We start from the raw sequence: 56086 nt of genomic DNA on the forward strand, positions 1-56086 counted from the left end.
CCAGCCAAAAAAACCAGCCACCACACAGAATGCGGCAACCAGCAAATTCAACCAATCAAAAAACAATCGGTATCAACAAACTTGGCACACTATTGAGTTCTCAAACAACAGCAGCTACCGGCACCAAACACAACCAAACCGTCATGTCCTCGCTCCGAAGCAACTTCACAAGCCTACCCCCGCCGCTTCCGTTCTCCAAATCGGCCGGTTCCCACGTCCTGGACTCTGTTCCAGCCCTTACGGACGGGATCGGTACCCGGGTTCTGTGGTTGTCGGCCGACCAGATGACTTCATCAGCGCGGATATCAACAGTAGCACCGCCCATGGGTGGATGCAAAGCAGCGGCGGCTCCCTCTGCGAGGGAACCGCCGCCGTCGTCACGCGCGCCGGGTCAGGAGGTGGCGGGCTTCAGGTACAGCACACCGAGCGGCGGCACACGGACATCGCCGTATGCGGGCTGCCCGTTGTGGGCGCCCTCCCGCGCGGTGATCGGGGCGAGGTTCCCCACTCCGGAGCCGCCGAACTCCTCCGCGTCGGTGTTGAGGACCTCGGTCCACTCCCCCGCCCACGGCAGGCCCACACGGAACCCCTCGTGCGGGCCGCCGGCGAAGTTGGCGATACACACGATCGGGTTGCCCTGGTGGTCCCATCGGATGAAGGACAGCGTGTTGTGCTCGCCGTCGTTCTCGTCGATCCACTGGAAGCCGGCCGGCTCGTTGTCCCGCGCATACAGTGCCGGGGTCTCCCGGTAGAGGGCGTTCAGGGACCGGACCAGGTGCTGGACCCCCTTGTGCGACGGAGTCTCGGTGAGCCACCAGTCGAGGCTGTGCTGCTCGGCCCACTCGGCCTCCTGCGCGAACTCCGACCCCATGAAGATCAGCTGCTTGCCGGGGTGCGCCCACTGGAACGCGAGGTAGGCGCGTACGTTGGCCAGTTGCTGCCAGCGGTCGCCGGGCATCTTCCGCAGGAGCGAGCCCTTGCCGTGCACGACCTCGTCGTGGCTGATGGGCAGCATGAAGTTCTCGGTGTACGCGTACACCATGGAGAATGTGGCCTTGCCGTGGTGATGCACCCGGTTGATCGGGTCCTCGGAGATGTACTCGAGGGTGTCGTGCATCCAGCCCATGTTCCACTTGATGCCGAACCCGAGGCCGCCGGCACTCGTGGGCCGCGTGACCCCGTCGAAGGCCGTCGATTCCTCGGCCACCATCACGATGCCCGGAGCCCGCTTGTAGGCGGTCGCGTTGACCTCCTGCAGGAAGGAGATGGCCTCGAGGTTCTCCTGGCCGCCGAACTTGTTCGGACGCCACTGACCCTCCTCGCGGGAGTAGTTCAGGTACAGCATCGACGCGACGGCGTCGACGCGGAGGCCGTCGATGTGGAACTCCTCGAGCCAGTACAGGGCGTTCGCGACCAGGAAGTTGCGGACCTCCCGGCGGCCGAAGTCGAAGATCAGTGTTCCCCAGTCACGGTGCTCACCGAGGAACGGGTCGCCGTGCTCGTACAGCGTGCCGCCGTCGAAGTTCGCCAGCGCCCAGGCGTCCTTCGGGAAGTGGGCGGGGACCCAGTCCATGATCACGCCGATCCCGGCCTGGTGGAGCTTGTCGATCAGGTACTTGAAGTCGTCCGGCGACCCGAAGCGCGAGGTCGGCGCGAAGTAGGACGTGACCTGGTAGCCCCATGAACCGCCGAACGGGTGTTCCGCGACGGGCATGAGCTCCACATGGGTGAAGCCCTGCCAGGAGACGTACTCCACGAGCTGCTCGGCCAGCTCCCGGTAGCTCAATCCCTGGCGCCATGAACCGAGGTGCACCTCGTACACGCTCATCGGACCGTTGTGGGGGTCGGTGGCCGCGCGGGCCTGCATCCACTCGTCGTCCTCGAACGTGTAGGTGGACTCCACGACCTTGGAGCCGGTGAGCGGCGGGATCTCGGTACCGCGCGCCATGGGGTCGGCCTTCTCGCGCCACTGTCCGTCGCTGCCGAGGATATGGAACTTGTAGCAGGTACCTGCGCCGGCCCCGGGGATGAAGATCTCCCAGATCCCCGAACTGCCGAGGGCGCGCATCGCGTTGACGCTGCCGTCCCAGCCGTTGAAGTCACCCATGACCTGCACGGCACGGGCGTTCGGGGCCCAGACCGCGAAGGACACGCCCTCGATGTCACCGAGCACGGACGAGTAGTGGCGGACGTGCGCACCGAGCGCCGTCCACAGCGTCTCGTGGCGGCCCTCGCCGATCAGGTGCATGTCGATCTCGCCGAGCGTCGGCAGGAACCGGTAGGGGTCGTCGACGATGACCGCATCGCCCTCGTAGGTCACCTCGAGCCGGTAGTCGGGGACATGGCCGGGGTTCTCGGCCCGGAGCGCTCCGACCCAGATGCCGTTGTGCTCGTGCGTCAGCTCGGTGCGGCCCGTGCCGGTGACGACGACGACGGACCGGGCCAGGCGGCGCAGCGTCCGGACGGTGACGACGTCGTCGTCGTTCAGGTGGGCGCCCAGCACGGCATGGGGCTGGTGGTACACGCCCTCCGACACCTGCTGGAGGACGGACTGCTCCACGGGCGCGGGAGTGGGACGTGCGTCCGCGGCCTCGGCGGACGTCGCCTTCCCGGAGGGGGAGCCGACCTCGCGTGCCTTGTCGGCGACCTCGGCGGTCGCGGCCTTCGCCTTCTCCGCCACGGCCTTCGCGGTTCCGGCGACGGCCTTCGCGGCTTTCGCGAGGGGTGCCTCGCCGGCGCCGTCGTCGGGCCCGGACTTCTTCGAAGATTTCATGTCAGCTGCTTTCGTTGCGTCCGCACCGGGCTGGTTCCCCAGCGCGCGTCGGACATCCCGGACGGGCATCTCGACCCAGTCCGGCCTGTTGCGGATTTCGTAGACGACCTCGTACAGGGCCTTGTCGAGCCAGAGCGCCCGGAACAGCGGCCCCGTGGTGTCCACGGGCGCCCCGGCCTCCTCGGCGTATCCCGCGAGGAAGGCCTCCCGGGCGGCGTCGGACCACTGCTCGGTCACGGCGGCCTCGGACGACCGGACGGGGGCCGCGCCACGCGATGCCGCTGCGTACTCGAGGGACCGGACCATCCCGACGACGTCGCGCACGGGGACGTCGGGGACGCTGCGCTCGGCGGTGGGCCGGAGCGGCTCACCTTCGAAGTCGATGACGAGCCACGTGCCGTCGGGGGCCTGCAGCACCTGGCCGAGGTGGAGGTCGGCATGGATGCGCTGCAGCGGAGGGATGTCCTCCAGTGTCTCGATCTGGCGGAGGATGCTGTCCACCTCGTCGCCCAGGGGACCGACGGCGTCGCCTGCCTCCTCCCAGGCCCACCGGATGCGGTGCGCGAGGGAGTCCTTGAACTCCTGCGCCTCCGCCGCGGTGGCCGTGCGGCTGCCGAATGCGCCGTCGAGCTGACGGTGGATCCTCGCCACGGCACGGCCGAGCCCACGCGCCTCGTCCGTGAAATCGGTGGCGGCCGACGCCGCGGCCGACGCGGTGCGCCAGGCGTCGGTACTGCCCTCGACGAAGTCGCGCAGCACGCTGACGTGACCCGTCACGTGGTGGCCCGGCTCGCCGTGCGGTTCCTGCCATGTGCCCGTGATCCAGCCGAACGTGTCGGGGGTGTCGGTGGATCCGCCGGCGGTGAGGCCGGCGCTGATCTGCACGTCCGGGCTCTCCCCTGCGGCGAGCACCCGGAAGAACTTGACGATCATCGAGCCCGCACCGGACCCGTAGACCACGGAGGTGTTCGACTGCTCGCCCTGCAGGACCTTCACGGGCTGGACGGTGCCCGGTTCCTGGTCCGCGGGCGCCTTGATGACGACGCCGGTCAACCGGCCGTCGGGCGTTGCGGCACCGGTGAGGAGGAAATCGACCCAGAGGCGCACGAAGTCGGCGTCCTGGGTCGCGTCATACGCCCATCGGGTCCCCAGCTCAGGATGCTCCACCTGCCCGATGAGGCCCGCTGCGGCGTCCTCGAGCGGTGCGGAGCGGTAACTGATCGGCACGCTGACGACGTCGGTGCGCCGCCCGGAGTCGACGGCCAGGAAGTGCACCTCGAAGCCCGCGGCGCCCGAGGGGTCCTCGAGGACCGTCCCGCCGACGACCGTCAGATCCACCGACGGGCCCTTGGCCGGGAACCACCGCTGGGACGGGAGCCATTCGGTGAGGATCTCCGGGACGAACGGCACGTGGGCCGCCGTCATCTGGTGGCCTCCGACATCGCGATGACGGGCATCGACTGGGTGTGCGGCGAGGACGTGTTGGAGCTCGCCGAGCGCACCCGCAGCCAGAAGAAGTCGTGGCTGCCCAGGGTCAGGGTCATCTCGCCGTCCTCGGCGAACGCCGGGAAGATCGAGCCGCCGAACAGGTCCCGCAGGCCGCGGCCCGCGAACTCCGGCAGGCGCATGTGTGCCGCGACGGGGTGCTGCGAGAGGTTGAAGACGCACAGCACCGACTCCGCCGGCTCCCCCTCGGCGTTGTCCTCGTCGACCTCCCGGACGAAGGCCAGGACGTGCTCCGACTCCACCGGGACGTTGCGGTAGGCACCCAGGCCGAAGGCCGGGTGCGCCTTGCGCACCGCGAGCATCTGGCGGACCCAGTGCAGCAGCGAGCTGGACGTGGCCATCTGCGCTTCGACGTTCACGTGGTTGTAGTGGTAGACGAGCGACTGCACGACCGGCAGGTACAGCTTGCCGGGGTCCACCGGGGAGAAGCCGGCGTTGCGGTCCGGGTTCCACTGCATCGGGGTCCGCGAGGCGTCGCGGTCCTCGAGCCAGATGTTGTCACCCATGCCGATCTCGTCCCCGTAGTACAGGAAGGGGCTTCCGGGCAGGGACAGCAGCAGGGCGTGGATCAGCTCGACCTCCGCACGGGAGTTGTCGAGCAGCGGGGAGAGACGACGGCGGATGCCCACGTTGGCGCGCATCCTGGGGTCCGGCGCGTACCAGCCGAGCATCGCCTCGCGTTCCTCGTTGGTGACCATCTCGAGGGTGAGCTCGTCGTGGTTGCGCAGGAAGGTGCCCCACTGGGCGCCCGCGGGGATGTCCGGGGTGTCCTTCATGGTCTCGATGATCGGGGCGGCCTTCTGGTCGCGCAGCGCGTAGAAGAGCCTCGGCATGATCGGGAAGTGGAAGGACATGTGGCACTCGGGGGAGTCCTCGTCACCGAAGTACTCGACCACCTCGTCCGGCATCTGGTTGGCCTCGGCGATGATCACGCGGCCCGGGTAGTTCTCGTCCACCATCTTGCGGAGCCGCTTGAGGAACTCGTGGGTCTTCGGCAGGTTCTCGCAGTTGGTGCCCTCCTCCTCGAACAGGTAGGGGATGGCGTCGGCCCGGAAGCCGTCGATGCCCTGGTCGAGCCAGAACTTCACGACGTCGAAGATGGCCTCCTGCACCTTGGGGTTCTCGAAGTTGAGGTCCGGTTGGTGGCTGAAGAAGCGGTGCCAGAAGAACTGCCGGCGCACCGGGTCGAACGTCCAGTTCGACTCCTCCGTGTCCACGAAGATGATGCGCGCGTCCTCGTACTTCTCGTCCGTGTCGCTCCACACGTAGAAGTCGCCGTACGGGCCCTCGGGATCCCGGCGTGACTCCTGGAACCAGTGGTGCTGGTCGGAGGTGTGGTTCATGGGCAGGTCGATGATGACCCGGACCCCGCGCGCGTGTGCCTCGGCGACGAGCCGCTTGAAATCGCCGAGGGAGCCGAACTCGTCGAGGACGTCGTAGTAGTCCGAGATGTCGTACCCGCCGTCGCGCAGCGGCGACTTGAAGAACGGCGGGAGCCACAGGCAGTCCACGCCGAGCCACTGGAGGTAGTCCATCTTCTCGATGAGACCCGACAGGTCACCGGAGCCGTCCCCGTTTGCATCGGCGAATCCCCGGACCAGTGCCTCGTAGAAGACCGCCTTGCGGTACCAGTGGGGGTCGTGGGCCAGTCCAGGTGCATTGAGCTGGAAGGGGTTGGGCACTAGTGCTGCCTCCTGATCGAGAGAATGTGGGCGGGTTCCACGTGGGGATCGAGCCGGACGTAGTTGTGCTCGCCCCAGGTGAAGGTCTGACCCGTGACGAGGTCGTCCACGAGGAACATACCGTTCCCGTCGAGGTCGGCGGCGTCGAGGGCGAGCTGCCCGAGATCCAGCGACACCGTGCTCTCCCGCGTGCTATGCGGGTCCACGTTGACGACGACGATGATGGTGTCCTTGCCCTCCGCGGTCTGCTTGGTCTTGACGAAGACCACGGTGGCCGGATCGGTGCTGCTGTGGACGGTGAGGTTCTCGAGGTCCCCGAGTGCGGGGTGCGCCCGGCGGATCGCGTTGAGCCGGGTGATGAAGGGAGCCAGGGAGCGGCCCTCCGCCTCGGCGGCGGCGTAGTCGCGGGGGCGGTACTGGAACTTCTCGTTGTCGATGTACTCCTCGGCCCCGGGCCGGGCAACATGCTCGAACAGTTCGTAGCCCGAGTACACGCCCCAGAGCGGGCTGGCCATGGAGGCGAGCACGGCGCGGATCTTGAAGGCGGCCGGTCCGCCGTACTGGAGGTACTCGGTGAGGATGTCGGGCGTGTTCACGAAGAAGTTGGGCCGGAAGTACGCCGGGGACACCTGGCTGATCTCGGTGAAGTACTCCTCCAGCTCCGTCTTCGTGTTGCGCCACGTGAAGTAGGAGTACGACTGCTGGAACCCGGCGCGCCCGAGGGCGTGCATCATCGGCGGGCGCGTGAACGCCTCGGCGAGGAAGATCACGTCGGGGTGCTTCCTGTTCACCCGCGCGATGAGCCACTCCCAGAACTGCACCGGCTTGGTGTGCGGGTTGTCCACGCGGAAGATCTTCACGCCGTGCTGGATCCACATCAGGACGATCCGCAGGACCTCCTTCGACAGGCCCTTCGGGTCGTTGTCGAAGTTGATCGGGTAGATGTCCTGGTACTTCTTCGGAGGGTTCTCCGCGTAGGCGATGGATCCGTCCACGCGCGTGGTGAACCATTCGGGGTGGCTCTCGACCCAGGGGTGGTCGGGTGCGGCCTGCAGGGCCAGGTCCAGCGCGACCTCGAGATCCAGCTCGTTGGCCCGTGCCACGAAGGCGTCGAAGTCCTCGAAGGTGCCGAGGTCGGGGTGGATGGCGTCGTGGCCGCCGTCGGCCGACCCGATCGCCCAGGGCGAGCCGGGATCGGCGGGGCCGGCCGTGAGCGTGTTGTTGGGTCCCTTGCGGTGCGTCCGGCCGATCGGGTGGATCGGCGGCAGGTACACGACGTCGAAGTTCATGGCCGCGACGGCGTCGAGCCGCTTCGTCGCCTCGCGGAAGGTGCCCGAGGTCCACTCCGCCGTCTCGGGGTTGTAGGTGGCGCCCTCGGACCGGGGGAAGAACTCGTACCAGGCGGCACGTCCCGCCAGTTCGCGCTCCACGAGGATGGGGTACGCCGGCGAGACGGTCACGAGCGAACGGATGGGCTGGCGGGCGATGGCCTCGTGGATCTGGGGGGTGAGCCCTGACGCGAGGCGGGCCTCGACGCTCCGGGTGGTGTCGGCCAGCGCCTCGGCGGTGCGGCGGAACAGTGCCGCGTCGCGGGCGGTCCGTTCGCCTGCCGCTCGGGTGAAGAGGGCGGCGCCCTCCATGAGCATCAGCTCGACGTCGACGCCGGCGGCGATCTTGATGGTGGCGTCGTGCTCCCAGGTTCCGAAGAGGTCCGACCACCCTTCGATGGTGAACGTGTGCAGGCCCCTGGTGCGGGGGGTGAGGGTCCCGGCCCAACGGTCGAGGCCTGATCCGACCGGCGTCATGCGGACGCGCTGCACCTCCTTGCCGCGGGGATCCTGGAGGACGGCGGACACGCCCAGCTGGTCGTGCCCCTCCCTGAAGACGGTGGCACCCACGGCGATGTCGGAGCCCGGGATGCCCTTGGCGGGGAAGCGGCCGTCCTCGATGACGGGACTGACCGCCGTGATGGGGATGCGGCCGAAGCGCAGGCCCTCGGGATACTGGGCATTTCGGTTCTGATCGGTAGTGGTCACCCGAGTCACGTTAGCGAGTTATGGACCGAATTGCTAAGGAGGCTTGGCGTAACGTCAAGGCCTTTCCTGTAACACGCAAGCGTTTACGCAGCGGCCTCCCTCAGGCGCGAACAAGTGCGCTACCGTTTCCGGGGTGAAGGCCATCCGTAGATTTACCGTCCGAACCGTCCTCCCCGAGAACATCGCCCCGCTGGGCAAGCTCGCGGGCAACCTGCGCTGGTCGTGGCATCTGCCGACCTCGCGCCTGTTCGAGGAGATCGACCCCGCCCTCTGGGACGAGAGCGGGCACGATCCGGTGTCCTTCCTCGGCTCCGTCACGCGGGAGCGGCTGCAGCAGCTCGCGGCCGACGAGAAGCTGGTGCGGCGCATCCAGGAGGTCGGCGCCGACCTCGAGAGCTACCTCACCGAACCGCGCTGGTACCAGAGCCTCGGCGAGGACGCTCCCCGCAGCATCGCCTACTTCTCCCCCGAGTACGGCATCAGCGCCGTCCTCCCCCAGTACTCCGGCGGCCTCGGCATCCTGGCCGGTGACCACCTCAAGTCCGCCTCCGACCTCGGCGTCCCCCTCATCGGCGTCGGCCTGCTCTACCAGGCCGGCTACTTCAAGCAGTCCCTCTCCCGCGATGCCTGGCAGCAGGAGACCTACCCCGTGCTCGACCCGGACGGGCTGCCACTGACGCTCCTCCGTGAGGAGGACGGCTCCGCCGCGAAGGTGGTGTTGCCCCTGCCCAACGGCCGGCAGCTGTCGGCGCACATCTGGCGCGCCGACGTCGGCCGGGTCCCCCTCCTGCTCCTGGACTCCAACGTCGCCGAGAACGACGACGCCGCGCGCGACGTCACCGACCGCCTGTACGGCGGCGGCGGGGACCAGCGCCTCCAGCAGGAGCTGCTCCTCGGGATGGGTGGCGTCAAGGCGCTGCGGATCTTCCAGCGACTCACCGGGACACCCGCCCCGGAGGTGTTCCACACCAACGAGGGTCACGCCGGGTTCCTCGGCATCGAGCGCATCCGCGAACTGATGGATCCCTCCAACGCGTCGCCGATGAGCTGGGAGGAGGCGCTCACCGCCGGCCGCGCGTCCACCGTGTTCACCACCCACACCCCGGTACCGGCCGGCATCGACCGCTTCGACCGCGCCCAGATCGAGCACTTCTTCCACGCCGGTCTCGCGCCGTCCGTGCCCACGGATCGCGTGCTGGCCCTCGGGGCGGAGAACTACGCGGACGGCGATCCGACGAAGTTCAACATGGCCGTCATGGGCCTGCGCCTGGCGCAGCGCGCCAACGGCGTCGCGAAGCTGCACGGTGAGGTGTCCCGCGGCATGTTCTCCGGTCTCTGGCCGGGCTTCGACTCCCGCGAGGTCCCCATCACGTCGGTGACCAACGGCGTGCACGTCCCGAGCTGGGTCGACCCCCAGATCGCCGACTTCGCCCGCAGCCACTTCGGCGCGGAGTCCATCCTCGATCCCCAGTGGGACAAGGTCTACGACGTCCCGGACACGGACATCTGGGCGCTGCGCCGGAGCCTCCGCTCCAACCTGGTCGACGACGTCCGCCAGCGCCTGCGCTCCTCGTGGAAGAAGCGCGGGGCCGCCGACGCCGAACTCGCCTGGACCGACTCCGTCCTCGATCCGGACGTCCTGACGATCGGGTTCGCCCGCCGCGTGCCGACGTACAAGCGCCTCACGCTGATGCTGCGCAACCCGGCCCGGCTCAAGGCGCTGCTGCTGCATCCGGAGCACCCCATCCAGCTCGTGATCGCCGGCAAGTCGCACCCCGCCGACGAGCAGGGCAAGCGCATGATCCAGGATCTGGTGCGCTTCACCGACGACCCCGAGGTTCGCCACCGCATCGTCTTCCTGCCCAACTACGACATCGCGATGGCCCGCACGCTCTTCCCGGGCTGCGACGTCTGGCTGAACAACCCGCTGCGCCCCCTCGAGGCCTGTGGTACCTCGGGGATGAAGGCCGCGATCAACGGCGGCCTCAATCTGTCCGTCCTCGACGGCTGGTGGGACGAGATGTACGACGGCGACAACGGCTGGGCCATCCCGACCGCGAACAACGGCGCGTCCGCCGACGAGCGCGACGACATCGAGGCCGCGGCCCTGTACGACCTCCTCGAGACCCAGGTGGGGCCCCGGTTCTACTCGCTGGTTCCCGCGGAGGGTGCCGGTGCGGCCGGACCGTCCGAGCTCTCGCAGGACGGCGTCCCGCACCAGTGGATCGCGATGATCAAGCACACGATGGCGACGCTCGGACCCGCGGTGTCCGCGGAGCGCATGCTGCAGGACTACGTGGACAAGCTCTACCGACCCGCCTGGCGCGCCGGGCAGGAGGCCGCCGCGGACTCGTTCTCCCTCGCGAAGAGGACGGCGGCCTGGCGCTCCCGTGTCCAGGGCAGCTGGCCGGCCGTGCAGGTGGAGCACGTGGACTCCACGGGCGTCTCCGAGGATCCGCAGATCGGGGACTCGCTGACCGTGAACGCCTACGTGTCGCTCGGCGGGCTGAACCCTGACGACGTGTCCGTGGAGGTGGCCTACGGCCGCGCCCTCGAGAGCGACGAGCTGAGCGACGTCACGGTCGAGGACCTCGAGGTGGCCGAGAGTCTGGGCAGCGGACGGTACCTGTTCACGGGCGCCATCCGGATCGACCACTCCGGGTCCTTCGGGTACACCGTGCGTGTGCTGCCCAAGCACTCGACCCTCGCCACGAGGGCCGAGCTGGGACTCATCGTCAACGCCTGAGCAGTCCTCCGGACGACAGGAGCCCGGGACCGTACGGTCCCGGGCTCCTGTCGTCCGCGGATACTGTCTGTTCCCTCAGGACCGGCTGATCCCGGAGGCCGTCGGCCCCGTCGTCGTTCCTGGTTCCTGCGGTCCGGCTGCGGGCCGTGCCCGGATCAGCTGCTGATGGGCGGGCCCTCGCGCCGGGAAGGTGGGAACGACGGCGGGGGCACAGGCCGGAGCAGGCGTCCCGCCACGGGCTGCGTCAGCAGCGGTAGATGCGCACCGAAGCGGCTGCCACCGTGTCTCTGTCGCCCGCGTGCAGCCGCCTCGTGCCCGGGATCGGGCCGGGGGCTGCGGAGTCGAACGTGGGACTGAACCAGCGTGGCGGGTCTCCCTCGGTGCCCTCGCCCTGGGCGGTCCATGCCGAGGGCAGGTGGATGCGCGTGTCCTCGAGGGAGCCGTTGATCACCACGAGCCCGTTGATCCTCCCGCCCGTCGACGCGAGGAGGAGCTGCACCGTCCTGGTCCGCGGGTCGTTCCATTCCTGGGCCGTCATCGGCAGGCCTGCGGTGTTGAACCACAGCAGCGTGGACTGGTCGCCGCGGGAGGGGAACGTGGGGGGCTGCCCGGCGAGGAAGTCCCTGCGGATGGACAGCAGCGTGCGGGTCGCGTCGAGCATGCGGCGCGATGCGGCGTCGTCGGGCCAGTGCACCCAGGCGAGCTCGTTGTCCTGACAGTAGGCGTTGTTGTTGCCGCCCTGCGTCCGCCCCAGCTCGTCCCCTGCGGTCAGCATGGGGACGCCCAGCGAGATGAGCAGCGACGCCATGATGTTGCGGGCGCTGCGCTCGCGGCGGGCCAGGATCGCCTCGTCCTCGGTGCGCCCCTCGGCCCCGTGGTTGTAGCTGTGGTTGTCGTTGTGGCCGTCGCGGTTGCCCTCGCCGTTGGCCTCGTTGTGCTTGCGCTCGTAGGAGGTGAGGTCCGCGAGGGTGAAGCCGTCGTGCGCGGTCACGAGATTGACCGAGGCGAGCGGGTTGCGGCCGGACGGTGCGAAGGTCTCGGTGGAACCGGCGAGGCACCCGGCGAGGCGCGCCGGCGAGGATCCTGTGTCTCCGCGCCCGATGGCGGCGACGTCGTGCAGCCAGAAGTCGCGGACGGTGTCGCGGAAGCGGTCGTTCCAGTCCGCCCAGCCCACGGGGAACCGGCCGGTCTGCCAGCCGTCGGGCCCGATGTCCCACGGCTCGGCGATGAGCTTGGTGCCGCGGAGGGTGCGGGAGGCGCCGACGGCCACGAGGAACGGGTGCCTCGGCGTGAACGCATTGTGCTCGTCGCGGGAGAGGGTGACGGCGAGATCGAAGCGGAAGCCATCGATCTGGAACTCCTCCACCCAGTACCGCAGCGAGTCCAGCGCGAACTCGACGACCCTGGGCTGGGAGAAGTCGAGGCTGTTGCCGCAGCCGGTCGTGTCGACGTACCGGCCCGCGGAGTCGTGCCGGTAGTAGTCGAGGTCCCCCAGCCCGCGCCAGCACAGCGCGGGGCGGTGCTGGTCGCCTTCGGCGGTGTGGTTGTAGACGACGTCGAGGAGGACCTCGAGGCCCGCCTCGTGCAGCGTCCGGACCATGCCCTTGAACTCGTCGAGCACGGCCGAGGGTCCTGCCGCCCGCGCTGCGTCGGTGGCGTAGTCGGTGTGGGCCGCGAAGAACCCGAGGGTGTTGTAGCCCCAGTAGTTGCTGAGGCCGAGGGGTTCGAGGTGCGGTTCGTCGATGTGGAAGTGGATCGGGAGGAGCTGGACGGCGGTCACGCCGAGGTCGCGGAGGTACCCCACCATGGCTGGGTGGGCCAGTCCGGCGTAGGTCCCGCGGAGCTCCTCGGGCACGTCGGGGTGGAGTTTCGTGAGCCCCTTGACGTGGGCTTCGTAGATGACGGTGTCCCGCCACGGGGTGCGGGGGCGTTCGCTCGCGCCCCAGTCGAAGGCGTGCTCCAGGAACACCGAGTAGTAGGAGCGCGACGAACCCTCGTCCGTCCCTGCATCTGTCCGGACGGTCTCGATCGCCCGGGCGTAGGGGTCGAGGAGCAGCTGTGCCTTCCCTGCCGGGCCGGGCAGGTCCTGGCCCGTGGGCCAGAAGGCGTACGGGGCGCCGGGCGCCAGGGGACCCACGACGCCGTGGTGGACGCCGCCGTCGAGTCCCACGAGCGTCTCGGAGGTCCAGGAGCCGTCCGTGCGGCGCCAGTGGACGTCCATGGAGGTGACGGCGGGCGCCCAGACCGCTGCGTTGGCATGCGTGTCCGACCCCCAGTCGCCCTTGACGGCGTGGAGCCCGAGCGGGAACTCCCGGGAGGCGGGTGGCAGCGGTGCGGGGTTCGTCATGCGCGGCCGGTCAGGAGGAACGCTGGCGGGACACCTCGTAGAGCGTGATTCCCACCGCCATCGACGCGTTGAGCGACTCCATGGCGGAATCGATGGGGATGGACACGATCTGGTCGCAGTTCTCGCGCACGAGCCGGGAGAGACCCTTGCCCTCCGAACCGACGACGATGCAGATGGGGTCGCGGCCGAGCGAGAGCTCGGGCAGCGAGACGTCGCCGTCGCCGTCGAGCCCGAGGACGAAGATGCCCTTGTCCTTGAAGGCCTTGAGCGCCGAGTTGAGGTTGCCCACGCGGGCCACGGGCACGCGCACGGCGGCACCGGCACTGGTCTTCCAGGCTGAGGCCGTCACACCGACCGAGCGGCGCTCGGGCACGATCACGCCGTGGCTGCTGAAGGCCGACGCCGAGCGGATGATGGCGCCGAGGTTGCGGGGGTCGGTGATGCCGTCCAGTGCGACGAACAGCGGGGCGTTGCCGATGTGGCCGCGCCGGTACCGCTCGATGGTCTCGTCGACGAGGTCCAGCGCGTCGGCGTACTCGTAGGGTGGGATCTGCAGCATGAGTCCCTGGTGCACCGCGCCGTCCGTCATGCGGTCGAGTTCCGGTTTGCCGGTCTCCATGACGGGGATGCCGCGATCGGCGGCCATCTTCAGCGACTCGCGGACGCGGTCGTCCATCTCGATCCGGATGGCGACGTGGAGGGCCTTCGCGGGGATGCCCGCCCGCAGCGCCTCCACCACGGAGTTGCGGCCCGTGACGACTTCCTCGGCGGCCTTGCCCTTGGTGCGACCGGTGCCTGCGCCCTTGCCGTCCCGCTTGGCTGCCGAGCGCTCCGCGAGCTCCTTGTTCTTGTACGCCTTGTGGTACGGGCGGTCCTCCGCCCTCGGGGTGGGTCCCTTGCCCTCGAGCGACTTGCGCCCGTGGCCGCCGGTGCCGATGGTGGGGCCCTTCTTCGTTTTGCGAACCGCGCCTGGACGTCCGTGACTGGCCATGGAAGAACACCTTCATAGATAGAGGAAGAATCACCTCCAGTTTACGCGGAGGCGGTGGTCCGCCCCGGCACGTGCATCAGCACGTGCCGGGGGCGGACCGGAAGGGAGCCGCTAATCCCCTGCGAGCGACCAGCGGACGCCGTCCGCGGAGTCCTCGAGGGTGATGCCGGCGGTGGTGAGCCCGTCGCGGATGGCGTCGGCCTGCGCCCAGTCCCGGGCCCGCCGCGCCTCCGTCCGGGCGACGATCCGGTCCTCGACCAGGGCTTCCAGCGCCCTCGCGGCCGCGCCGCCCGCGGCCGACCCTGCGACGGCGTCCCCGGCGTCGTCGAGTCCGAGGACCGCCGTCATGGCGGCGACGGCGCCGAGGTTCGCCCTCGTGGCGTCGTCCTCGCCCGCCGCGAGCGCGGTGTTCCCGCTGCGCACCGTGGTGTGGAGCACGGCGAGGGCCTGCGGCACGTTGAGGTCGTCGTCCATGGCGTCCGCGAACGCGGCAGGGAGGTCGACGGCACGGACGGGGCCGCGCGTCGGGGCGCCTACCCGCGCGGAGGCCTTGGCGATGAAGCCGTCGATGCGCGCGACGGCCGCGGCGGCTTCCTGCAGGGACGTCCCGCGGTAGTCGAGCACGGAGCGGTAGTGGGCCTGGCCGAGGTAGTAGCGCACCACGCGGGGGCCTGCGGCGTCGATCATCTCCTGGGGGCTGACGGTGTTGCCGATCGACTTCGACATCTTCTCGCCGCCGTAGGTCACCATCCCGTTGTGCATCCAGAAGCGGGCGAACGCGTGTCCGGCGGCCTGGGACTGCGCCATCTCGTTCTCGTGGTGCGGGAACCGCAGGTCGAGGCCGCCGCCGTGGATGTCGAACTCGGTGCCGAGGTACTTCGTGACCATGCTCGAGCACTCGAGGTGCCAGCCGGGGCGGCCAGCACCCCACGGACTCGACCAGGAGGCGCTCGTCGGGTCCGTGTCCTTCGAGCCCTTCCACAGCGCGAAGTCGCGCGGGTCCTTCTTCCCCCGGGGGTCGGCGTCGGGCGCGGCCTGCATGTCGTCGATGTCCTGGCGCGTGAGCGAACCGTAGGAGGGCCAGGACCTGACGTCGAAGTAGACGTCGCCGGAGCCGTCCGGCGCGGGGTAGGCGTGACCGCGGTCGATCAGCAGCTGGATGAGGGCGTGCATCTCGGGGATGTGGCCGGTGGCGCGCGGCTCGTACGTGGGCGGGCGGACGCCGAGGGCCGCATACGCGCGGTGGAACTCCCGCTCGAATCGGTACGCGAGAGCCCACCACTGCTCCTCGGGCACCACGGACGGGTCCTCCCCGCCGGCGCCCTCCCGGAACGAGTCCTCGGACTTGGCGAGGATCTTGTCGTCGATGTCCGTCACGTTCCGCACCACCGTGACGCGGAGGTCGCGTGCCTCGAGCCACCGCGTGAGCTGGTCGAACGCGATCGCCGACCGCACGTGGCCGACGTGCGGCATGCCCTGCACCGTGGCACCGCAGTAGTAGAGGCTCGCCCTGCCCGGCTCGAGGGGTTGGAAGGGGCGCACCTCGGCGCGGGCTGTGTCATAGAATCGCAGGCTCACCGGTCCAGATTACCCGGAGGCCGCGGACGGTCGGCGTCGCAGGAACAGGCCGTACCGCCGGCGCGGCGGGGCGGGCCAGGCGTTCCGGGGGCGGGCGGGTCCACCCGGGTGGGTGCTCTCAGCGCTCCGACACCGGGGCGGTCGCGTGCTCCGGTGCGGCGGACGTGCCGCGGGGGCGCGCGCGCACGACGACGGCGGTCGCGATCGCGGCGATGCCCTCCCCCCGGCCGGTCAGTCCGAGCCCGTCGGTGGTCGTGGCGGAGATGCTGACGGGGGCTGAGGCGGCGTCGGACAGGACCGCTTCCGCCTCGGCACGGCGGGGTGCGAACTTCGGCCGGTTGCCGATGAGCTGGACGGCGATGTTCCCGATGTCGAACCCGGCATCGCGCACGATCGAGGCGGCGGCCGCGAGCAGCGTCGCACCCGGGGCGCCGGCGTACTCGGGACGGTCGGTGCCGAAGTGGGTGCCCAGATCGCCGACACCCGCGGCGGAGAACAGGGCGTCCGCTGCGGCGTGCGCCACGGCGTCGCCGTCGGAGTGGCCCGACAGCCCCCGCTCCCCGTCCCAGAGCAGGCCCGCGAGCCACAGCGGAGCGGGGGCTTCCTCGGGTGCGAAGGCATGGACGTCGACGCCGATCCCGGTCCGCGGGAGATGGGTGTGCTCGCTCAGGTACATGGCCGCTCCTGGTGCTGGTAGGGGTGGGGGCTCAACCGGTCACGCCGGGGACGCCGGCGGAACCCCGACCGGACGTACGACGGCCGTGCTCGGGACCGGGCGCAGCCCCGGATGATCCCGGTGCGAGCACGGCCTCGGCGATGACGAGGTCGAGGGGGGTGGTGACCTTGAAGGCGAGGGGGTCCCCCTCGACGACCCGCACCGCCGATCCGCGCGCTTCCATCAACATGGCGTCGTCGGTGATCGTGGGATCGTCCGGGTCGATGTCCGCGTGCGCGGCACGGAGCATCCCGGCGTCGAATCCCTGGGGGGTCTGCACGGCGCGCAGCGCGGAACGGTCGGGCGTCGCCGTGACGATGTCGCCCTCCACCACCTTGACCGTGTCCACCACCGGCAGCACCGGGATGACGGCGGGGGCGCCCGCGGCGACGGCGCCGGCAACGCGCCGGAACACGTCCGGAGGCGTGAGTGCACGGGCGGCGTCGTGGACCAGGACCACGCCGGCAGACGGCGGAAGGGCCTCGAGTCCCGCGCTCACGGAGGCGGTCCGGGTGGTGCCGCCGGTCACCGCGAGGATCGTCGGTGATCCCCCGGCCCGCCCGGCGGCATCGGCGACCACGGCGGACAGGACGGCGTCGTCCTGCGGGAGGACCACGACCACGCAGGCTGCGACCTCCGACGCGACGACCGCGGCGAGGGAGTGCTCCAGGAGGGTGCGCCCGGCGCAGAGGACGCGCGCCTTCGGTATCCCCTGCCCCAGCCGCTGCCCCGAGCCGGCGGCCACGATGACGACGCCGACCTCGGCGCGGACGGCAGGCTTCTTCTCGGACACCCCGTCACCCTATGCCAGGGGAACGCAAAAGAGGGACCCGAGGGTCCCTCTTCCGTGGCCGGCCCGTCCCCTAGGAGGCGAGGACGTCGTCGAGGACGCTGGCAGCCTTTTCTTCGTCCGTCTTCTCCGCGAGTGCGAGCTCGGAGATCAGGATCTGCCGCGCTTTCGCGAGCATCCGCTTCTCTCCGGCCGACAGTCCGCGGTCGTGGTCGCGGCGCCACAGGTCACGGACCACTTCGGCGACCTTGATGACGTCGCCGGAGGCGAGCTTCTCGAGGTTGGCCTTGTAGCGGCGCGACCAGTTGGTGGGCTCTTCCGTGAATTCGGCTCGTAGGACGTCGAACACGTGCTCGAGGCCTTCCTTGCCGACCACGTCGCGAACCCCTACGAGGTCAACGTTCTCTGCTGGTACTTCTATCGTCAGATCACCCTGTGCCACCTTGAGCTTGAGATACATCTTCTCTTCGCCCTTGATGACGCGCATCTTGATCTCTTCGATCTTGGCTGCGCCGTGGTGAGGGTAGACAACTGTTTCGCCGACCTCAAAAACCATGTGGACTTTCCCCTTTCCCGGGAACCAGTTTATCACGGTAACGACACGCCGACTCCGCGTTTTCGCAGGTCAGACGGCCGAAACAAGGGGAAAGAACTATGATGCGCCCCTTGACGAGGGCGCATTCCCGTGATCCGGGGCCCCGGTGTCCGACGGATCCGACACCACGCTTCGGCGGTCTTGCCGATAGTCTGTTCGGTAGGTCCGCTCCGGATTACCCATCTGTCCCACCTGTTGAACCCCCAGGAGTTTGTGCTGTGAATAGTGCACCGAAGAACCGAGTGCAGCAGGCCGTTGCTGCCGGCGCCGTGCTGCTGACGCTGGGCGTCTCGGGCTGCAGCTTCACCGTCGACCAGTCGACGACGGCGCCGTATGCGGCGTCGGACGGCATCGTCAAGGACCTCGGACCGGTACTCCTGCGCAACATCCTCATCGTCGGTCGCGACGACGAGACGGCCGGCCGCCTGGTCGGGACCGTGTTCAACACCAGCGACGAGCCCGTGGACCTCTCCATCCGCGCCGGCGGTGCATCCACGAGCATCACGATCGACGGCCAGGGCCAGTTCAGGTTCGAGGAGGAGTCCTCCGACGACGCCACGCTCGACGGCGTCGAGGACATCCCCGGCTCCCTGATCGACGTCGAGTTCGACGTCGAGGGCGAGCAGGCCGTCTTCGAGGTGCCGGTCCTCGACGGCACGCTCGAGGAGTACCGCGAGTACGTTCCCGGCGGTTACACGCCGCGTCCCAGCGAGCCCGCCGCGACCGAGGAGGCCGCGGAGGGCGAGGGCGGCGCTGCCGGGGGTGGCACCACCGGAGGCGGCGAAGCCGAGGGCGGGCACTAGCCCCGTCGCGGGACCGCATCGACGCAGAACTGCCCGTCCCCGGGGAATCGGGGGCGGGCAGTTCTGCGTCCGGAGGCGGTCCGACGGCGGCGGTCAGGGCTCGTACTTGTACCCGAGGCCGCGGACGGTGATGAGGTACCGCGGGTTGGACGGGTCCGGCTCCACCTTGCCGCGGAGGCGCTTGACGTGCACGTCCAGGGTCTTGGTGTCCCCCACGTAGTCCGATCCCCAGACGCGGTCGATTAGCTGCCCGCGGGTCAGGACCCGGCCGGAGTTCCGGAGCAGCATCTCGAGCAGCTCGAACTCCTTCAGCGGCAGCGCCACCTGCTCGCCGTCGACGCTCACCACGTGGCGCTCGATGTCCATCCGGACCGGGCCCGCCTGGATGGTGTTGGAGATCAGCTCCTCGGGTTCGCCCTGGCGGCGGAGCACCGCGCGGACGCGCGCCACGAGTTCGCGGGAGGAGTACGGCTTGGTCACGTAGTCGTCGGCGCCGAGTTCGAGGCCCACCACCTTGTCGATCTCCGCGTCCTTGGCCGTCAGCATGATGACCGGGACGCTCGAGCGCTGGCGCAGCTGTCGGCACACCTCGGTCCCGGAGAGCCCCGGCAGCTGGAGATCCAGCAGCACGAGGTCCGCGCCGGAGCGGTCGAACTCGGTGATGGCATCGAGGCCGTTGTCCACGACGGACACCTCGAAGCCTTCCTTGCCGAGGAGGTAGGACAGCGGGTCGCTGAAGGACTCCTCGTCCTCGACGATCAGAATGCGGCTCAAGCCTTGACTCCCTGCTCATGGGCAGCGGTGCTGCCCTTCTTCACTGACTTCCTGTCGGCGCCCTGTCCGGCACCCCTGCCCGCGTCGGTCGCCGATCCGCCCGCGGCGCCGTCGTCGTCGTCCGCGCTCGCCTCCATCTCGGGGAGCCGGACTGTGAACGTGCTGCCCTGCCCGGCCTGCGACCACACCGTCACCTCGCCGCCGTGGTTCGAGACGACGTGCTTGACGATGCTCAGGCCGAGACCGGTACCGCCGGTCTGCCGGGATCGCGCGGCGTCGATCCGGTAAAACCGTTCGAAGATGCGCTCCTGCTCCTCCGGCGTGATCCCGGTGCCCTGGTCCGTCACCGAGACCTGCACGAGTCCGTCACGGGATCGGACGCCGACCCCCACGCGCGTGCCCTCCGGCGAGTAGCGGATCGCGTTGTCGATGAGGTTGCGGAACGCCGTCATGAGCAGGTCGCGGTCGCCGAACACGGGCGCGGCCACGGCACCGCCGACCACGATCTCGATCCCCTTGCTCTCGGCGGGCAGCTTGTTGCGGTCCACGGCCTCGGCGATGACCGAGTTGATGTCCACCGCCTTGCCGCGGCGGACCACGTCGGCGCCCTGGAGGCGGGAGAGCTCGATGATGTCCTGCACGAGGGCCGACAGCCGGCCCGATTCCTTGTGCATGCGCTGCGCGAAGCGGCGCACCGCGACCTCGTCCTCGGCGGCGTCGTCGATGGCCTCGGCGAGGAGGGAGATGGCGCCCACCGGTGTCTTCAGTTCGTGGGAGACGTTGGCGACGAAGTCGTTGCGGATCTCCTCGGTCCGGGTGATCTCCGTGCGGTCGTCGGCGAGGATCAGGATGTACTCGGCGCCGAGGGCCGCGACGCGGACCTGGACCACGATCGTGCTCCTGCCGAGGGGCCCGCGGGGAAGCTCGAGCTGCTGCTGCTCGATCACGCCGTCGCGCCGCACGCGGGCCGTGAGCTCGAGCAGTTCCGCATGGACCACGGTGTGCCCGCGCACGAGACCGAAGGCGTAGGCCGCGGGACTCGCGCGGACGACGCCGTCGATCGCGTCCACGATCACGTAGGCCCTGCCGATGATGGACAGGACCTCCGCAGCGCCGTCGGGCAGGGACGGCTCGTCCTCGTAGAGGAGCCGGATCCGCTGCGCCTCGCTGGCGCGGAACGCCGCCATGCCGCTCACGCCGAGGGCCAGGCCGACCAGCCCGGCCACGAGCGTCAGGAGTAGGGGGTCCACGGACCTAGCTTATGCTCTGCCGTTTCCGGCCCCGCCCCATCCGGTGGCAATGGACAGGTGGTTCAACTAACGTTCACACAAAGCGGAGCATCAGTTCACCGACGGCTGGAAGGCTCGAGCGGGAGTGCACCGTTGGACAAGACGAAATGGGAAGGACGCCTACGTGCGTAAGGTTTTTCAGGCCGAGCTACATCAGATCGGCGAGGAGCTGATCGAGATCTCGCAGCTCGTGTCCGAGGCGATCCAGAGGGCCAACAGCGCCTTCCAGACCGCCGACACCGAGCTCGCGCAGGAGGTCATCGCCGCCGACGCGCGCATCGACTTCCTCCAGAACTCCCTCGACGAGCGTGCGATCGACATCCTCGCCCTGCAGGGTCCCGTGGCCTCCGACCTGCGCATGATCGTCGGCGCGCTGCGGATGAGCGCGTCACTGGAACGCATGGGGGACCTCGCCCGCCACGTGGCGCAGCTCGCCCGCCTGCGCTTCCCCGCGAACGTCATCCCCGAGAGCATCCGGGCCACCTTCGACGAGCTCGCCTCGCTCGACGTGGAGATCGCGGCGAAGGTCACGGAGCTCCTCGAGACACGCAACCTGGACCTCGGCAACGAGATCAACGTCGCCAACGCCCGTGTGAACGAGCTGCACGCCAGCGTGTTCCGCACTGTCGCGTCGGAGGACTGGAAGGAGAGCGCGCCGACGACGGTGGACGTCACCCTCGCGAGCCGCTACTACGAGCGCTTCGCCGACCACGGCGTCTCGGTGGCCCGGAAGGTCACGTACCTCGTCACCGGTGAGTGGCAGCCCAGCGCACCGCTGAACTGACCCACGACCGGACAGGAACGACGGCGGCCCCTTCCGGGGACCGCCGTCGTTCCTTTCTGCCGTCCGGCTAGTGCTTGCCCTGGTTCGCGACGGCTTCGATCGCCGCAGCCGCGGCGTCGGCGTCGAGGTAGGTGCCGCCGGCCTTGACGGGTCGGAGGTCCTCGTCGAGCTCGTAGACCAGCGGGATGCCCGTGGGGATGTTCACCGACGCGATGTCCCTGTCGCTGATGCCGTCGAGGTGCTTCACGAGGGCACGGAGCGAGTTGCCGTGCGCGGCGATCAGGACGGTCCTGCCGGCCTTGATGTCCACCGTGATGTCGGACTCCCAGTAGGGCAGGAAGCGTTCGAGGACGTCCTTGAGGCACTCGGTGCGGGGGACGTCGTCGCCGAGGTCCGCATACCGCGGATCGCCGGCCTGGGAGTACTCGCTGGCGTCATCCAGCGGCGGCGGCGGGGTGTCGTAGGACCGGCGCCATTCCATGAACTGCTCCTCGCCGAACTCGGCGAGGGTCTGGGCCTTGTCCTTGCCCTGCAACGCCCCGTAGTGGCGCTCGTTGAGGCGCCAGTTGCGCTTCACATCGATCCAGCTGCGGTCGGCGGCCTCGAGCGCGAGGTTGGCGGTGATGATGGCCCGCTTCTGCCGGGACGTGTAGACGATGTCGGGAAGGATCCCGGCCTCGGTCAGCAGGTGACCGCCGCGGGTCGCCTCCTCGCGGCCCTTCTCCGTGAGCGCCACATCCACCCAGCCGGTGAAGAGGTTCTTCTCGTTCCATTCGCTCTGCCCATGACGTAGCAGGATCAGTGTGTAGGTCATGGTCCCAGTCTGCCGTATCGGGCCCCGGCGGTCATGCTGCCGCCCCAGCGTTACGGGCTGCGGGAACGGGTCCCGTACCGGCGGTCCTGCGGCGGTGCCCTACCCTTGATGGGTGCCTCCGCGTCCCCGTCCCCCGAGACCTCTCGGGGCCATCACCCGCGGCACCACCAACCCCAACCGCCTCCGCCGCACGGACCGCTGGCTGGCGGGCCCCCAGGGCTACCGCCTCCGCCGCGCGGCCGATCCGCTCGTGGTGGACCTCGGCTACGGGGCCGCCCCCGTCACGGCAGTGGAGATGTTCACGCGCCTGAGGTCCGTGCGCGACGACGTCGAGGTGGTCGGGATCGAGATCGACCCCGCCCGGGTGACCGCCGCGGATCCCCTCGCCGTGCCGGGCCTCAGCTTCCGGCAGGGTGGTTTCGAGCTGCCGCTGGACGGCAGGAGGCCCACGGTGGTGCGGGCGTTCAACGTGCTGCGCCAGTACGCCGAGGACGAGTACGCCGCCTACTGGGACGAGGTGCGTACGCGGCTGGCGCCCGGCGGCCTGTTCATCGACGGCACGTGCGACGAGATCGGCCGGCGCTCGACGTGGATCTCGCTGACACGTGAGGGCCCGGTCTCCCTGAGCATCTCGCTGCGCTTCGGGGCGTTCGTCCTCCCGTCCGACGTCGCCGAGCGCCTGCCCAAGGCACTGATCCACCGCAACGTCGACGGCGAACGCGTGCACGGATACCTCCGCGCCCTGGACAGGGCGTGGCTCGACGCCGCACCGCTCGCGCCCTTCGGCAACCGTCAGCGCTGGCTGGCGACGTGCTCGGCCCTGAGGGCGGACGGCTGGCCGCTGCTGGACGGGCCGGCCCGGTGGCGCCTCGGCGAGATCACCGTGGGCTGGGACGCCGTCCGGCCGGGCTAGCAGCCGGGCGGACGGTATCGATCTACCAGGGTCCGTAGGGTCCGCTGCTGCCGCCGCGACCGGTGGTCTGGCTGACGGCGGGCTTCACGTCGGCGAGATACACGCAGGCGGCGATGATGGCGACGAGCTGGAAGATGTTGAAGCCGCCACGGCTGCTCAGGGCGGACAGCAGGCCCACGACGACGGCGCCTCCGGTGAGGGCGAGCCAGAAGCCCTTGGTCCGCTTGAAGGCGGCCTCGAAGGCCGTTCCGGGACGCCGCACGCAGTCGGTGAAGGCCCACACCTCGATGCCCAGCGCGATCAGGCCGAGCGCGAGGTACAGGTAGTACTGGGTTGCGTATACGAGAGCCACGCTGCCAGCTTAGCTGGCCCGCCCTCGGCGCCGCATCGCGGGCCCTGTCCCGACCGGTCGGGGTCGCCCCCGGCGCGGAACGAGCCGGGGCGCCGGATCAGAGCCCGCCGTCCCGCCCCGCGGCCCGGCGGAGCGCCTGGTCGAGGTCCGCCCACAGGTCCTCCGGGTTCTCGATGCCGACCGACAGACGCACGAGCGCCTCGGGCACCGTGAGCGGTTCGGCGGGCTGGCGCCGTCGTCGTTCGATCAGCGATTCCACACCGCCGAGCGAGGTCGCGGGAAGCCACAGGCGGACGGCGGCCACGAGGGCGTCGGCCGTGGCGACGTCGTCGAGTTCGATGCTGACGATGCCCCCGAAACCGTTGAACTGCGCGGCGGCACGCTCGTGGCCGGGGTCCGACGGCAGGCCCGGGTAGCGCACGCGGCGCACCGCCGGATGATCCGCGAGACGCAGTGCGAGCGACGCCGCCGTCCCCTGGCTCCGTTCCATGCGCAGGGCGAGCGTGCGCAGGCCGCGCAGCGCGAGCCACACCTCGAACGGTCCCGCGATCGCGCCGTACAGCGTCCGGTGCGCCAGGAGCCGCTCGCGCAGACCGGCGTCGGAGGTCACCAGGGCACCGAGGACGACGTCGGAATGCCCGGCGAGCCACTTGGTGACGGAGTGCAGGACGACGTCGGCACCGGCTTCGAGCGGCCGGTGGACGATGGGTGTGTTGAACGTGTTGTCGGCGACGACGACCGCACCGGCCGCGTGGGCGGCCGCGGTGAGGACGCCCAGCTCGGCGACCTCGAGCATCGGGTTCGTGGGGCTCTCGAGCCACAGCATCACGGAGCCGGCGTCGGGACGGGCGGCGAGCGCGGTGAGCGCCGCGAGGACGGCGGCGGTGTCGGCGATGTCCACCTGCACCAGCTCGAAGCGGCCCTGCGCGGCGAGGTCGGCGGCGAGGCCGAGCGACCCGGCGTAGGCGTGGCGCGGCATGACCACGGCACCGCCCGGGGGGACGAGGGACAGTGCGGCCGCGGCGGCTCCGAGGCCCGAGCCGAAGACGAGGGCCGGCAGGTCCGCACCCTCGAGGGCTGCGAGGGCCTCCTCGAAGGGGTCCCAGGTGGGGTTGGAACCGCGGGCGTAGATGCGGTCCCCGGGCTCGGGGGCGCGGGTCTCGTGGTACGTCGTGGTGAGGACCAGGGGCGGGTTGATGGGCGCGTCGTGCTCGCGGGGCGGCCTGCCCGCTGCGACGGCGAGGGTGTCGGGGGCGAGGTCGGAGCGCACGGAAGCCATCCCCCGAGCCTAACCGCGGAGCCGATGCCGCCGGCAAGTGTGACCAGTGCTGAAGGTCGCCGCCACTCGGTAGGCTGAACGCGTGACCTTTCCCCTCCCCCACGGGCTTCCCGGGCTCTTCATCGCGCTCGAGGGCGGCGACGGCGGCGGCAAGTCGACGCAGGCGACACTGCTCTGCCGGGCCCTCGAGGCCGGCGGACGTCGAGTGGTCCGTACGCGCGAACCAGGCGGTACCCCGATCGGGGAGACCCTGCGCTCCCTCGTCCTCGAGCACGGCCACGGCGAGATCGACGCCCGCACCGAGGCCCTTCTGTTCGCCGCCTCGCGTGCGGCCCATGTGCAGCAGGTGATCGTGCCCGCCCTGGAGCGCGGCGACGTCGTGGTGTGCGACCGCTACATCGACTCCTCCGTCGCCTACCAGGGGACCGGCCGCGGCCTCGGCGCGCAGGCGGTCCTCGACGTGAACGTCTGGGCCACCGACGGTCTCCTTCCCGACCTCACCGTGCTGCTCGACGTCGACCCCGCGGTGGGTCGCAGCCGCCGCACCGCGGGGGCGGCCGCCGAGGACCGCCTCGAGTCCGAGCCGGACGGCTTCCACGCCGGCATCCGGGACGCCTTCCTCGAGCTCGCGCGCCTCGCACCCGAGCGTTACGTGGTGCTCGGCGCGTCCGGCACGCCGGAGGAGCTCCACCGGTCCATCGTGGCTGCCCTGCCCGGAGGGTCCGCATGAGCGCCGACATGAGCGCCGGCCCCTCCAGCCTGCCCACCACCGGCGTGTGGGCCGAGCTGCGCGGGCAGGAGCAGGTGGTGGAGCAGTTGCGTCGCGCCGCCCAGTCCGGCGCTCCCACGCATGCCTGGCTGTTCACCGGCCCGCCCGGTTCCGGCCGCTCCAACGCCGCGCGGGCCTTCGCCGCCGCGCTGCTCTGCGAGCGCGAGACCCTGACGGAGCGGGGCTGCGGTGCGTGCAAGGCCTGCCGGACCGTCCTCGCGGGGACCCACGCCGACCTCACCAACGTCACCACCGAGAAGGTGACCATCAGCATCGACGAGGCCCGCGAGCTCGTGCGCAAGGCACAGGACAAGCCGTCCACGGGCCGCTGGCGCATCATCATCGTCGAGGACGCCGACCGCATGCAGGAGCGCAGCACCAACGTGCTGCTCAAAGCCATCGAGGAGCCGCCGCCGCGCACCATCTGGCTGCTGTGTGCGCCGAGCCCGGGTGACGTCCTCATCACCATCCGCTCCCGTTGCCGCTCGGTGGGCCTGCGGCTGCCGCCCGTGCAGGACGTCGCCGATCTGCTGGTGGCCCGTGACGGCATCGATCCCGTCACGGCTGAAGCGGCCGCGCGGGCCGCCCAGAGCCACATCGGTGTCGCGAAGCGCCTGGCCACGGACGAGGGCGCCCGGGAGCGGCGCAACCAGATCGTCCGGCTCCCGCTGACGCTGCGCTCCGTGGCCGGCGCCATGCGCGCCGCGGCCGATCTGGTGAAGCTGGCCGAGGCCGAGGCGCAGAGCTCCTTCGAGCAGCGCGACGCCGAGGAGCGGGCCGCCCTGCTGGCCACGCTCGGTGCCCCCGAGACGGGCACCATGCCGCCGTCCATGCGGGCGCAGATCAGGCGCCTCGAGGAGGACCAGACGCGCCGCGCGAAGCGCTCGAAGAACGACTACTTCGACCGCGCCCTGACCGACCTCATCTCCTTCTACCGGGACGTCCTCATGCTGCAGGCCGACGCGGACCAGCCGCTCGTGAACGAACCGCTGCGCCCGGAGCTCGAGGAGTTCGCCCAGCGCGAGAGCGCCGAGGACACCCTGCTGCGCCTCGAGGTGATCAACGAGGTCCGCACGCGGCTCGTCAGCACCAATGTGTCACCCCTGCTCGCGATCGAAGCGATGACCGTCAGCCTGCTGTCCCGGAAGGACCTCGACCGATGACCCCTGGAACGCCCCCCGCACGGGCGCCCCGCCGTCGTGCCCTGACCGTGCTCGCGGCGTCCGCCGCCGCGGTGCTGGGCCTGTCCGGCTGCACGCTCTTCTCCCCCGGCCCGGCGGACCGTCCCGTGTCGGGTGTGGAGACCGCCGATCCGGCAGCCATCGGTGAAGTGCCCGGGGACCTCACCGGCTTCTACACCCAGGAGGTGCGGTGGGAGGAGTGCGAGGGTTCGTTCTCCTGCGCCACGATCGAGGTGCCGCTGGACTACAGCGACCCGGGCCGCGGCAGCATCGACATCGCGGCCATCCGTTCTGACGCCACGGGCGAGGCGCAGGGGACCATCCTCGTGAACCCCGGCGGACCCGGGGGCTCCGGCGTCAACATCGTCAAGGAGTCCCTCGACTACGTGACGAGCGAGCGATTGCGCGAGGACTACGACATCCTCGGGTTCGACCCGCGCGGGGTCAACCGGTCCAGTGCTGTGAAGTGCTACACCGATGCCGAGCAGGACGAGGCGCGGCAGGAGGCCTACCCCGTCGACGCCTCCGAGGACGAGCTGCTGGCGCTCATGACCGCGGACGCGCAGGAGTACGCGGACGTGTGCGCCGAGCGCACGGGCGAGCTGCTCGGCTTCGTGGACACCGAGTCGGCGGCACGCGACATGGACATCCTGCGCGCGGTGGTCAGCGACGAGAAGCTCAACTACCTCGGCTTCTCCTACGGGACCCAGCTCGGCGCGGCCTACGCGGACCTCTTCCCCGGACGGGTGGGCCGCCTGGTGCTCGACGGCGCGATCGACCCGTCGCTGAGCAGCGAGGACATCACGCTCGGGCAGGCGGGCGGCTTCGAGCGGGCGGTTCGCGCGTACGTGGCCGCCTGCCAGCAGGGCTCCGAGTGCCCGTACACGGGAACCGTGGACGACGGCGTCCGCCAGATCCAGGACCTGTTCGCTGCCGTCGAGCGGGAACCCATGACGGCGGCGGACGGCCGGCTCGTCCCGGCCTCGACGTTCGTGCAGGGTTTCATCCTCCCGCTCTACGACAACGGCAACTGGCCCACGCTCACGGACGCGGTCCGGGCGGCCCTGGCCGGGGACCCGACCAGCATGCTCTTCCTCGCGGACCTGTCCGCCGAACGCCAGCCGGACGGCCGATACGTCGGCAACGCGACCGCCGCCTTTCTGGCCGTGAACTGCCTCGACTACCCCATGACGAGCGATCCCGCGCAGATGCGCGCCGACGAGGAGGAACTCGTCGGGGCGTCGCCCACCTTCGGGCGGTTCCTCGCCTACGGCGGCATCACCTGCGCGCCGTGGAAGTATCCGTCGACCGGCGAGCCGGCGCCGCGGCAGGCGGCGGGGGCGGCCCCGATCGTCGTCATCGGCACCACGGGGGACCCCGCCACGCCCTACGAGTGGTCCACGGCCCTGGCAGGGCAGCTCGAGTCCGGCGTGCACGTGACCTGGGAGGGCGAGGGGCACACCGCCTACGGCCGGTCCGACGACTGCATCCTGGACCTCGTCGACTCCTACTTCATCGACGGGACGGTCCCGGCGGACGGGACGCGCTGCTGATCCCCGACCGGCGTGGGTCCGAGCCACTGCGGCAGGTGGCACATGGACGGCAGGACGGCGTCGGCTCCCGCGAGCCGCAGCTCGGCCTCCGAGTGCGCTCCCGTCAGGACCCCGATCACGGCGCCCGCTCCGGCGCGCTGCCCGGCGACGACGTCCGACGTGGTGTCCCCCGCCACCAGGACGGAGCGCACGTCCTCGATGTCGAGGGCGAGGACCGCGGTCAGGATGATGTCGGGGTACGGGCGGCCGCGTCCCGCGTCGGAGGGGCAGAGGCTGAGGTCCGCGAGCCCCATCCAGCCGAGGGACTCAAGGATCATGTTCTGCGTGTGGCGGCCGAAGCCGGTGGCCAGGCAGATCTTCAGACCCCTTTCCCGTAGCGCGAGGATCGCGTCCTCCGCGCCCGGGATCGGCTCGACACCGTGGCGGGCCAGCAGGGTGTCGTACGCAGCCTCGAACGTCCGGTTCACGTCCACGGCCGTCGCGACGTCGTCGAAGAGGCTGCGGAAGACGAGCTCCTTGGACGTGCCCATGGTGCGTCGCGCATACGCCGTCATGGCGCCGAAGCTGCCGGAGCCCTCATGGACCCCGTGCGAGGCCAGTGCTCGCGCGAAGGCCTCTTCCTGCAGGGCGCCCTCGTCCACGGTGGTCCCGGCCATGTCGATCACGGCGAGCGAGAATGAGCGGTCCTGCGTCATGGCGTCCCCTTTGCCGGCCAGACCCGTTCCCATGCCGGACGCGGGTGGACCTCAGGATCCGGCGCCCTGCTGACCGAAGGACGTACTGGAGGCGGCAACGGGGTGAACCGCGGGCGAATTCTCGTCCCGCTCCCCCATTTTGACCGCGGGCCGGACCCTCCTATAAAGTTGGAGCTTGTGGATCGGCCCCGGGTGCAACCCGGATCCGGAAAGCATTGCCTCCTTAGCTCAGTCGGTAGAGCGTCTCACTCGTAATGAGAAGGTCGCCAGTTCGACTCTGGCAGGAGGCTCCACCAAGACCCCGGACGGTTCGCCGCCGGGGTCTCTCCATGTCCAGGAGGCATGCGGTTGTGGCGGGTCCGTTCGGAGTCCTGGGCCAAGACCTGCTCGAAGAAGTCCGCGATGTCGTCACGGCCCGTACGTGCGGGCGTCCCGCACGTACCGGCCGTCGTCGTGCCCGGCCTTCGGCGAGTGGCATGGCAGCGGGATGAGGTCGAACGGGACGTCGTCGAATCCGGTTCCTCCAGTAGCCACGAGGCACCTCCGTGTCGGTCCTACCAGGTGGCGTCAGGCTGGAACCCGTGGATTCCCGGCGGCAACGGCCGATCGTCCTCCCGGGAAGTCCTCGCCCCTGTGCGAGGACTCTGTTACCTGTCCGGGTGCCCGTCCGCAGGGGCCTCGGTGGACACCACCGCACCCGACTGCAGCAGTGCCTTCAGGGCGTCGGCGCCCGCTGCATCGGCAGCGGCGGCGGCGAGATTGGCTTCCGTGACGGCGCGGAGGACCTCCTCGCGCTGGATCTTCACGCCCCGTGGCGCATCGATACCGATGCGGATGCCGTCACCGCGGGAATCGAGCACCGTGATGACGATGTCGTCGCCGATCAGGATCTGCTCGCCGACCTTTCGCGTGAGTACCAGCATCGTGTCACTCTATCCCGGTCGGCTCGGCTCGACGGCGACCGGCGGCTCTCGTGCGTCCGGCGGGGCCGTCCTGCCAGCCGACCGGCAGACCCAGGTCGTGCACGGTGTCCGGGGTGGACGTGGCCGCCCGCCCGACGACGGCGAGCCCTGCCGGTTCGAGTCCGGCGCGCTCCATGCTCCTGCGAAGTGCGCCCACCCACGCCGCGGTGTCGGCCTCCTTCCGTCCGGCATCAACGGCGAGCCACACCTGGTCCGGGCGCAGGGCGAGCAGCAGCCGGCTGTCCGTGACCGGATCCCCGGACGCCACCGCGAGGAACACCGGGTGCCCGCCGTCCACCCCGGCGGCACGGGCGGCGTTCGCGTCGAGGTGGTCCTCGATCCTGCGGGCATCCGGCCGGAGCCAGCCGCTGACGCCCCCGGCGACGGCGACCGCGGACGGGACGCCCCCGCGGAACCCGGCCGCCATCGCCTGCACCACCTCCCAGCCGGCAGCGGGTGAACCCACGACGGTCACGAGGTCGCCGGGCGCGCCGAGGACTGCTGGTGCGCCCGCCGGTGCCGCAGGCTCCCGGACGACGTGTCCTGCGAGGTCCGGCAGCTCGGCTGGGTCGTGGGCGGCCACGGCGAGGGGCGGGACGACGGCGTCGGGGGCGGAGGGCTGGACGGGAGGTCCGGGCACGACGGCGGCGGGGGTGACGACAGTGCCCGGGACCACGACGGGCTGCACGGGCGCACTCGGAGCGACGACCGGCGGGGCCGGCGCCGTCGGACCCGGGGCAGGCGCGACCGGGGCAGGCGCGACCGGGGCAGAGTCCGTCGCGAACGTGAGGTTGTCCATGAGGGCCGCGAAGAGGCCCGAGTCGGTGGAGACGGCGGCCGGCACCGGTTCCTGCCGGCGTCCGGCGCCGGTCGGACGCGGCGCCGTGGCGCGGGCCGGACCCGGCCCTGGCCCGGCGCCGCCCGGACCCGCGGGAGTGCTTCCGGCGAGGCGCACCTCGTCGAGCTCGGCCTGCTGCAGCAGCGCGTCGATGCCCGACGCCTGGCGAACGGCGCTGCGCCGCCCGCGCGGGCGTACGCCGGCGGGACGTGCGTCGTCCGGGACCTCGACCACGATCTCGTAGTGCCTGCGCGCGAAGACGCCGCGGATGCCGCCGACCGTGACGATCTCTGCGGACACGATGAGCGCCCGCGGACCATGGAGGGCGGCCGCCTGTGCCTTCAGCTCCTCGAGGGAGGCACCCTCAAGATGAAACAGCTGCGGTGCCACGGACCACCCCTACGGTCTCGATGGCGACATTGGCGCTGGTGACCTCCTGGTACGAGAGCACCGGGAGTCCTGCCACCTGGGGTCCGACGAGCCGCTTGAGCGCGGGCCGCAGCGCCGGCGCGCACACCAGCACCGCGTTGTGCCCCGAGGCCTCGATGTCGGCGGTCGTGGACCGGACCGACGCGAGGACGGCCTCGGTCCGGGAGGGGTCGAGCAGGATCTGCGTGCCCTGGTCGGAGGGGCGCAGTCCCTCGAGCATCGACTGCTCGAGCAGCGGATCGATCATGATCACCCGCAGCAGTGTGCCGTCGAGATACTGCTGCGTCACCGCCGGTCCGAGGGCGAGGCGTGCCGCCTCGACGAGGCCTTCAGGGTCCGACGACGACTTCGCCTTCAGCGTCAGGGCCTCGTAGATGCGGGCGAGGTCGTTGATGGGCACCTGCTCGGACAGCAGCCCCTGCAGGACGCGCTGCACCTCGGCGAGGGACAGCAGCCCGGGCACCAGTTCCTCGACGGCGGACGGGTTGACCTGTCGGACGCCGTCGGTCAGGACCCGGACGTCCTCGCGGGTCAGCAGGCGTGCGGCGTTGGTCGTGATCACCGAGGACAGGTGCGTCACGAGGACCGACACGCGGTCGATCACTGTGGCGCCGGAGAGCTCCGCGTTGTGGCGCAGTTCCGAGGGCACCCACTTGCCCGCGAGCCCGAACACGGGTTCAACGACGGCGGTACCGGGAAGGTGCGCGAGGTGGTCACCCAGTGCCAGGACCTTGCCGCGCGGGGCCTCTCCGCGGCCTGCCTCGACGCCGGCGATTTTGATGACGTAGGTGGCCGGCAGCAGGTCGATGCTGTCGCGCGTGCGGACCGGCGGCACCACGACGCCGAGCTCCAGGGCGATCTTCCGGCGCAGGGCACGGACCCGCCCGAGGAGGTCGTCCGGGGCCCCGGTGACCACGTCCACGAGGTCCGGGGCCAGCAGCACCTCGAGGGCGTGGACGCGCATCTGCTCGAGGAGGTCGTCCGTGCTGTCGGCCGTCGGCACGGACGCCTCCGCCTCGAGGGCCGCGGCCGCCGTGCGGGCCTCCGCCTCGGACCTCCTGAGCCGCTGCGCGATGACGATGAGTCCGGCGCCCACCACGATGAACGGCAGCTTCGGCATGCCGGGGATGAGCGCCATGACGATCGCCGCGGCCCCCGCGATGCGCAGGGCGTTCTGCGACTGGCCGAGCTGCTGCGCCGCCGTCGAGCCCATGTCCGCGTCGGCGTTGGAGCGCGTGACGATCATGCCGGTGGACACGGCCATGAGCAGCGCCGGGATCTGCGTCACGAGGCCGTCGCCGATGGTGAGGAGCCCGTACGTGCTGAGCGCCTCGGCGACGGGCAGGCCGTCCTGCAGCATGCCGATCGCGACACCGCCGACGAGGTTGATGACGATAATGATGATCCCGGCGATGGCATCGCCCTTCACGAACTTCGACGCGCCGTCCATGGCGCCGTAGAAATCGGCCTCCGCCGAGACCTCGGCGCGCCGCTCGCGGGCCTGCGTGTCCGTGATCAGCCCGGCATTGAGGTCTGCGTCGATGGCCATCTGCTTGCCCGGCATGGCGTCCAGCGTGAAGCGTGCACCCACCTCCGCCACCCGCTCGGCGCCCTTGGTGACCACGACGAACTGGATGACCACGAGGATCAGGAAGACGACGGCGCCGATGATGATCGACCCGCCGATGGCGACGTGCCCGAAGGCCTCGATGACCTCCCCCGCGTACCCGTCCCCGAGGACGAGGCGGGTGGATGCGACGTTCAGGCCCAGGCGGAACAGCGTCGCGACGAGCAGCAGGGACGGGAACACCGAGAAGTCCAGCGGCTTGCGCACGAACATGGTGTTCAGCAGGATCACCAGCGCCAGCAGGATGTTGATGATGATCAGCACGTCCAGCAGCGGTGACGGCACCGGCACCACGAGGAGCAGGACGATCCCCACGACACCGACGGGCACCAGGAACTTGGGCAGGGAAGAGCGCATTATCGGGGGCCTCCGGCGGCTGCGGGTCGGACGGGCAGGGTGTGGACGCCGCGGGCGGCACCCCGGGTCCTCAGGGACATGACGAACGCCAGGATGCGGGCCACCTGGTCGTAGTTCTCGAACGGGATCTCCTCGCCGAGCTCGCACGCCGCGTGCAGGGCGCGCGCGAGCGGGACGTCGGAGACCATCGGGACGTGTTTCTTCTCCGCCTCCTCGCGGATCCTCGCCGCGATCACGCCCGCGCCCTTCGCGACGACGCGCGGAGCCGACCGTCCCGGCTCGTACGTGAGCGCGACGGCGACGTGCGTGGGGTTCACGAGGACGACGTCGGCGCCACCCACGGCTGCGATCATACGGTTGCGGCTCATGGCGAGCTGGCGGGAGCGTCGCTGGGACCTGATGAGGGGGTCGCCCTCGGAGTTCTTGTTCTCGTCCTTGACCTCCTTCTTGGTCATGCGGGTCTTCTTGCGGTTGCGGCGCGTCACCACGAGGACGTCCAGCGCGGCGAGGGCGAGCCCTGCGACGACGGCGGCCTGCAGGAGCGCAGCGGTCCCGTCCCCGGCGGTGTTCAGGAGCGAGGCGACGGAGAGTCCCCCGGCCGCCATCAGTACGGGCATGAGGCCCTGGATGACGACGACGAGCACCAGCGCGACGACGGCGGTCTTCAGGAGCGCCTTCGCGCCCTGCCACAGGGCCTGGCCGCCGAGGATCCGCTTGAGTCCGGTGACCACGTTGAACTGCTCGAACCTGCCCGAGAACTTCTTCACGTGGATGCCGCCCTGCAGGGCGGCCGTGCCGAGCACGGCGACGAGCAGCACGCCGAGGAACGGCCCCAGGATCGCCGTCAGGGACGCACCGCCGTCGGCGAGGGCCTCGAGGGCGACGGCGGGGTCGGGATCCGCGATGCTGTCGGCGACGCGGACGAGCTGCTCCGTGGCGGCGTCACCCGCGCGGGCGATGAGGGAGGGCAGCAGGAGCGCCGCGGCGCCCACACCGATCCACGCCGTGAAGTCCTCGGACTTGGCGAGCTGGCCCTTGGAGCGGACGTCCTTCATCCGCTTGTCGGTGGCCTGCTCGGTCCGTTCGCCGGAATCCTCCGCCATGTCAGCCCACCCCCATCAGGAGGGCCGCGGCGTCGTCGGCGAGGGTGGAGACGACCCGGGGGAGGGCCACGAACACCACCCCGCCGAGGCTGAGGGTGATGAAGATCTTGAGTGGGAAGCCGAGCGCGAAGGCGTTCAGCGCGGGTGCCACGCGCGTCAGCAGCCCGAGTCCGACGTCGGCCAGGAACAGGACCACGATGAGCGGTCCGGCGATCTGGACGGAGGCGAGGAACAATCCCGTGACGGCGCCGGTGAGCGCCTCGACGGGTTCCGCCAGGTCCAGTCCGCCGCCGAGGGGCAGGGCGCTGAACGTCCGGACGAGGCCGCCGATGATGAGCTGGTAGCCGTCGGAGGTGAAGAGCAGCGTCAGCGCGGTCAGCTGGAACAGGCGGGCGAACTGGGCGCCGTTGACCATCGACTGCGGGTCGAAACCCTGCGCGAGGGAGAAGCCGCCGAAGAGGTCGATGAGGCTGCCGGCGGACTGGATGGCGGAGAAGACCACGAGCACGAGGAAGCCCAGGGCTGCGCCGACCACGAGCTCGAGGACCAGGGCGCCGATGTAGGCCCCGGTGCCGCCGGTCTCGTAGCCGTCCGCGACCTGCGGGGACACCGCGAGCGCGAGGCCGATGGCGAGCATCGCCTTGATGCGTGCAGGGATGCCGCGGTACGAGAAGGGCGGGGCGATCACGAGGAACGCGACGATCCGCACGCCCGCGAGCATCATGGCCTCGATCCGGCCCTGGTCGAGCGCGATCTCCATGTCAGCCGCCCCCGAGGAGGCCCGGGATGCGCTCGAACATCTCGTTGGTGAACGAGACCATCTCCGCGATCATCCAGTGGCCGCAGATCAGCAGGGCGAGGCACACGGCGGCAGCCTTCGGCACGAAGGAGAGCGTGACCTCCTGGATCTGGGTGATGGACTGCAGCAGCGAGATGGCGAAGCCCACCACGAGGGCGGTCAGCAGCACGGGCGCGGACAGTTTCGCGGCGACCCAGATTCCCGCGAGGCCGATGTCCAGGACGGCGTTGGCATCCATGTCAGCCGCCCTGGTAGCTGTTGACGAGCGACGTGATGATCAGTCCCCACCCGTCCACGAGGACGAACAGCAGGATCTTGAACGGCAGCGAGATCATGACGGGCGGGAGCATCATCATGCCCATCGACATGAGTGCGGCGGACACCACGAGGTCGATCACGAGGAACGGCACGAAGATCACGAACCCGATGATGAACGCGGCGCGCAGCTCCGAGATCATGAACGCCGGGATGAGGGTGGTCAGCGGGACGCTCGCGGCGTCCTCGGGGTTCGGCTGCCCGGCCGCGCGCGTCATGAGCGCGAGATCCTCCTCGCGGGTGTGCGCCATCATGAACGTCTGCAGGGGGCCGGCGCCCTGCTCGAGGGCCTCGGTGAACGTCGTGGCGCCGGTGAGGTAGGGCTGGACGGCGAGCTCGTTGATCTCGGTGAGGACCGGAGCCATGATGAACAGCGACAGGAACAGGGCCAGCCCCGCCAGCACCTGGTTGGGCGGGATGGACGGCAGCGAGAGCGCGTTCCGGGTCATGGCGAGCACCACGAAGATCTTGGTGAAGGACGTCATCATCAGCAGCAGGGCGGGTGCCACCGAGAGCAGCGTGATGCCGATCAGGGTCAGGACGGCGGAGCTCGGCTCCCCGTTCACGCCGTTGATCTCCACGGACAGGCCGTCCCCGGTGCCCGGCGCGGTGGGGGCCGCGGGGTCGGCGGGAGCGGACGGTGCCGTGGGTGCCGGGACGGCCGGGTCGAGCCCGCCGGCGTGACCTGCTGCGGCCCCCAGGAGGAGGGCGACGACGGCGAGCAGGAGCGCGGCGACGATGGCCGGTGCACGGAAGCGAAGGGCAGGGCCTGTGGGACGTGCCGGTGGGACGGCCAGGGGAATCGCCGTCGTCACCCCGCCCGTCCCTGGCGCAGGAAGGCCGCGGTCTGCTTCCACGTGGCGGGCGAGAGGATCGACCCCTGCAGCGGCGCTGCGGGAGGTGCGGCTTCCGCGGTTCGGGCCGCACGTGCTGCACGGCGGCTGACCGGACCGGTGCCCGGAGTCGGCGTCGAGCCGCTATCCGACCCGGCGAGCCGCAGGGAGGCAGCGAAACGGGCGTCGGCGGGTTCCGCCATCGTGTCTGCGGCGGGGCCCACGGAAGGGCCCGCACCATAGCCCGGGACCGGACCCGTGGCCGGGCCGTGGGCAGGGCGTGCCGGGACGGACCCCGCATCGGGGGCGACGCCGTCGGACCCGGGAACGGCCTGCAGCGCACGCGGCGCGGCCGAGGAGTGAAGAACCGACACCGACTGCTCGGTGACGCCGAGATAGAAGCGGGTGCCCTCGGCGTCGAGCACGACCACCGAGGCCTTCGCGCCGATGCCCTGCCGCGCCACGACGGACACGAGGCCCGCTCCGGCGCGGTTGCCGTTGATCTTCGAGACCTTCCGGTGCAGCACGAAGAGCAGCGCGAGGACCACGCCGAGGGACAGGAGTACCCGCAGCGCCAGCACCACCACGTCCACTAGAGGGTGCCGTCGGCGACGTCGAGGATCTGCGTGATGCGCACGGCGTAGTCCTGGTCCACGACCACCACCTCGCCGTGGGCGACGAGGCGACCGTTGAGCAGGACGTCGGCGGGCGCGCCGGCGGACCGGTCGAGTTCGATGACGGCGCCGGGCTCGAGGTCCAGCACGTCGCGGACGGACATGCGCGTGCGTCCGATCTCGACGGTCATGGCCATCTCGACGTTGCTGATGCGGCCGAGGTTCGCGGCGCCCGCGGGGGCCGCGGAGCGGCGGGGAGCCGCACCCGGGCGTGCTCCGCGCAGGCGCACGGCGAACCAGCCGACGGTACCGGAGGCGCCCGCGAGGCGGAACACCGAGGTCTCGGCGTCGCGGAAGAGCGGCAGCGCGTCCTGCACGGCGGGCGCGCCGAGCACGCCGTCGCCCAGTGCACGGGACGCCGCCTCGAGGGCCGGTACGAGCACGTCGGCCGGTGAGACGAGGGGTGACGGCGTCCCCGCGGCGACGGCGAGGGGCTGGGCGTCGATCAGGACGACGGCGAGGTCCGCGGAGGAGGCCCCCACGAAGGACGCGACGACGGCGGTCGAGGCGCTGGCGGAGGGGACCTCGGAGGCGCTGCAGGGCTCGGCGGTGAGCGGACCGGGAAGCGGCAGTCGTGCTGCGAGGGACGCGGCGGCCTCGTGCTCGGCGGTGGTGGTGTTCATGGTGCGGTGTTCTCCTCGGTGGTCACTACTACGCAGGCCAGGCGTGAGCCGTTCTGGCCCAGGGCTGCCTCGCCGAGCCGCTGTCCGCTGACGGCGAGCTCGAAGGGGCGGTGCTGCGGATGGGGCAGCTTCAGGACGTCCCCCACGGCGAGGTCGAGGATGCGTGACGGCAGGACCGGCAGCGCGGCGAGCTGTACCGCGACGTCGACGGGTACGTGCGCGACCTGCTGCTCGATCAGCTCCCGGGCGTCCTCGCCGGTCGCGGTGGGGTTCGTGTCCCCGAGCTGTGCCAGCAGGAGCTGCGCAGGGATGGCGACCGTCGCCGGGCAGGACCGCTCCCCGACGCGGATCTCGAAGGTGCCCACGATCATGAGTTCCGTGGTCGAGGCGGCCTGCGCGAACTGCGAGTTGTACTGGAGGGAGTCGATGCCGAGCTGGTGCGTCAGGACCGAGCCGAGCGAGTAGTGGAGCCCCTCGAGGGCATCGTCCATCAGCCGCCGGATCAGGGCCTGCTCGATCTGGGTGAACTTGCGCTCACCCGGGGGCACGGTCCCGTGGCCGCCGAGCATCGAATCCACCCAGAACAGGCCCGCGGAGGCGGGGAACTGGATCACGGCCTTGCTCGAATGGTCAGGGATGGAGCACAGGACCATCGCCGTCGTCGCGGGCAGCGACGCCGCGTACTCGTTGTAGGTCTGCATGAGGACCTGCTCGCTGGTCACCTGCGAGATCACGCGGACCTTCGCGGTGAGCTGGGTACCCCACTGGCGTGCGAACGTCTCGAAGGCGAGTTCGAGCACGCGGGAGTGCTCGCGGGCGAGCGTCGTGGGCCGGCGGAAGTCATAGACATCCACCGCCCTGGGCGTCGCTGAGGGCACGCCAAAGGAGAGTTGTTCCTGGACCGTCACACCACCGACTATCGGACGGCGGCGGCGGGGTGTTAGCGATTCAGTCGCCGGCGGCGATCCCCGGGATGAGGGCGCGCACGCTCTCGGGCTCGTCGGAGTGCACCACGATGTCCACGCGGCGGTTCAGTTCGAGCTCCGCCTCCGTGGTGCCCGGTGCCAGCGGCCGCGACTCGCCGTAGCCGATGGCCGCCAGTCGGGGTGCGGGGACCCCGCCGGTGTCGACGAGGTTCCGCACCACGTTGACGGACCGCTGGGTGGACAGCTCCCAGTCGAGGGGCCTCGGCACCGAGTCGGGCAGGCGCGCGGTGTGCCCCTCGACCCCCACCTCGTTGGGGATGGTCGCCAGGATCGGTCCCACGCTCTCGAGTACGCGCTGCGTCTGCTCCGTGAGCTGTGCGCTGTCGGGGAGGAAGAAGGTCTCGGACCCGACGAGCCGGATGGTGAGGCCCCGCTCGTCGATCACGTAGCGGACGGACGCGGCGAGGTCGCGCTCGCGGAGTCCGGCGTCGATCCGCTCCTGCAGCGCCCGGAGACTCTCGACCTCTGCGGCGGCACGCTCACGGTCCGTCGTCGGCTCCGCCGCGTCCCCACCGGCGGACGGCGAGGGCGACGGCGACGGCGCCGCGACCTCCGCGGCTCCGCCGTCCGAGGGCAGCGGCGACGGCGTGGGCGCCGAGACGTCCGCGGCACCCGCTTGGTCCTTCTGCGCCTCGGGGTCCACGTCCGCGAGCGCCGCTCCCCCGGTGAAGGATTCGCCATCGGCGTTCGCGTACTCGGCGGGCACCACGGTGCCTTCGGCGGTGTCCACCGTCGCCGTCTCCACGGTGCCGAAGCCCGTGGCGAGCGAGGCGCGCAACTGCTCGAACTTCTGCTGGTCCACCGAGGACATCGCGTACAGCACGATGAACATGCACATCAGCACGGTGACCATGTCCATGTAGGACGCCATCCAGCGCTCGTCGGGGTGCTCCTCGCCGTGGTCCTCGCCGCGCCGCTTCCGGTGGGGGCGCCTGCTCACGCGGCGGCCTTGCCCTGGGCGGTGATCTTCCCGCCCGGGCCCTTGACGTCCTTCTCCGCGTCCTTGCCGCCCCTGCCCTGCGCGTGCGGTGGCACCATGGCCTTCAGCCGTTCACCGAGCAGGCGGGGCTGGCTGCCGGCCTGCACCGCGAGGACACCCTCCATGAGCAGCGTCATCCGGGCGGTCTCCATCTCACCGAGGCGCTTGATGCGCGTGCCGATGGGCAGCCACAGGAAGTTCGCGGACAGCAGGCCCCAGAGCGTCGCGACGAAGGCGGCGGCGATCATGGGGCCGAGCTTGTCGGGGCTCGAGAGGTTCTCCAGCACGTGGGTGAGGGACACCACGGTCCCGATGATGCCGACCGTCGGTGCGTACCCGCCGAGGCTGGCGAAGAACTTCGAGGCGGTGCGGTGTGTCTGGGAGGCGGAGTCGATCTCGTCCTCGAGCATCTCGCGCAGTTCCTCGCCGTCAGTGCCGTCGGCGATGTTCTGGAGAGCGCCTCGGAGGAACGGGTCCGTGGCGGCGTTGGCCTCCTCCTCGAGGGCCAGCAACCCCTCGCTGCGGGCCTTCTCGGCGAGGACCACGACGCTGTCGATCGTGTCCTGGGGCGGGGTGGTCTTGCCCATGAGCGCTGCGGGGACGGCCTTCACCGCGACCAGGAAGTCCTTGAGGGTGCCTCCGGCGATGCCGATGGCGAGGGTGGCGCCGAACACGAGGATCATCGGTGCAGGCAGGAGGAGCGCCTCGACGCTTGCGTGCTCCAGGGTGATCATCGCGTACAGCGCACCGAAGGCGAGGAGAATGCCGACGAGTGTTGCGGGATCCATTAGGTGTTCCTTGGTCGGAGCGGGACGGGGGCGGCTGCGCCGTCCTGTGGCGTGGCGGGGTGCGCCGGAGCGGCCGGAGCGGCCGGAGCGCGGTGCACCCCGGGGTCGCGGACGAGTCCGAGCGGCCGCTGGCCCGGGTGGTCCTCGGGCACTCCCTCGGCCGGGGCGAAGCGTGCGAGGGAGATGATGCGGGCCCGGTAGGCCGCGATCAGGTCGATGACCTCGGCCAGGGACTCGGTGACGATGTACTTGGCGCCGTCGACCATCACCAGCGTGGTGTCCGGGTTCTCGTGGATACGCTCGATGAGGTCAGGGTTCACCGCGAACTGGCTCTCGTTGAGCCGGGTCACCACGATCATCGGACATCCTGGAGTCGGGACGCCCCGGCGGGGCCTCTCTCCCCCACTGTCGGCACGCGCGCACGCTTCGTAAGCGCCGGAGGCACCGGCGGACCTCGTTCAGGCCCCCTGTCCTCGGGCCGCGGAGACCATCCGCCGGGTTCCAGGCCCTCATGGGCGCGCGCCGAGCTCACTCCGCCCTCATCCTGTGCTTCGATGGATCATGATCTCGATCGAGGCGGTGCAGGCGGAGGACCTCGCCCTCGACGACGTCCTCGCGCTCTACGGGGCGGTGCAATGGACGGCCTACACGCGCGATCCCGGGAACCTCACCCGCGCCCTGAAGGGCTCGTCCACGATTGTCGCCGCCCGCGACGGACTGGTGCTCGCCGGCCTCGCCCGGGTCATCTCCGACGATGCGTCGATCTGCTACCTCCAGGACGTCCTCGTCCTGCCGTCGCACCAGGGACGGGGGATCGGCAGGGCCCTCGTGGAACGCGCGCTCGAGCCCTACCCGCACGTGCGCCAGAAGGTCCTCATCACCGACGACGAGCCGCGGCAGACGGCGTTCTACGAAGCCCTCGGCTATGCCCGGACGGACGAGTTCCGCGGTGGTGCCGTGCGGGCGTTCGTCAGATTCGACTGAAGACCTCCGCGTCGCACCCCGCGCCGCCGTGGCGGGGACCGCCGGCTCCGACGCCGCTGTCCGGACGGGGACGGTTCCGGGAAGCCGGGCACGCCGGCATCGAAGGCTCCTACCGACCGAGCAGGGTCCGCGTGCTCATCACGGTCGCGAACTCCTCGTGCAGATTCGTCGCCGTGATGGCGGAGAGCGTCGCCGCGGCGACGGGCACGCCGTCGGGCGTGGTCCGGTCGAAGGTGTGCGTGGCGTCGAGCGCGAAGTACGTGTCGTACCCGAGGTTCCCGGCCATCCGGGCCGTGGTCTCGCAGCAGTGATTGGTGGTGATGCCGCAGATGACCACCTCGGTGATGCCCTCCCCCTGCAGCCAGTCATGCAGGTCAGGAGTTCCGTAGAAGCTCGAGTTCACCGTCTTGCGCACGAGCAGGTCGGGCGTCCCCGTGATGACGTCCTTGAACGCATGTCCGGGGCCGGTCGGCGCCAGGGGCGAAGCAGGGTGGACGGAGTCGTGCTGGACGAAGACGACCGGCCACGTCCTGCTCCGCCAGTACCGGAGCAGAGCGGCGATGTTGTCCTCGCACGCCGGGTTGTCCCGCTCCCCCCAGAACCCGGCATCATCGAAGCCCTTCTGCACGTCGACGACGATCAGGGCCGGTCGATCAAGGGAGGATGCGGTGGCTGTCATGGACGATTCTCCACTCTCCTGGGCAGGCGCCTACGAGGCCAGCTGCCGGCGTGCACCGGATGCGGAATCCACGGCCTCGAGGCCGTCGTCGGTCCGGTTCATCTCGGCCCACACGTCATCGAGGGAGAGGCCGACGACGTCGGCGATCGCAGCGATGGTGGGGAAGGCCGGCGTCGCGACCCGGCCCGACTCGATCTTGCGGAGGGTCTCGGGTGAGACTCCCGCGTCCAGGGCGGTCTCCAGCATCGATCGCTCTCCCCTGGCCCGACGCAGGAGGATCCCGAGGCGCTGTCCGCGCTCGACGTCGGCCGGGGTGAGTGGCAGTCTGACCATGACCCCGAGTCTAGTCCTGGGATAGTATTACCGGGATAGTTATTGGTACTCATGGAAGCAGGCACCGCATGATCGAGATCCTCAGCCCCGCCGAGGTGGGCCGCGCGAGAGCCACGGGCGCCCTGGTCGCCGACATCCTGCAGGATCTCAGGAGCCGCGCCACCGTGGGCACGAACCTGCTGGACATCGACCGCTGGGCCCGGACCATGATCACCGAGGCGGGCGCACAGTCCTGCTACGTCGACTACGCGCCGTCCTTCGGCCGCGGTCCGTTCGGACACTACATCTGCACCTCCGTCAACGACGCCGTGCTGCACGGACTGCCGTTCGACTACGCCCTCGCCGACGGCGACCTGCTGTCCCTCGACCTCGCCGTGTCCCTGGACGGGGTGGTCGCCGACTCCGCGATCAGCTTCGTGGTGGGCGGCTCCGCGGACGAGGGAACTGCCGCGATGATCAGCGCGACGGAACGCGCGCTCGCGGCAGGGATCGCCGCCGCGCGCCCAGGCGCTCGCATCGGCGACCTCTCGCATGCCATCGGCTCGGTCCTCCACGAGGCGGGGTATCCGATCAACACCGACTTCGGCGGACACGGCGTCGGGTCCACCATGCACCAGGACCCGCACATCCCGAACACCGGACGTCCCGGGCGCGGCTACGAGCTGCGTCCCGGGCTGCTGCTGGCGCTGGAACCGTGGGTGATGGCGGACACCGCGTCGCTCATCACGGACGCCGACGGGTGGACGCTCCGCAGCGCCACGGGCTGCCGGACGGCGCACACGGAGCACACCATCGCGATCACCGACGACGGCGCCGAGATCCTCACCCTGCCCACCCGGTGATGCGTGACACTTCCTGGCCGGGCCCGCGCATGCCCGCCTGCAGGGGCGAGTTCCCGCTGACGGGCCACGGCCGGCCGGTGCCCGGGCCGGTCTAGCGTTTCAGGTTCGCGAGTTCCTGCAGCACCTCGTCGGAGGTGGTGATGATGCGGGCGTTCGCCTGGAAGCCGCGCTGCGCCACGATGAGGTTGGTGAACTCCTGCGAGAGGTCCACGTTGGACATCTCGAGCGTCCCGGCGTCGAGCGACCCGAGACCATTGGCGCCGGCGGCGCCGATGGCGGCGGCGCCCGAGTTCGCCGTCGCACGGTAGGAGGAGCCGCCCGCCTTCTCCAGCCCGGTCGGGTTCACGAAACCGGCGAGCGCCACGCGGCCGAGGGGCTGGCGGCTGCCGTTGCTGAAGGCGCCCACGAGGGTGCCGTCGGCCCCGACGGTGAAGGACTCGAGGGTACCGGCCGCGCGACCGTCGCCCTCCGAGATGGAGACGGTCTTGAGCTGGGCGAAGCCCGTGACGCCCGAGAGGTCGACGGCGATGCCACCCACCGCCACCGAGGAGCCCGCGGCGGCCTGGCCGTTGGGCAGCAGGAGCTCGGTGGCACCCGCCGCACCGTTGGCGTCCTGGCCCGCGACGGTCCAGCCCGTGGCCGAGCGCGTGAAGGTCAGGGTGAGGTCGCGGGCCGTGCCGTCCGCGCCGTACACCACCCTCTCCTGCAGGATCTGCGTGCCGACGGCCGCGTCCGCGGGGAGGTTGCCGGTGACGCGGGCCGTCGTCGTCGCCTGTCCCGGCGAGACGGCACCCTTCGGCATCCGCAGGTCTCCCACCGCGCCGCCCTCCTGAACGACGCCGTTGACGGCGGACCAGCCTTGCACGAGGGAGCCGTCGGGCGTGACGAGCCGACCGTCGGCGTCGGGTGTGAACGCGCCTGCCCGGGTGTAGAGGGTTTCGCCGCCGAGGCGCGTGATGAAGAAGCCGTCACCGGAGATCATCATGTCCGTGGCGCGGCCGGTGGCCTGGGCCGACCCCTGCGAGAAGTTGGTGACGATGCCTGCGACCTGCACGCCGAGGCCCACCTGGGCGGGGTTGGTGCCGCCGAGGGCCTCCTGCGGTGCGCCCGCGCCCTGGGTCAGCTGGGACAGCGTGTCCTGGAACTGGGTGGCGGAGGCCTTGAAGCCCGTGGTGTTGACGTTGGCGATGTTGTTGCCGGTGACGTCGAGCATGGTCTGGTGGGAGCGGAGCCCCGAGATGCCGGAGTAGAGCGAGCGAAGCATGATGGTGCCTTTCGGTGCGGAGTGCGGAGCAGAAGGGTCTGGTGAGGCTCGGGGGTCAGGGTGCGGCCGGGGCGGGCAGTGCGCCGACACCGGACACGAGGTCGAGGGCGATGCTCTTGCCACCGATGGTGACCGTGGGGACAGGGCCGCTGTAGGAGACCGCGGTCGCAAGACCGCGGGCCTCGACGCCGTCCAGCCCCGTATAGGAGACCTCGTTGCCGATGAGTGCGGCGGCCGAGGACCGCATCTGGAGGTGGAAGTTCTCCTCGCTCAGACCGGTCATCCGGGTGATCTTCTCCATCATGGCCAGCTGAGTGGTCTGGGAGATCATCTGGTTGGTATCCATCGGCGCGCTGGGGTCCTGGTTGCGCAGCTGGCTCACGAGCAGGGACATGAACACCTCGGAGTCCATGGCCTGCTGACGGGTGCCGGCGGCGGGTGTCACGGTGGGGGCGAAGGTCGCGGACGCGACCGGATCTATGGGCATGGGTGTCCTTCCGGATCAGGCGAAGAGGTCGAGGGTCGAGGTGCCCGGGATCGGGCGGCCCGTCCAGGGGGTGGCGGTCGGGGTCCGGTTCTCCGCGGCCGGAGAGCGCCGTCCGGTGTCCTCCCGCGCCCGGTCCCTGCCGTCATCCGGCGTGCCGGTGCCGAGGTCCAGTGATGCGGACAGGCCCGACGACGACGCCTCCCGCCGCAGGTCCGGCAACGCCTGCTTGAGCGCCTCGCGGCCGCCGTCCGTCGCGGAGAAGAACTCGATCCGCGCTCCGTCCGGGGAGAGGCTGGCGCGGATGGTGATGGGGCCGAGGTCTTCCGGCGCCACGGTGACGGTGATGGTGCTCGTCCCGCCCGGCGTGTCCGCCGCCGCCTGGGCGAGCGCGAAAGCGGGACCGCCGAGTTGCTGCGGCAAGGGAGCGGCGGATTGCCGTGCGGGCGCGTGAGCGTCGGCGGCACCGACGACGGCGGACGGGACCTGCTGCACGGGCAGGTCGGCCCGGGCGGCCGGAGGCAGCTGGACGGGGTCCGTGTGCCCGACGGTTTCGGCAAGGGGGGCGGCGGAGGTCGACGAGCCGGCAGCCGGCATCCCTCCGGGTGCGGGTTGGTGCGGCTCGCCCTGCCCTGTCGCCGCGTCGTCGGCGACCACCTCACCCGCTGACGATGGGGCGTGCGCGCCGGACGTGCCGAGCGCTCCGCCCGTCGGTAGGGCCACGGCAGCGGCACCCGCTCCGGCCACCTCGAGCGGGGCCGCCGTCATCCCCGCCTGCTCACCTGCCCCGGGGATCCCTGGAGTGGCGGGAATGTGCGTCGTTGCGGATGCGAGGGCCTGCCGGCCCGCCGTGGCCGCCGCAGGTCCCGGGGACGTCTGGGTCACCGTGCCCGCCGTGCCCGCCGTGTCGGCCACGGAGCTCACCGTGCCTGGCGCTCCCAGCGACACCGACGGGCCGGCCGACGGCGGACCGTCCCGGCGTGCGGGTGCCTGCCCGGGCGTCGACGGGACGACGCCGGAGGCTTCCGACGACGCCGCGGTCGGGGCGCCGGATGCCTCCGACGAGCCCGTCAGGGCCGGTGCTGACCCCTGCGGTGCGGCCGGTGCGGCCGGTGCGGACTGCGCGGCCTGCGCGTCGATGGACGGCGTGAACGCACCGGTGGATCCGAGAACGCTGCCCGGGGAGCCTGATTTCGTAGGGATCCCGGGCTGTGCCGTCGCCACTGCGCCGGACGCGGAGGCAACCGACGACGCGGCGGCATCGGCAGGATCGCCCTGCGCTCCACCGGCTGCCTCAGCGGCATCGGACGAGCGGTCCGGACGCTCCGCGTGCCTGCGGAAGGCATCACCGAACGACGCCGCTGGGGACCCGCCGTCGCGGCCTCCAGCTGCCGGACGGATGGAACGGATCGCGTCGCGGGGAGCGGCCGCGATCGGCTGACCCTGAACCGGGCTCATCGTGCCATGCTCGCGAGGAAGGCGGCCTGCGCGGCGTACGCCTCATCGGCGGGACCCGTGGCGGCCGGGGGCGTGAGGGCTGCCGGCGCCATGGACGCCGAACCTGCGGGAGCCTCCGGCAGGATGCGGCGGATGGTGGTGATGTTCGCGTCCGTCTCCCACATGTCGCGCACGGCGACGGTCTGGCCCGGCTGCGGTGCGTCGATGGCCTTGCCGCCCCCGAGGTACATGGACACGTGCCCGCCGTCGTGGCTGAACAGCAGGTCACCGGGCTGTGCCTGGGCGAGGGACGGGACGTGCACGCCGGCGTTCATCTGGTCCCACGTCACGCGGGGCAGCTGGATGCCGATGTCCGCGTAGGCACGCTGCACGAAGCCGGAGCAGTCGAGGCCCGATGCCGGGTCGGTACCGCCCCAGACATACGGGATGCCCTCGTACGACCGGGCTGCCTCGATGAGACGCGCTGCGTCGCCCGAGGCCGGCACGGGCAGGGGCACGGGCGTCGGGCTCGGGGCTGCGACGGGAGCGGTGACCGGGGTGCTCGGTGCGAGGCCGGGATCGGTGACGCCGGCGAGCGCCTCGGCGAAGAGGTCCGCCGTCGCCCCCGGCGCGGCGGTGGGGCTGCCTGCAGAGGTGCCTGTCGTGGCGGTACCGGCCGGGGTCGTGGAGGCGCTGCCGGTCGTGGAGGCGCTGCCGGCCGCGGCACGTGCCGCCGGTACGGCGAGCAGGGTGAGGGTGGACTGGATCTGCTGGATGCGGCCTACCGCGTCGGTGATAGTCATGCCCTGTCTTTCCCTGTGTGCTGGAGTCTGCCGGCGGAGGCGATCTCGTCGAGGACCAGTTGCTCGGCGCCGAGCAGCGCGGTCGCCTCGGCCTCGCTGTGCCGCGCCTCCAGCTTCTCGAGGCCCATCGTCGCGGCCCGGGCTCCCCGGTAGGTGGTCTGCGCGTGTTCCTGCTCCGTGAGCAGCCGGGCCTCGAGCGCCTGCAGATCGGCGAGCATGCTGCGGGCCGATGCGCGGGCTGCCGCCACCGCGTGCAGCGATGCCGCTCCGGCCGGATCGAGGTCCGTGCCGCCGAGGGCGCCGCTGACGCCCTCGGTGCGGGTCCGCGAGGCACGCAGTCGCTCGTTCGCCGCGGCGAGCGAGCCGGCGGCCTCGTCCTCGCGCAGCTGCCGGAGCCGGAGCAGGCCGGCCAGGGGGAACTGTCGTGCCATCAGATGACTCCCATCGACGCGGTCAGGTGGGCGAGGCGGTTCCACGCCTCACCGAACGGGGTCTGCTCGTCCATGCGCTGCTGCAGGAAGGCGTTCACGGCGGCCTCGTGGTCCACCGCGGCGTCCACGAGCGGGTTGGAACCGCGATGGTAGGCGCCGACGTCGATGAGGTCCTGGGCGGCCTTGCGTGCGGCCAGGGCCCGGCGCAGCACCGAGGCGGTCCCCGCCTGCTCCCGGGTCGTGACGCGGGAGGCCACCCGGGAGATCGAGGCGAGCGGGTCGATGGACGGGAAATGCCCGGCGACCGCCAGCTTGCGGTCGAGCACCACGTGGCCATCGAGGATGGAGCGTGCGGCGTCGGCCACCGGCTCGTTGTGGTCGTCGCCATCCACGAGCACCGTGTACATGCCGGTCACGGAACCCGTGGCCCCCGTCCCTGCCCGTTCGAGGAGCTGGGCGAGCAGCGAGAAGGTCGACGGCGGGTAGCCGCGTGTCGCGGGAGGCTCGCCGACGCTGAGGCCGATCTCGCGCTGGGCCATGGCCACGCGTGTCAGCGAGTCCATCATCAGCATGACGTCGGAGCCCTCGTCGCGGAACGCCTCGGCGATCCGGGTGGCCACGAAGGCCGCGCGCAGGCGCAAAAGCGCGGGCTCGTCCGACGTCGAGACCACCACGATGGATCGGGCCAGGCCTTCCGGGCCGAGATCGTCCTCGAGGAACTCGCGGACCTCGCGGCCCCGCTCCCCCACGAGCGCGATCACGGAGACGGCGGCGTCGGTCCCGCGCGCGATCATCGACAGCAGCGAGGACTTGCCGACGCCGGACCCCGCGAACAGGCCCATGCGCTGCCCGCGCCCCACGGTGGTGAGCGTGTCCATCACGCGGACGCCGAGCTGCAGGGGCTCGGTGATGCGGGTGCGTTGCAGCGCGGGGGGCGGGGTGTTGCCGAGGGACACCCACGTCACGTCGGTGAGGGGCCCCCGCCCGTCGATGGGGCGGCCGACACCGTCGAGCACGCGGCCGAGCAGTCCCCGACCCACCGGCACCCGCAGGGGCCTCCCCTGGGCACGCACGGGAGCGCCGGCCTGGATGCCTGCGAGGTGGGCGTAGGGCATGCAGCGCAGCCCCGTCAGCGAGGCGGCCACCACCTCGGCGTCCACGGGGGTGTCGTCGCCGATCGTCACGAGGTCGCCGATGGCGCAGTCGAGGCCCACGACGTCCACCCCGAGGCCGACGACGGACGCCACGCGGCCCACACGCTGGGGCGCTGCGGCGGTCCGGGCGAGCCGGAGCACTTCGTCGAGCGCGAGCGTCACGCCGTGGCCCCGGACAGGGCGGAGCGGACCCGTGCGAGGGCCGTCCCGAGGCGCGCGTCGATCGAGCCGTCGGGGCACTCCGCGACGGCGTCCCCCCGCTGCAGCGCGGCATCGGGGACGAGGTCGACACCCGTGGGCACGATGCCGGGTCCGAGCAGGTCAATATCGGCGGGGTGCAGCCGGACGGCGCGCACCTCCTCCCCATCCGCGGCCGCCAGGGCACGCTCGACGGCGGCGCGGGCGGAGGACGGACCGTCCTGCAGCGCATGCCCGAGGAGTGCCTCGGTGATGCCGAGGGCGGCGTCGAGGATGCGCGTCCGGGCGTGGTCCAGCACCGGCGCGGTCCGCGCGTCGAGCGCCCGTGCGGCGGCGTCGAGGACGCGGAGCCGCTGCGCGAGGAGCGCGTCCGCGTGCGCGCGGGCGGCGGCATGCTCGGCGTCGAGCCGTGCCCGGTGCTCCGCGAGTTCGGCGCGGGCGAGGACCAGCCCGTCGGCGTAGCCCGCGGCGTGCCCCTGCGTGACGGCGGCATGGTGCGCCGCCTGGCCCGAGCCGGGCCCGAGCCGCGGGAAGGCGACGGGGGTCAGTGCGTCAGTCGACATACTCGTCCTCGTCCCCGCGCTGGATCGTAATGGTCCCCTGCGCCTCGAGATCGCGGATGGCACGCACCACCTCGGCGCGGGCCTCCTCGACCTGCGACATGCGGACCGGCCCGACGGCGCGGATCTCGTCATCGAGGACCTCCCGGTTGCGCTCGGAGACATTGGCACGGATCACGGTCACCACGGCCTCGGCGGCACCCTTCATCGCCAATGCGAGCACGGCGGAGTCGATGCCGCGCAGTACCTGCTGCACGTCGCGGCGCTCCAGGTTGACGATGTCGGCGAAGGTCAGCATGCGGGCGCGGACCTCCTCGGCGAGTGCCGGGTCGCGGTGCTCCAGGCCGTCGAGCAGCGCGCGTTCGGTGCCGATGTCGGCGCGGTTGATGATGTCCACGAGGGGCTGGATGCCGCCGATGGCCGACACGCCCTGGCGCGGCGCGGCGACGGCGCCTGCCCTGATCTTGATGCTGTCGGCCACGATGGACACGGCTTCGGGTGTCGCGGAACCCATGGTCGCGATGCACTGGGCGACGTCGGTGCCGGTGTCCTGGTTCAGCCCGGCGAGGACGGTCGATGCGCGTTCGGGTCGGAGGTGCGCGAGGACCAGGGCGATGGTCTGCGGCAGTTCGCCCTCGAGCACGGTCTGGATCTGGCCGGGTTCCACGCTGTCGAGGAACTCAAAGGACTTGCCGGCCGCGGTCGAGGCCAGGCGCCCCACCACGCCTGCCGCGCGCTCCGCGCCGAACGAGGTCTCGAGGAGACCGATCGCCACGTCCATGCCGCCGCGGGTCCGGCGTCGGCCGCTGGTGCTGAGTTCGTGGAACTCGGCGAGCGCCTCCTCGGCAGCAGCGGGTTCCACCCGGCGCAGGCGCACGATCTCCGCGACGATCTCCTCGGCCTCGGCCTCGGACATCTGCTTGAGGACCTCCGCGGCGCGGGCCTGGTCCAGCTGCATGAGCACCATGGCGGCCTTCTGCGTCCCGGTCGCGGCGGTCCGCGCGAGGGTGCTCATACGCTCTGCCTGTCATCCATCATGCTGCGCAGGAACTCGGCCGTCTTCGCCGGATCCTGTGTTGCGAGGGCGTCGACCTCTGCACGCATGCGCTCGAGGTCGGACTCCGCCGATCCGGCCAGCAGGGCGTTCTGCACCGCGGCGACGTCGATCGTGGTGGTGTTCGGGGCGGGCTCCAGGGGGGTGAGGAGCGCGACGGCCGGATCGAGGGCGGGCGTGCCGGGACCGGGCAGGGCCGGGTACACGCCCTGCAGCTCGCCGAGGTCCAGCGGTTCGCGCCGCTGCCTGCGTGACCGGCGGGCGTAGACGATGAGCGCCACGATGGCGACGAGGAGGATGGCCGCCACGATGGACAGGGTGCGGATGAGCTCCGCGCGCTGCTGTTCCGCCCGCGCCGCCTCGGCCTCGGCGAGGGCATCCGCCGCGGCGTCGGCACCCGCCTCGTTGAAGGGCAGTTCCTCGACCGTCACCACGTCCCCGCGAGCCGCGTCGATCCCCGCGGCACCGGAGACGAGGGCCGTCAGCGCGGCCACGTCCATGTTGGCCGTGGCGCCCTGGTTGACGGCCACGGAGACGGTCTGCCGGTTGATGCCTCCGGCGGGCACGGTGGTGGACTCGGTGGTCTTGTTCACGGCGTTGTTACGCGTGCTGGTCTCGGAATTGAAGGTGCCGTCGCCGTTCGCGCCGCCTTCGGGCACCGCGATGTTGTCCGGTCCGAGGATGCCGGCATTGCCTCCGCCGGCGCCCTCGTACGCCTCGGTGGTAGTGGACTCGTTGAGGGCGGGCGCGTTGTCCGGCGTCGTGAAGCTCTCCTCGACGCGCTCGGCGCTCTCGAGCTTCATGTCTGCTGCCACGGCCACCGTCGCGTTGCCGACGCCGACCACGCGGTCCAGCATCGCCTGCACCGACGCACCGATGCGCTGCTCGTAGTCGGAGGCCTGCTGGTCGCTGCCGCCGGTCGCGCCGACGCCCACGGCGGAGAGCACGCGGCCCTCGGCGTCGATCACGGCGACGTCGGCGGCGTCCATACGGTCGATCGAGGCGGAGGTGAGGTGGGTGATGGCCTGCACCTGGTCGCTCGAGAGCGTGGCGCCGGGGCTGGTCTCGACGAAGACCGACGCCGTCGGCTTGCCCTGCTCCGCGACGAAGACGGTGTCCTCGGGGATGGCGAGGCGCACGGTGGCGGTCTTGACGCCGTCGATCGCGGAGACGGTGGCGGCGAGTTCTCCCTCGAGGGCGCGCTTGTACGTGGTGGACTGCTGGAACTCGGAGGACGTGACGCCCATGTCGTCGAGCAGGGAGTAGCCGCCGGTGGACGACGACGGGAGGCCTGCCGAGGCCGCCTTGATCCGCTGGTCGTACACCGACTCCTCGGGCACGAGGATGGTGCCGCCGCCCTCGGTCAGCTCGTACGGCACGCCGTCGGTCTGCAGCTGGTCGACGATGGTGCTGGCGTCCTCCCCGCCGAGCCCTGAGAACAGCGGCGTGTAGGAGGGCTTCGACAGCCAGGACGTGAGTGCGATCCCGCCGAGCACGAGCACCGCGACGCCGATGATGGCGATGGTGCGCTGGGCGATGGTGAAGCTCTTCGCGGCATCCCCGAGACGGGTGGCGGCGGTGGACAGCGGCGTGGGCATCAGGCCTGCATCCTCATGATCTCGTTGAAGGCGTCAACGCCCTTGTTCCGGACGGCGGCGACGAGCTCGAGCGTCACCTGGGCACGCGTGGAGGCGAGCGTGGCGTTGTGGATGTCGGTCAGGTCGCCGGTGACGGCCTGCACGGCGAGTCCGTTCGACGCCGACTGCAGGCCCTGCAGGTTGTCCACGGCGGAGGTGAGCGAGGTGGCGAACCCCTCGCCACCGGCATCGGACACGGCACCGACGGACGGCAGGTAGGAAGTGGCGGCGGGCTGGACCGCGCCGATCGCGGGAACGGGCATCAGGACCGTCCAATCTGGAGGGCGGCCTCGTAGGTGGCCTTGGCGCGGTCGACGACGGCGGCGTTCGCCTGGTAGCCGCGCTGCGCCATGATGAGCTGGCCCATCTGGGCGCTCATGTCGATGTCGGGGTAGCGGACGTAGCCGTCCTCGTCCGCGAGGGGGTGGTCGGGCTGGTGGACCAGTCGGCCCTCGGCGCTGCCGAACTCGGCCCCGGCCACGTAGGCGCCCTGGCCGTTCTCGTCCGCGCGTGCCGTGATGTAACGCTGCTGGAAGGCCGTGCCGTCGGTGGAGGTGACGGTGTTGGCGTTGGCCATGTTGTCCGAGACGGCGTCGAGCCATTTGCGGTGCAGGGTGAGGCCGGTGCCGGAGATCCCGATCGCGTCGAAGGTCATCAGGAGGTCCTCAGGGCTGTGCGGATGCTGGTGAAGGGGCCCTCGACGGCGCGCGCCGCGAACTGGAAGCGCAGGACGGTGTCGATGTTGGAGAGGGTCTCGGTGTCCAGGTTGACGTTGCTGCCGTTCAGCCGGGTCGGTTCGAGGGAGACGTCCGTGGTGGCCTGCACGCTGCCGCCGCCCCTCGCGACCGAGCGCGCGAGGGAGTCCTCGAAGCTGACGCGCTGGGCCTGGAAGCCGGGGGTGTTGACGTTCGCGATGTTGTTCGCTGTGACGCGCTGGCGCAGGGCGAGCCCATCGAGGGCGCTCCGCAGGGCGAGCGAGGACACGGAATCGAGCACGACGGCAGAACCTCTTCTGAACAAGGTCGAGCGGCCGATCCATGGCCTGGGGGTGAGCGATCCGTGCTCACCGGCAACTATCGGATGGCGCTCGGCCACCCGTTAGGAGCCCGTGGGGAGAAGTTTCAGCCCGTCACATCGAGGTAGACGGCGGACTGCCGCGGAGCTGTCGCGGCCCGGACCGAGCCGAGCGCGGCCCGGTGGCGGCGCAGCGTGTCGGCATCCGCGGCGAGGCGGGACAGGACGGCCACCTGGCGTTCGCGGATGCGCCGCGCCCGTGCCAGGAGGGCGTCGGGGATCGGGCTCTCGAGGCGCGGCGGCGCCCAGCTCCCGGCGACGGCGTACCGGGCGAGGGCGGGAGCCATGCGACCCGGGGCTGGATCGTGGGCTCGATCCGCAGCCGTCGCCTCATCGATCGCGGCTCCGAGCGCCAGCGCGTCCGTCATCCCGTCCATGGTCCCGACCGTGGCGGAATCGAGGGCTGCCTCCAGGTCATCGAGTACGGCGGTCCAGGCCTCCAGTGCGGCGTCGCGCTCCATCCCCTCGAGGGCTTCCGCTGTGGTGCTCGGGGCCTCGTCAACCAACGCCGAGGACTCCGAGGGCCCGCGGGGCGCCCTGGTCCTGGGCGACGGCGGCCGGCCGGCCGGCCCACGCGGCCTCGTGCCACGCCTGCCGCAAGGGCTCGAGGATCTCGGCGCACTCCGCCGTCTTTGCGCAGTCCCGCCGGGTATTGGCTTCCATCAGGGTCTGCCGCACATAGGTGTAGAGGGACATCAGCCCTGCAGCCCCGTCCCAGACGTCCGTGCGCAGCGAGGACATCAATTCGCCGACGATGTCCTGGGCGTGCAGCAGATTCTGGGACGCGACGTTCCAGTCCCCTGCCTCCTGGGCTGCCCCGGCGCGCGCGAGGTCGAGCAGCAGCCGGTCGTAGAGCATGGTCAGCAGCCCGGCTGGGGTCGCCGAGAGGACGGCGTCCTGCACGTACTGCGACCGCTTGGCCTGGTATCCGTTCATCTGCAGCATCTAGAGCCCGCTTCCGGTGGGGAGGCCTGCCAGCTGGGATGACAGCCAGTCCCCCTGTGATTGGAGTTGTGAGAGTTGGACCTCGAGCGCGGAGTAGGTGCGCTCGAGCGCGCTCCGGCGCTTCTCGAGCCGCTGGTCCCAGCCGGACACCTGGTCGTTGAGGTTTCGGACCGTCGATTCCTGGCTCTTGATGCGGCTCGTCAGCTCGCCGTCGTACTTGTCCGAGGCCGCCTTGCCGGCCTCCGCGACGCGCGTCGACAGCTGGGTGAGTGCGTCCTTCACGGCGGCCGGGTCCTTGGCGAGCGCGGCGGCGAACTTCTCGGCGTCGAACTCGACGGTCCCGGAGCGCGTCAGTGTGATACCGAGCTCCGACGTCGACCTGCCGTTGATGGGCGCCGTCGCCGCCGTGAGCATCGACTGGGTGATCCCACGGACGGCGCTGTCGCCGGTGAACCTGCCCGCCGTCGGCGCGGCGCTGGCCGTCGCGCCTGGCGTGACCTTCGTGTTGGCCTCCACGAAGGAGAAGACACCCCGCAAGGCGTCCACGAGCTCCTTCGCCTTCGTGGAGGTGGCCTCGGCATCACGGGAAACTGTGACGGACACCGGGTCGGTGGTGGTCTTGGCGACGGTGACGGAGACGCCGGGGAGGATGTCCGTGAAGGTGTTCGATGACGACGTGAGAGTCTGCTCGGCGGCGGTACCGCCCCAGAGGACCACCTCGGCGTCCTGTGCTGCGCGGACGGTGGCCGCTCCCGTCTCGGCGAAGAGGTCGGTCGCGGTGCCGGCGGTGATATCGGCCGCGGTTCCGCGGAACACATCGAAGCGATGCTCGGCACCGGGCTCCTGCGCGGTGAACTGGAGCCGGTACTGCTGCACGCCGCCGAGGGTCCCGGCGCTGACCTTCGTGGCGGTGATGCCGACATCGGCCTTGTTCACCTGGGCGACGACGTCGTCGAGTGTTCCGGTGGTGGCGATCTCGGTGGTGGTCCCGTCCTTCGCCCGCAGGGTGAGCGTGGAGGCCTCCGCGGAGAAGGCCGTCATGGCCGCCGTGACGGAGGACTGGGAGGAAGCGAGCTGCTTGACGGTGAAGTCGAGGGTGCCGGCGCCGGCGGAGGACGTCGCGGTGGCGGTGGCGGCGTCGGAGCTGCTGGCCACCTTGTAGAGGTCGAGGGCCAGGGGTTTGGCGGTCTTGGTCGCGAGCTCGGTCAGGGAGCTCAAGCGGGTGTTCAGCTGCTGCAGGGCGGTGATGAAACCCTGCGTCGCGGTGGCCTTGGCCTTGAGGAGCGTCTGCGGGCGGGCTTCCAGCTGCATGAGCTGGTTGATCATGTTCGTGGTGTCCAGCCCGCTGGCGATGCCGTCGATGGAGAACGCCATGGGTTACCTCTCGGGTGGGGCTGGAACGTGCTGCTGATTCGACTGCAGGTTCATCTGCGAATTCCTCGGGGCTTTTCGCGGCGAATGCGCGGTGGCGGGACCTCTCGGTCCAGGATCGGTCCCGCCACCGTGCACCTTTCGCCTACGAGCTCACCGTCTAGCGGAGGAGCTGCAGGACACCCTGGTTCATCTGGTTGGCCTGGGCCAGCATCGCGGTACCGGCCTGCGAGAGGATGTTCGAACGGGTGAAGTCCGCCATCTCCTTCGCCATGTCGGTATCCGTGATGCGGGACTTGGCCGCTGAGAGGTTCTCCTGCGAGACGTTGATGCTGTTGATCGCCGACTCGAAGCGGTTCTGCACGGCACCGAGCTCGGAGCGCGACTTGGAAACAGCCGTGATCTGAGTGTCCAGTGCGGCAATCGTCGTCAGGGCGTTCGCCGCAGAATCGAAGTTCAGGCCGCCAACAGTGGTACCCAGAGTCGAGATATTTGCACCCTTGAGGTCGACACCGATCTGATCGTTCGCCGCGGTGCTTCCTGCACCCACCTGAAAGG

The 56086-nt window shown here is 70.8% G+C and carries 56 protein-coding genes and 1 tRNA gene (1 of these 57 cut by a window edge); 10 read left to right on the top strand and 47 right to left on the bottom strand.

The genetic code is table 11. The annotated features are described in order from the left end of the window. Nucleotides 1-391: 391 nt before the first annotated feature. Genes glgB through ACX80N_RS06620 form a run of 3 tightly spaced genes read right to left on the bottom strand, consistent with a single transcriptional unit; the run spans nucleotide 392 to nucleotide 7997 of the window. Nucleotides 392-4198, bottom strand: a complete 3807-nt coding sequence (glgB, locus tag ACX80N_RS06610) for a 1,4-alpha-glucan branching protein GlgB (RefSeq protein ID WP_459338766.1) — start codon at nucleotides 4196-4198, stop codon at nucleotides 392-394. Continuing rightward, nucleotides 4195-5961 (bottom strand): maltose alpha-D-glucosyltransferase, encoded by a 1767-nt coding sequence (treS, locus tag ACX80N_RS06615; protein ID WP_459338767.1) that lies wholly within the window; start codon nucleotides 5959-5961, stop codon nucleotides 4195-4197. Before treS ends, glgB begins: the two co-directional genes overlap by 4 nt. Then, nucleotides 5961-7997: an alpha-1,4-glucan--maltose-1-phosphate maltosyltransferase gene (locus tag ACX80N_RS06620; RefSeq protein ID WP_459338768.1), complete on the bottom strand. Its 2037-nt coding sequence runs from the start codon at nucleotides 7995-7997 to the stop codon at nucleotides 5961-5963. Before ACX80N_RS06620 ends, treS begins: the two co-directional genes overlap by 1 nt. A 133-nt stretch (nucleotides 7998-8130) precedes the next feature. Here ACX80N_RS06620 and glgP point away from each other — a divergent pair, with 133 nt between their 5' ends. Further along, entirely contained in the window at nucleotides 8131-10743 is a 2613-nt protein-coding gene (gene glgP, locus ACX80N_RS06625) for an alpha-glucan family phosphorylase (RefSeq protein WP_459338769.1), read from the top strand. Between the two features lie 244 nt (nucleotides 10744-10987). Here glgP and glgX read toward each other — a convergent pair whose 3' ends face one another. The 6 genes from glgX to ACX80N_RS06655 form a co-directional block, all read right to left on the bottom strand. Then, nucleotides 10988-13090 (bottom strand): glycogen debranching protein GlgX, encoded by a 2103-nt coding sequence (gene glgX, locus ACX80N_RS06630; RefSeq protein WP_459338770.1) that lies wholly within the window; start codon nucleotides 13088-13090, stop codon nucleotides 10988-10990. Nucleotides 13091-13100: 10 nt separating this feature from the next. Continuing rightward, entirely contained in the window at nucleotides 13101-14081 is a 981-nt protein-coding gene (rlmB, locus tag ACX80N_RS06635; protein ID WP_105032635.1) for a 23S rRNA (guanosine(2251)-2'-O)-methyltransferase RlmB, read from the bottom strand. Nucleotides 14082-14192: 111 nt separating this feature from the next. Next, nucleotides 14193-15659 carry a cysteine--tRNA ligase gene (cysS, locus tag ACX80N_RS06640; RefSeq protein WP_459338771.1) on the bottom strand — a complete coding sequence of 489 codons (1467 nt, stop codon included), beginning with the start codon at nucleotides 15657-15659 and terminating at the stop codon, nucleotides 14193-14195. 118 nt (nucleotides 15660-15777) lie between these two features. Next, on the bottom strand, nucleotides 15778-16335 hold the full coding sequence (gene ispF / locus ACX80N_RS06645; RefSeq protein WP_459338772.1) for a 2-C-methyl-D-erythritol 2,4-cyclodiphosphate synthase: 558 nt from the start codon (nucleotides 16333-16335) through the stop codon (nucleotides 15778-15780). Between the two features lie 31 nt (nucleotides 16336-16366). Then, the gene (gene ispD, locus ACX80N_RS06650; RefSeq protein ID WP_459338773.1) at nucleotides 16367-17167 is read right to left on the bottom strand and encodes a 2-C-methyl-D-erythritol 4-phosphate cytidylyltransferase; all 801 of its coding nucleotides are present in this window, start codon (nucleotides 17165-17167) and stop codon (nucleotides 16367-16369) included. 70 nt (nucleotides 17168-17237) lie between these two features. Then, nucleotides 17238-17720, bottom strand: a complete 483-nt coding sequence (locus tag ACX80N_RS06655; RefSeq protein WP_104049001.1) for a CarD family transcriptional regulator — start codon at nucleotides 17718-17720, stop codon at nucleotides 17238-17240. 257 nt (nucleotides 17721-17977) lie between these two features. On the opposite strand from ACX80N_RS06655, the gene ACX80N_RS06660 reads away from it, so the two are divergent. Next, nucleotides 17978-18562, top strand: coding sequence for a hypothetical protein (locus ACX80N_RS06660; RefSeq protein ID WP_459338774.1), 585 nt, complete (start codon nucleotides 17978-17980; stop codon nucleotides 18560-18562). A gap of 93 nt (nucleotides 18563-18655) precedes the next feature. Here ACX80N_RS06660 and ACX80N_RS06665 read toward each other — a convergent pair whose 3' ends face one another. Further along, nucleotides 18656-19336, bottom strand: coding sequence for a response regulator transcription factor (locus ACX80N_RS06665; RefSeq protein WP_105032630.1), 681 nt, complete (start codon nucleotides 19334-19336; stop codon nucleotides 18656-18658). Next, nucleotides 19333-20586, bottom strand: coding sequence for a sensor histidine kinase (locus tag ACX80N_RS06670; protein WP_105032629.1), 1254 nt, complete (start codon nucleotides 20584-20586; stop codon nucleotides 19333-19335). The genes ACX80N_RS06665 and ACX80N_RS06670 overlap by 4 nt, the downstream gene beginning before the upstream one ends. A 163-nt stretch (nucleotides 20587-20749) precedes the next feature. Between ACX80N_RS06670 and phoU the strand changes: the two genes are divergently transcribed. Next, complete coding sequence (gene phoU / locus ACX80N_RS06675) at nucleotides 20750-21409, top strand: phosphate signaling complex protein PhoU (protein WP_105032628.1); 660 nt, start codon at nucleotides 20750-20752, stop codon at nucleotides 21407-21409. Between the two features lie 67 nt (nucleotides 21410-21476). Here the strand turns inward: phoU and ACX80N_RS06680 are convergent, their stop codons facing one another. Beyond that, complete coding sequence (locus tag ACX80N_RS06680; RefSeq protein WP_105032627.1) at nucleotides 21477-22223, bottom strand: phosphoglyceromutase; 747 nt, start codon at nucleotides 22221-22223, stop codon at nucleotides 21477-21479. 112 nt (nucleotides 22224-22335) lie between these two features. Here ACX80N_RS06680 and ACX80N_RS06685 point away from each other — a divergent pair, with 112 nt between their 5' ends. Continuing rightward, nucleotides 22336-23136, top strand: coding sequence for a class I SAM-dependent methyltransferase (locus ACX80N_RS06685; RefSeq protein WP_459338775.1), 801 nt, complete (start codon nucleotides 22336-22338; stop codon nucleotides 23134-23136). A gap of 22 nt (nucleotides 23137-23158) precedes the next feature. Here ACX80N_RS06685 and ACX80N_RS06690 read toward each other — a convergent pair whose 3' ends face one another. Together ACX80N_RS06690 and ACX80N_RS06695 are read right to left on the bottom strand one after the other, a co-directional pair. After that, nucleotides 23159-23488, bottom strand: a complete 330-nt coding sequence (locus ACX80N_RS06690) for a DUF2516 family protein (RefSeq protein ID WP_105032625.1) — start codon at nucleotides 23486-23488, stop codon at nucleotides 23159-23161. Nucleotides 23489-23585: 97 nt separating this feature from the next. Continuing rightward, nucleotides 23586-24767 carry a trans-sulfuration enzyme family protein gene (locus tag ACX80N_RS06695; RefSeq protein WP_459338776.1) on the bottom strand — a complete coding sequence of 394 codons (1182 nt, stop codon included), beginning with the start codon at nucleotides 24765-24767 and terminating at the stop codon, nucleotides 23586-23588. Nucleotides 24768-24849: 82 nt separating this feature from the next. Between ACX80N_RS06695 and tmk the strand changes: the two genes are divergently transcribed. The 3 genes from tmk to ACX80N_RS06710 are packed head-to-tail and all read left to right on the top strand — an operon-like array spanning nucleotide 24850 to nucleotide 28270. Continuing rightward, nucleotides 24850-25497, top strand: coding sequence for a dTMP kinase (tmk, locus tag ACX80N_RS06700; protein ID WP_459338777.1), 648 nt, complete (start codon nucleotides 24850-24852; stop codon nucleotides 25495-25497). Then, a complete protein-coding gene (locus ACX80N_RS06705) occupies nucleotides 25494-26699 on the top strand; it encodes a DNA polymerase III subunit delta' (RefSeq protein ID WP_459338778.1) in 1206 nt (401 codons plus the stop codon). The genes tmk and ACX80N_RS06705 overlap by 4 nt, the downstream gene beginning before the upstream one ends. Continuing rightward, nucleotides 26696-28270: an alpha/beta hydrolase gene (locus ACX80N_RS06710; RefSeq protein ID WP_459338779.1), complete on the top strand. Its 1575-nt coding sequence runs from the start codon at nucleotides 26696-26698 to the stop codon at nucleotides 28268-28270. Before ACX80N_RS06705 ends, ACX80N_RS06710 begins: the two co-directional genes overlap by 4 nt. Here ACX80N_RS06710 and ACX80N_RS06715 read toward each other — a convergent pair. Next, nucleotides 28225-28965 (bottom strand): HAD family hydrolase, encoded by a 741-nt coding sequence (locus ACX80N_RS06715; RefSeq protein WP_105032703.1) that lies wholly within the window; start codon nucleotides 28963-28965, stop codon nucleotides 28225-28227. The two genes, ACX80N_RS06710 and ACX80N_RS06715, sit on opposite strands and share 46 nt — an antisense overlap. Before the next feature lie 217 nt (nucleotides 28966-29182). Here ACX80N_RS06715 and ACX80N_RS06720 point away from each other — a divergent pair. Beyond that, nucleotides 29183-29258: transfer RNA gene (locus tag ACX80N_RS06720), tRNA-Thr, on the top strand. 115 nt (nucleotides 29259-29373) lie between these two features. Here the strand turns inward: ACX80N_RS06720 and ACX80N_RS06725 are convergent. The 14 genes from ACX80N_RS06725 to ACX80N_RS06790 all read right to left on the bottom strand — a co-directional run bounded on the left by ACX80N_RS06725 (nucleotide 29374) and on the right by ACX80N_RS06790 (nucleotide 40637). Continuing rightward, nucleotides 29374-29499 (bottom strand): hypothetical protein, encoded by a 126-nt coding sequence (locus ACX80N_RS06725; RefSeq protein ID WP_459338780.1) that lies wholly within the window; start codon nucleotides 29497-29499, stop codon nucleotides 29374-29376. A 113-nt stretch (nucleotides 29500-29612) separates the two neighbouring features. After that, nucleotides 29613-29888, bottom strand: coding sequence for a carbon storage regulator CsrA (gene csrA / locus ACX80N_RS06730; protein WP_459338781.1), 276 nt, complete (start codon nucleotides 29886-29888; stop codon nucleotides 29613-29615). A gap of 4 nt (nucleotides 29889-29892) precedes the next feature. Further along, on the bottom strand, nucleotides 29893-31155 hold the full coding sequence (locus ACX80N_RS06735; protein ID WP_459338782.1) for a hypothetical protein: 1263 nt from the start codon (nucleotides 31153-31155) through the stop codon (nucleotides 29893-29895). Beyond that, nucleotides 31130-33178 (bottom strand): flagellar biosynthesis protein FlhA, encoded by a 2049-nt coding sequence (locus tag ACX80N_RS06740; protein WP_459338783.1) that lies wholly within the window; start codon nucleotides 33176-33178, stop codon nucleotides 31130-31132. Before ACX80N_RS06740 ends, ACX80N_RS06735 begins: the two co-directional genes overlap by 26 nt. After that, nucleotides 33178-34281 (bottom strand): EscU/YscU/HrcU family type III secretion system export apparatus switch protein, encoded by a 1104-nt coding sequence (locus ACX80N_RS06745; RefSeq protein ID WP_105032618.1) that lies wholly within the window; start codon nucleotides 34279-34281, stop codon nucleotides 33178-33180. The genes ACX80N_RS06740 and ACX80N_RS06745 overlap by 1 nt, the downstream gene beginning before the upstream one ends. A gap of 1 nt (nucleotide 34282) precedes the next feature. Then, nucleotides 34283-35041 carry a flagellar biosynthetic protein FliR gene (locus ACX80N_RS06750; RefSeq protein WP_105032617.1) on the bottom strand — a complete coding sequence of 253 codons (759 nt, stop codon included), beginning with the start codon at nucleotides 35039-35041 and terminating at the stop codon, nucleotides 34283-34285. 1 nt (nucleotide 35042) lies between these two features. Continuing rightward, nucleotides 35043-35318 (bottom strand): flagellar biosynthesis protein FliQ, encoded by a 276-nt coding sequence (gene fliQ / locus ACX80N_RS06755; protein WP_105032616.1) that lies wholly within the window; start codon nucleotides 35316-35318, stop codon nucleotides 35043-35045. 1 nt (nucleotide 35319) lies between these two features. Continuing rightward, nucleotides 35320-36210 carry a flagellar type III secretion system pore protein FliP gene (gene fliP, locus ACX80N_RS06760; RefSeq protein WP_459338784.1) on the bottom strand — a complete coding sequence of 297 codons (891 nt, stop codon included), beginning with the start codon at nucleotides 36208-36210 and terminating at the stop codon, nucleotides 35320-35322. Beyond that, nucleotides 36207-36821 (bottom strand): FliO/MopB family protein, encoded by a 615-nt coding sequence (locus tag ACX80N_RS06765; protein WP_459338785.1) that lies wholly within the window; start codon nucleotides 36819-36821, stop codon nucleotides 36207-36209. Before ACX80N_RS06765 ends, fliP begins: the two co-directional genes overlap by 4 nt. Continuing rightward, nucleotides 36821-37525 carry a flagellar motor switch protein FliN gene (gene fliN, locus ACX80N_RS06770; RefSeq protein ID WP_459338786.1) on the bottom strand — a complete coding sequence of 235 codons (705 nt, stop codon included), beginning with the start codon at nucleotides 37523-37525 and terminating at the stop codon, nucleotides 36821-36823. Before fliN ends, ACX80N_RS06765 begins: the two co-directional genes overlap by 1 nt. Beyond that, a complete protein-coding gene (locus ACX80N_RS06775) occupies nucleotides 37522-38403 on the bottom strand; it encodes a flagellar motor switch protein FliM (protein WP_459338787.1) in 882 nt (293 codons plus the stop codon). The genes fliN and ACX80N_RS06775 overlap by 4 nt, the downstream gene beginning before the upstream one ends. A 70-nt stretch (nucleotides 38404-38473) precedes the next feature. After that, nucleotides 38474-39451, bottom strand: coding sequence for a flagellar motor protein MotB (locus ACX80N_RS06780; RefSeq protein WP_459338788.1), 978 nt, complete (start codon nucleotides 39449-39451; stop codon nucleotides 38474-38476). Then, entirely contained in the window at nucleotides 39448-40278 is an 831-nt protein-coding gene (locus ACX80N_RS06785) for a motility protein A (protein WP_459338789.1), read from the bottom strand. The genes ACX80N_RS06780 and ACX80N_RS06785 overlap by 4 nt, the downstream gene beginning before the upstream one ends. Continuing rightward, on the bottom strand, nucleotides 40278-40637 hold the full coding sequence (locus tag ACX80N_RS06790; RefSeq protein WP_459338790.1) for a flagellar FlbD family protein: 360 nt from the start codon (nucleotides 40635-40637) through the stop codon (nucleotides 40278-40280). The genes ACX80N_RS06785 and ACX80N_RS06790 overlap by 1 nt, the downstream gene beginning before the upstream one ends. Before the next feature lie 202 nt (nucleotides 40638-40839). Between ACX80N_RS06790 and ACX80N_RS06795 the strand changes: the two genes are divergently transcribed. Beyond that, the gene (locus ACX80N_RS06795) at nucleotides 40840-41262 is read left to right on the top strand and encodes a GNAT family N-acetyltransferase (RefSeq protein ID WP_459338791.1); all 423 of its coding nucleotides are present in this window, start codon (nucleotides 40840-40842) and stop codon (nucleotides 41260-41262) included. A gap of 109 nt (nucleotides 41263-41371) precedes the next feature. On the opposite strand, the gene ACX80N_RS06800 is transcribed toward ACX80N_RS06795, so the two are convergent. Next, nucleotides 41372-41941 (bottom strand): cysteine hydrolase family protein, encoded by a 570-nt coding sequence (locus tag ACX80N_RS06800; RefSeq protein WP_459338792.1) that lies wholly within the window; start codon nucleotides 41939-41941, stop codon nucleotides 41372-41374. A gap of 30 nt (nucleotides 41942-41971) precedes the next feature. Beyond that, nucleotides 41972-42274 (bottom strand): helix-turn-helix transcriptional regulator, encoded by a 303-nt coding sequence (locus ACX80N_RS06805; protein ID WP_459338793.1) that lies wholly within the window; start codon nucleotides 42272-42274, stop codon nucleotides 41972-41974. 68 nt (nucleotides 42275-42342) lie between these two features. On the opposite strand from ACX80N_RS06805, the gene map reads away from it, so the two are divergent. Further along, nucleotides 42343-43116: a type I methionyl aminopeptidase gene (gene map, locus ACX80N_RS06810; protein ID WP_459338794.1), complete on the top strand. Its 774-nt coding sequence runs from the start codon at nucleotides 42343-42345 to the stop codon at nucleotides 43114-43116. Nucleotides 43117-43207: 91 nt separating this feature from the next. On the opposite strand, the gene ACX80N_RS06815 is transcribed toward map, so the two are convergent. From ACX80N_RS06815 to ACX80N_RS06890, 16 genes are all read right to left on the bottom strand, one after another. Further along, a complete protein-coding gene (locus tag ACX80N_RS06815; RefSeq protein ID WP_459338795.1) occupies nucleotides 43208-44380 on the bottom strand; it encodes a flagellar hook protein FlgE in 1173 nt (390 codons plus the stop codon). Nucleotides 44381-44435: 55 nt separating this feature from the next. After that, nucleotides 44436-44867 carry a flagellar hook assembly protein FlgD gene (locus tag ACX80N_RS06820; protein WP_105032604.1) on the bottom strand — a complete coding sequence of 144 codons (432 nt, stop codon included), beginning with the start codon at nucleotides 44865-44867 and terminating at the stop codon, nucleotides 44436-44438. A gap of 15 nt (nucleotides 44868-44882) precedes the next feature. Then, nucleotides 44883-46322 carry a flagellar hook-length control protein FliK gene (locus ACX80N_RS06825; protein WP_459338796.1) on the bottom strand — a complete coding sequence of 480 codons (1440 nt, stop codon included), beginning with the start codon at nucleotides 46320-46322 and terminating at the stop codon, nucleotides 44883-44885. Further along, complete coding sequence (locus ACX80N_RS06830; protein WP_459338797.1) at nucleotides 46319-47104, bottom strand: C40 family peptidase; 786 nt, start codon at nucleotides 47102-47104, stop codon at nucleotides 46319-46321. Before ACX80N_RS06830 ends, ACX80N_RS06825 begins: the two co-directional genes overlap by 4 nt. Beyond that, on the bottom strand, nucleotides 47101-47535 hold the full coding sequence (locus ACX80N_RS06835; protein WP_459338798.1) for a flagellar FliJ family protein: 435 nt from the start codon (nucleotides 47533-47535) through the stop codon (nucleotides 47101-47103). The genes ACX80N_RS06830 and ACX80N_RS06835 overlap by 4 nt, the downstream gene beginning before the upstream one ends. Beyond that, nucleotides 47535-48851 carry a FliI/YscN family ATPase gene (locus tag ACX80N_RS06840; protein ID WP_459338799.1) on the bottom strand — a complete coding sequence of 439 codons (1317 nt, stop codon included), beginning with the start codon at nucleotides 48849-48851 and terminating at the stop codon, nucleotides 47535-47537. The genes ACX80N_RS06835 and ACX80N_RS06840 overlap by 1 nt, the downstream gene beginning before the upstream one ends. Next, the gene (locus tag ACX80N_RS06845; RefSeq protein WP_105032599.1) at nucleotides 48848-49450 is read right to left on the bottom strand and encodes a FliH/SctL family protein; all 603 of its coding nucleotides are present in this window, start codon (nucleotides 49448-49450) and stop codon (nucleotides 48848-48850) included. Before ACX80N_RS06845 ends, ACX80N_RS06840 begins: the two co-directional genes overlap by 4 nt. After that, complete coding sequence (fliG, locus tag ACX80N_RS06850; protein WP_459338800.1) at nucleotides 49440-50462, bottom strand: flagellar motor switch protein FliG; 1023 nt, start codon at nucleotides 50460-50462, stop codon at nucleotides 49440-49442. Before fliG ends, ACX80N_RS06845 begins: the two co-directional genes overlap by 11 nt. Next, nucleotides 50459-52099, bottom strand: coding sequence for a flagellar basal-body MS-ring/collar protein FliF (fliF, locus tag ACX80N_RS06855; protein WP_459338801.1), 1641 nt, complete (start codon nucleotides 52097-52099; stop codon nucleotides 50459-50461). The genes fliG and fliF overlap by 4 nt, the downstream gene beginning before the upstream one ends. Further along, complete coding sequence (gene fliE / locus ACX80N_RS06860) at nucleotides 52099-52401, bottom strand: flagellar hook-basal body complex protein FliE (protein ID WP_459338802.1); 303 nt, start codon at nucleotides 52399-52401, stop codon at nucleotides 52099-52101. Before fliE ends, fliF begins: the two co-directional genes overlap by 1 nt. Then, nucleotides 52401-52793: a flagellar basal body rod protein FlgC gene (locus ACX80N_RS06865; protein WP_105032595.1), complete on the bottom strand. Its 393-nt coding sequence runs from the start codon at nucleotides 52791-52793 to the stop codon at nucleotides 52401-52403. The genes fliE and ACX80N_RS06865 overlap by 1 nt, the downstream gene beginning before the upstream one ends. Continuing rightward, nucleotides 52793-53134, bottom strand: coding sequence for a flagellar basal body rod protein FlgB (locus tag ACX80N_RS06870; RefSeq protein WP_459338803.1), 342 nt, complete (start codon nucleotides 53132-53134; stop codon nucleotides 52793-52795). Before ACX80N_RS06870 ends, ACX80N_RS06865 begins: the two co-directional genes overlap by 1 nt. 125 nt (nucleotides 53135-53259) lie before the next feature. Further along, nucleotides 53260-53718, bottom strand: coding sequence for a hypothetical protein (locus tag ACX80N_RS06875; protein WP_459338804.1), 459 nt, complete (start codon nucleotides 53716-53718; stop codon nucleotides 53260-53262). Then, the gene (gene fliS, locus ACX80N_RS06880; RefSeq protein ID WP_205753637.1) at nucleotides 53711-54148 is read right to left on the bottom strand and encodes a flagellar export chaperone FliS; all 438 of its coding nucleotides are present in this window, start codon (nucleotides 54146-54148) and stop codon (nucleotides 53711-53713) included. Before fliS ends, ACX80N_RS06875 begins: the two co-directional genes overlap by 8 nt. A gap of 9 nt (nucleotides 54149-54157) precedes the next feature. Continuing rightward, nucleotides 54158-55531 carry a flagellar filament capping protein FliD gene (fliD, locus tag ACX80N_RS06885; RefSeq protein ID WP_459338805.1) on the bottom strand — a complete coding sequence of 458 codons (1374 nt, stop codon included), beginning with the start codon at nucleotides 55529-55531 and terminating at the stop codon, nucleotides 54158-54160. A 157-nt stretch (nucleotides 55532-55688) separates the two neighbouring features. Next, nucleotides 55689-56086, bottom strand: the final stretch of a protein-coding gene (locus ACX80N_RS06890; RefSeq protein WP_459338806.1) for a flagellin N-terminal helical domain-containing protein. Its footprint extends 433 nt past the window's final position; the window shows 398 of its 831 coding nt (coding positions 434-831); its start codon lies off the right edge, out of view — the gene reads right to left on this strand; its stop codon occupies nucleotides 55689-55691.

It is taken from the genome of Arthrobacter sp. MDT2-16 (assembly GCF_054510925.1).

Coding starts and splice junctions, on each gene's coding strand:
- ACX80N_RS06820 (WP_105032604.1), bottom strand. CDS start 44,867: ATGCCCATAGATCCGGTCGCGTCCGCGACCTTCGCCCCCACCGTGACA.
- ACX80N_RS06745 (WP_105032618.1), bottom strand. CDS start 34,281: ATGGCGGAGGATTCCGGCGAACGGACCGAGCAGGCCACCGACAAGCGG.
- ACX80N_RS06800 (WP_459338792.1), bottom strand. CDS start 41,941: ATGACAGCCACCGCATCCTCCCTTGATCGACCGGCCCTGATCGTCGTC.
- ACX80N_RS06710 (WP_459338779.1), top strand. CDS start 26,696: ATGACCCCTGGAACGCCCCCCGCACGGGCGCCCCGCCGTCGTGCCCTG.
- ACX80N_RS06815 (WP_459338795.1), bottom strand. CDS start 44,380: ATGCTTCGCTCGCTCTACTCCGGCATCTCGGGGCTCCGCTCCCACCAG.
- ACX80N_RS06845 (WP_105032599.1), bottom strand. CDS start 49,450: ATGTCGACTGACGCACTGACCCCCGTCGCCTTCCCGCGGCTCGGGCCC.
- ispF (WP_459338772.1), bottom strand. CDS start 16,335: ATGTACCTGAGCGAGCACACCCATCTCCCGCGGACCGGGATCGGCGTC.
- fliE (WP_459338802.1), bottom strand. CDS start 52,401: ATGCCCGTTCCCGCGATCGGCGCGGTCCAGCCCGCCGCCACTTCCTAC.
- ACX80N_RS06695 (WP_459338776.1), bottom strand. CDS start 24,767: ATGGCTTCCGTGCGCTCCGACCTCGCCCCCGACACCCTCGCCGTCGCA.
- ACX80N_RS06835 (WP_459338798.1), bottom strand. CDS start 47,535: ATGGCACGACAGTTCCCCCTGGCCGGCCTGCTCCGGCTCCGGCAGCTG.
- fliQ (WP_105032616.1), bottom strand. CDS start 35,318: ATGGATGCCAACGCCGTCCTGGACATCGGCCTCGCGGGAATCTGGGTC.
- ACX80N_RS06790 (WP_459338790.1), bottom strand. CDS start 40,637: ATGATCGTGGTGACCCGGCTCAACGAGAGCCAGTTCGCGGTGAACCCT.
- ACX80N_RS06785 (WP_459338789.1), bottom strand. CDS start 40,278: ATGGATCCCGCAACACTCGTCGGCATTCTCCTCGCCTTCGGTGCGCTG.
- ACX80N_RS06705 (WP_459338778.1), top strand. CDS start 25,494: ATGAGCGCCGACATGAGCGCCGGCCCCTCCAGCCTGCCCACCACCGGC.
- glgB (WP_459338766.1), bottom strand. CDS start 4,198: ATGACGGCGGCCCACGTGCCGTTCGTCCCGGAGATCCTCACCGAATGG.
- fliS (WP_205753637.1), bottom strand. CDS start 54,148: ATGAACGGATACCAGGCCAAGCGGTCGCAGTACGTGCAGGACGCCGTC.
- ACX80N_RS06740 (WP_459338783.1), bottom strand. CDS start 33,178: ATGCGCTCTTCCCTGCCCAAGTTCCTGGTGCCCGTCGGTGTCGTGGGG.
- ACX80N_RS06830 (WP_459338797.1), bottom strand. CDS start 47,104: ATGACTATCACCGACGCGGTAGGCCGCATCCAGCAGATCCAGTCCACC.
- ACX80N_RS06715 (WP_105032703.1), bottom strand. CDS start 28,965: ATGACGCAGGACCGCTCATTCTCGCTCGCCGTGATCGACATGGCCGGG.
- ACX80N_RS06805 (WP_459338793.1), bottom strand. CDS start 42,274: ATGGTCAGACTGCCACTCACCCCGGCCGACGTCGAGCGCGGACAGCGC.
- csrA (WP_459338781.1), bottom strand. CDS start 29,888: ATGCTGGTACTCACGCGAAAGGTCGGCGAGCAGATCCTGATCGGCGAC.
- rlmB (WP_105032635.1), bottom strand. CDS start 14,081: ATGGCCAGTCACGGACGTCCAGGCGCGGTTCGCAAAACGAAGAAGGGC.
- fliF (WP_459338801.1), bottom strand. CDS start 52,099: ATGCCCACGCCGCTGTCCACCGCCGCCACCCGTCTCGGGGATGCCGCG.
- ACX80N_RS06825 (WP_459338796.1), bottom strand. CDS start 46,322: ATGAGCCCGGTTCAGGGTCAGCCGATCGCGGCCGCTCCCCGCGACGCG.
- ACX80N_RS06680 (WP_105032627.1), bottom strand. CDS start 22,223: ATGACCTACACACTGATCCTGCTACGTCATGGGCAGAGCGAATGGAAC.
- map (WP_459338794.1), top strand. CDS start 42,343: ATGATCGAGATCCTCAGCCCCGCCGAGGTGGGCCGCGCGAGAGCCACG.
- ACX80N_RS06865 (WP_105032595.1), bottom strand. CDS start 52,793: ATGACCTTCGACGCGATCGGGATCTCCGGCACCGGCCTCACCCTGCAC.
- fliN (WP_459338786.1), bottom strand. CDS start 37,525: ATGAACACCACCACCGCCGAGCACGAGGCCGCCGCGTCCCTCGCAGCA.
- ACX80N_RS06795 (WP_459338791.1), top strand. CDS start 40,840: ATGATCTCGATCGAGGCGGTGCAGGCGGAGGACCTCGCCCTCGACGAC.
- glgX (WP_459338770.1), bottom strand. CDS start 13,090: ATGACGAACCCCGCACCGCTGCCACCCGCCTCCCGGGAGTTCCCGCTC.
- fliD (WP_459338805.1), bottom strand. CDS start 55,531: ATGGCGTTCTCCATCGACGGCATCGCCAGCGGGCTGGACACCACGAAC.
- ACX80N_RS06750 (WP_105032617.1), bottom strand. CDS start 35,041: ATGGAGATCGCGCTCGACCAGGGCCGGATCGAGGCCATGATGCTCGCG.
- fliG (WP_459338800.1), bottom strand. CDS start 50,462: ATGAGCACCCTCGCGCGGACCGCCGCGACCGGGACGCAGAAGGCCGCC.
- ACX80N_RS06655 (WP_104049001.1), bottom strand. CDS start 17,720: ATGGTTTTTGAGGTCGGCGAAACAGTTGTCTACCCTCACCACGGCGCA.